Raw genomic sequence first — 57,671 nt, 5'->3', positions numbered from 1 at the left:
GTCGCATTTTATTTAGGATTTGTACAGAGTGATAGTTTAATGTTGATGCAGCAGTTTCCGCATCTTATTCTTGCTGTCATTGGTTTAGGTTTTCTAAGTGCGATGGGCTTGGGAAGTTATATTTTAGCAAGTCGTTATTTACCTTTTGTGATTTTTGGTTTGCTGAGTTATTTAGAACCAGTGCTGTTAGCTGGTGCATCCATTACGATGGGTGAGCGTGTTGAGGCGGGTGAGTGGTTCACCTATATTCCTATCTGGTTTGCTGTTTTGTTGCTGATTATTGAAGGTACTCTGCATTTATATAAACAACAGCAAAATAAAAAACAACTTGAGCGAAATATTGAGCATTTTGAAAAACAGCAGCATCCAGACTGATCTGATCATGTTTGATGTTGCTATTGTGCTGGAATTTGGACGATGACTAAGTCTCTTATTTGTCTATTGCTCTTTAAGAATAGTTGACTGTTTGATAAAACATCATTTGTGTAACTGTTTATTTTTTATTTAAAAAAATTAGTTTTAGATTTTTATACTGAAAAATCATTGAACTAAATTCAATCATTTCTGAAATTAATAATGAATATACGATAAAAAACATCATGCATTTACAGCTTTCGATTCAAACTTGGCACTAAATCCTTTACAATTGTTGGGTTTTGAAATTTATGCTTAGATTAAATTAATTAGAGGACGTATCTGTGAGCAAAGAGACTATCATCGCCCTACACGCAGAACACCAAGGTCGCTGGAAAAACCGTGAAGAAATCGCAGAACAAATGATCGCTTTGATCGGTCAGCTTTACCGTGAAAAAAATATTGTAGTTTCAGTGTTTGGACGTTCTTTAGTTAACCGTTCAGTAATTCAAATTTTAAAAGCACACCGTTTCACACGTATGATGGACGTTGAGCTTTCAGTTGTGCATACATTCCCCATTCTTGAAGCGCTCGCTAAAATTGAAAATATTGGTACTGCTGAAATTGATCTAGGCAAATTAGCTGTTGCTTTCAAAGAGCAAGGTGGCGATGTTGATGCATTTGTTGCAGCAGCAGTTAAGTCTGTAGAAGGTCGCCCAACTTCTGTAGAAGGCCGTGACGTTGTACTTTACGGTTTTGGTCGTATTGGTCGTATTCTTGCGCGTTTAATGATTGGTCAGTCTGGCCTTGGACGTGGCTTGAACTTAAAAGCGATTGTGGTTCGTAAGTCTTCTGATGGTGATTTAGAAAAACGTGCGTCTTTATTACGCCGTGACTCAATCCATGGTCCTTTCTCTGGTACGATTTCTGTTGATGAAGAAAACGAAGCAATTATTGCAAATGGTCAATTCATCAAAGTGATTTATGCCTCTAACCCATCTGAAGTTGACTACACTGATTATGGCATCAGCAATGCGCTTGTGATTGACAACACGGGTAAATGGCGTGATGCAGAAGGTCTTGCTCAACACCTTAAATGTCCAGGTGCTGCACGTGTAATTCTAACTGCACCTGGTAAAGGTGACATGAAGAACGTGGTATTTGGTGTGAACCAAGCAGACATTCTTGATGAAGACAAAATCATCTCAGCTGCAAGTTGTACTACAAACGCGATTACACCAACACTTAAAGTACTACATGACAAATACACAGTGTTGAATGGTCACGTTGAAACAGTTCACTCATTCACAAATGACCAGAACTTAATTGATAACTACCATAAAGCAGACCGCCGTGGTCGTGCTGCAACATTGAACATGGTAATTACTGAAACTGGTGCGGCTAAAGCAGTTGCTAAAGCACTTCCAGCACTTCAAGGTAAACTGACAGGTAACTCTGTACGTGTTCCAACACCAAATGTTTCACTTGCGATTCTAAATTTAACTTTAGATAAAGAAGTGGATCGTGATGAAGTGAACGAATACATTCGTAAAATTTCAATCAGCTCAAGCCTTCAAGGTCAGATCGGTTATACCAACTCGACTGAAGTTGTATCATCTGACTTTATCGGTTCGCGTACTGCTGGTGTATTTGATGCGCAAGCAACCATTACTTCGGGCAACCGTTTAACTGCGTATGTTTGGTACGATAACGAAGTAGGTTATAGCTGCCAAGTATTACGTATTGCAGAGCAAATGGGTGGCGTAAGCTATCCTAAAATTCCTACTGAAACAAATGCATAATTTGTAGTAGTGATCAAAAAGAGCCTCATATGAGGCTCTTTTTTTTACTTGCTGATTTATAAAGTTTGTACATATATGTCAGGATTGGCATAAGTATTGAATTTCATGGTAAGAGTTGCCAATGCTTAATTCTGACTTATTTACTTAGAATAATTGGAACGTTTTTATCGAAATAGACATTTATATATTTATCGAGTCAGGTTGGGATGACCTGTAAACAGACTGGGCTGACAAAAGGATTAGGCTTGTCAGATGAAGAATCAAAATAAAAAAAGGAATTTGACTTTGCAAGTGAAACACCTACTCAGTGGATTGGTATTTATTGTGTTAGCAACCATGTGTGGTGTACTTATCGCTATTTGGATGTTTAAACACTTTAATATCTATATTCCCTTAGAAAATCAAAAAGTCAGTATTGATCTACAAGAGCCTTTACAAGCTGAGGTCAAAATTCATGACGCTTTAGATGTGGATGTGACAGGGCGTGTGAATGCTGAAATTCCGATCCGAGAAAACCTGAATATTCCACTGACCCAAACTCTGACACCACGTGTGTATTTTGATAATCAAGTCCCGATCAAAACCAGCATTCCAGTGCGTGAAATCTTGAAAATTAATCAGAGTATGCCTGTGGATACCAAGGTGCAGGTAAAAGTCATGGGACGAGATGTAACTTTGCCTTTAAAAGGTAATATTCCTATTCAGTTGGATGTTCCAATTCATATTGATGTGCCACTGGAACAGCAAGTACACCTTAAATTTGATGCACCTGTAAAAACTGTACTGAAAGAAAATCTACATATTCCAGTAAATACAGTGGTTAAGACCAATATTCCCATACAGGGACATTTAAACGTTCCTATTAAAACGGCATTGAAAGCTTCGGTGGATGTGCAAAATACATTGCCAATTCAAATTAAGCAGGGGGAGTTGAAGATTCCACTCAACAGTTTGCAATTCTTGCGTGAAAAACCTCTATCTCAAGAACACGTGAAGCCATAGGAGGGAGTATGTGGATATTCCAGTCCGCGAAGCGGCTTGTCTTGAGTTTTGTGTGTGTTGTCATTTTGGTGGGTGCGCTGTTTTGGTTGTACCTGAATATTCAAGCCAGTATGCAAGTGTCTGCAAATGAAGCACAAATTCAACTGTCAGACTCTTTACCGACAAAAATACAAGTCGGTAATTATTTAGAAACTCAATCTGTTGGAACTTTAGATACGCAACTGAAAATTGATCAAAAAATTAATTTGCCTTTACATGGAAAATATTTGGCAAATTTGGAGTTCGAAGTAGAAGTACCTGTTTCTGTATCGGTTGATTATCAAACCGAGGTGCTTATTGATCAAAACATGCCGTTGGAGACCAATACGGATTTAATTTATCAGAATAAACTGTTGCCTAAGTTTCCACTCACTTTGGATATTCCGATTAAACTGGCTGTGCCATTTCATTTAAAGCGAGACTATCAGATTCCGATCAAAATTATGTTTAATGGCTTGGTTTATTTTGAGTTCAATGAGCAAGTACGACTGCATGTGTTGCATCAGTTTGCGCCACAGCTTAATTTGAATGATCCAATGACTATGCGAAAAATAGCAAGCTTCAATGCCACTATGTATAACACGGAGCGGAGTACGACAGCGAACTTGGAGATGAATATGACACTACCTGTGAAGAATATTCATCCATAAAGAAAATACCACCAATCATTGGTGGTGTTTTCATGTGAAAATCAAAAGGGTGGCTTAAAGTGCAGCTTTGATCGCATCTTGAATGTTCGTAGTTTTACGTCCAATCAATTGTTCTAGGTCTTGACTGTCACTATACATTGCACCTTGTATGGTTTGAATGTCTGCATCAACGATGACCTCAACTAAGCCAGCAGGTAAGCCCGCCTGAGTTAGGCCTTGAGTGTATTCTTCCGCACTTAGGTTTTGATAATTAATGGTTTTACTCGCTGCTTGACCAATCAATGTTGCAAGCTCTGAGAGGCTAAAGCTTTGTGAACCTGCTAGTTCATAGGTTTGATTATCATGGCCAGTTGACGTTAAGACTTTCGCTGCAGCTTCAGCATAATCTATGCGTGATGCCGAGCTAATGCGACCATCTTGAGCTGCTCCAAAAAGCGTCCCAATTTCAATGGTGTGAGCAACACCTGCAAGGTAGTTTTCGCTATACCAGTTATTTCTTAAGAAGGTGTAGCGTAGTCCACTATCTTGAATCAGTTTTTCAGTTTCACGGTGTTCTTGGGCTAAGCCGAGTGGGGATGTATCTGCACGTAGTAAGCTAGTATAAGCAAGATAAGGAACACCGGCCACTTTTGCAGCATCAATCACTGCCTTGTGCTGAGGTGTACGGCGACCGACTTCATTTGCAGAAATGAGTAATAATTTATCTATACCTGATAAAGCAGGGACTAAAGTTTCAGGTCGGTCATAGTCAAACTCACGTACTTCAATATTTTGTGCTGTGAGATGTGTCGCATTGGCTGGGTTTCGCACAAGCGCAACAATGTTGTTGGCCTCAGTTTGTAGTAAAAGTTTTTCTATCACAATAGAACCCAATTGGCCTGTTGCACCTGTGATTGCAATTTTCATAAGTCACCCTATATTGGTTGTTTTCTGTACTTGATGGTTTTATCTTAATCTGATAACTTACTAAATGAAAGTACGTACCAAAAAGTAAGTGATAAACCAAATGGAGAGAAATGATGCACACCTATGCAACAAGCAAACTATTAGGTCAAGTTTTATCCACTGAGTGCCCATCTCGTGACATATTGGAACATCTTACGAGCAAATGGTCAGTACTGGTGTTGCGTTGTTTGAGTGATGGTGTACACCGTTTTAGTGAATTGAGACAGCGTATAGAAGGGGTGAGTGAGAAAATGCTTTCTCAAACCCTTAAAACACTTGAGCAAGATGGTTTTATTTTACGGACAGTTTATCCTGTAGTTCCACCTAAAGTTGAGTATCAATTGACGATACTGGGCTCTCAAGCGGCCGAAAAAACCATGTATCTAATTGGATGGATTGAAAAAAGTTTGCCTGAGATCTTGGAAAATAAAGAGCGAGTCTCAGCTTTAAAATAATGGCTTAACAACAAAATAAGCAGAATAAATGGTTTGAATTAAGTGAGTTATAGGTTTCACAAAAAGTCATAGATTTGCTTGTAACGGAGTATATGCTGCTTAATTTATGTAAGTTGAGCATGGGATTAGGTTGATTGTTTTCAGGTACAAAACTGAAGAAAATCAAGAGAAAAAGAGCTAAATGCACGTTTTTAAGTGATTTGTCACTAAATTTCATGTTTCGCTCAATAATTCTATTCGAGAAATTTTGTAAAATATGGCAGAATATGCGGTTTTAAAGTATTTAGAGGATTGGCAGCATGCGCTTTGTTGATGAAGCAGTCATTACCGTAGAGGCTGGCGACGGTGGCAATGGCGTAGCCAGTTTTCGCCGTGAAAAATTCGTACCTTTTGGTGGTCCAGATGGTGGTGATGGTGGTCGTGGTGGTAGCGTATTTATCGAAGCTGATGATAATACCAGTACCCTTGTAGACTTCCGTTATACGCGCCGCTTCCGTGCGGAGCGAGCTAAAAATGGTCGTGGTGCAAACTGCGCTGGCCGTGGCGGTGAAGACACTGTATTAAAGGTTCCTGTAGGTACAACCATTGTTGACACTGACTCAGGTGATATTATTGGCGACTTGGTTGCAAGTGGTCAGCGTGTGCTTGTTGCAGCGGGTGGTGATGGTGGTTTGGGTAATACTCACTTTAAATCATCGACGAACCGTTCGCCGCGTAAGTGTACCCATGGTTTTAAAGGCGAATTCCGTGAAATTCGCTTAGAACTAAAAGTACTGGCAGATGTCGGCTTGCTGGGTATGCCAAATGCAGGTAAATCGACTTTTATTCGTGCCGTATCAGCAGCAAAACCTAAGGTTGCAGACTATCCGTTTACTACGATGATTCCAAACCTTGGTGTGGTCGATGCAGACAGTCACCGTTCATTTGTTATGGCGGATATTCCTGGCTTGATCGAAGGTGCATCAGAAGGTGCGGGTCTAGGTATTCGTTTCTTAAAGCACTTGGCGCGTACGCGTATTCTGCTTCACATTGTCGATGTTCAGCCGATTGATGGTTCTGATCCTGCATACAATGCAAAAGCGATCTTGGCGGAGTTAGAGAAATTCTCTCCGACACTTTCAAAGTTACCGATCGTTCTAGTATTAAACAAAGTTGACCAACTGGCAGACGATACGCGTGATGAATGGTGTCAGCATATCTTAGATGAAATGCAGTGGGATGGTCCTGTATTTAAAACTTCAGGTTTGATGTCTGAAGGGACAAAACCAGTTGTGTATTACCTGATGGATCAAATTGAGCAACAACGTGAACGTGAGCTTGAGGATCCTGATTATGCAGCAGAAGTGAAAGCATTCCGTGAGCAGCTTGAAGCTGAAACACGCGAACAAACGATTGCCGCTAAAGAAGCGTATCGTGAAATGCGTCGCCAACAACGTCTTGCAGGCTTGTTGGGTGATGATGAAGACGATGATGAAGATGATGGCGAAATGGAAGTGTACTACGTACGTTAAGCTCATAATGAGTAACTGAGGACAAGATGATAGAAGTGGTAGATGGGCAACGTAAGCTCGAAGCTTGTAAACGAATCGTTGTTAAAATCGGATCATCTTTACTCACAGCAAATGGGCAAGGTTTAGATATAGATGCAATTTCGCATTGGGCGAAACAAATTGCAGATCTACACAATGCAGGACATGAGATTATTCTGGTGTCATCAGGAGCTGTGGCTGAAGGTATGGTTCGTATGAAGCTAGACAGCCGACCCACCGATCTACCCAGTCTTCAGGCGTGTGCTGCCATTGGTCAGATGGGCCTGATTCATACATGGTCGAGTGTGCTTGAAAAACATCACATTCAGACTGCACAAGTGTTGTTGACCCATGATGACTTGGCAGACCGTCGTCGTTATTTGAACTCATGTGACGCTTTACAGAACTTGATTGAATGGCATGTGATCCCTGTGATCAATGAAAATGACACGGTTTCGACCGATGAAATTCGCTTTGGTGACAATGACACGCTGGCCGCGATGGTTGCAGGTCAAGTGCATGCTGATTTGTTAATTATTTTGACTGATCAGCAGGGTATGTTTGACTCAGACCCACGTTCAAACCCAGATGCGAAACTGTTCCATACCGTGCGTGCTTTAGATGAAAGCTTGTTTGATATGGCTGGCGGTGGCGGTAAGTTTGGTCGTGGCGGCATGTTGACCAAAGTCCGTGCTGCACGCTTGGCTGCGAAGTCTGGCTGTCCAACGCTGATTGCCAGTGGTGAAAGTGATAATGTGCTTGCACGTTTGATGGATGGTGAAATGCTTGGGACATTGTTTATTACTGACAATGACCGCATTACTGCTCATCAACAATGGTTAGCGGCTCACTTACAAACAGCAGGTCGTTTGGTGTTGGATGATGGTGCGGTTAAGGCCATTAAAGATAATCATCGTAGTTTACTTCCAGTTGGCGTGAAAGCTGTGGAAGGGCATTTTGAGCGCGGTGACGTGGTTGAATGTGTTGATATTCAAGGCGGTCGCGTTGCAGTCGGACGTGTCAACTTTAGTTCGCGTTCTGCGGAGTTGGTCAAGGGCTTGGCGTCAGATAAAGTTCATCAAGTCCTAGGTGAAGCACGGTCACTTGAGATGATTCATCGTAACCACATGGCAATTTACTGAATAAAACGTATGAAAAAATCCTGCTCTCGAGCGGGATTTTTTGTTTTAAAGAGAAAGTTATTTGATATAGCCTTTTTGAATCAGTGGCTTAAATAAGTAAAAGTGAATGGTGAGTGCCCATTGCATGATTTTCTCTTTATAGAGATTCCAAAGCTTTAAACCAAAGAAGTTTAAGGCAAAAGCCAATAGAAAAGCGCCGAGCATATCTAAAGGGAAGTGCACACCGAGATAGACACGTGACCATGCCACCAGCCAAGCCACGATCAAGAGAAAAACTCCCAGTTTGCGCTGCGCAGAGAATAGATAAGAAAAGGCAATACTGCTAAAAATCAGCATATGGTCACTCGGGAATGAACCATTAGGTGCATGGTAAATGAGAGTGCGTCCAACATCCATGACAAAAGGCCGTGGGTGATAATACACATGCGAAATACATTGGCTGATCAAAATGGCGATACTGGTAAAGATAAATGCCTTCAATATCTGCTTTTTAGTGTCATAGTTACCACGTAGCCAAAACCAAGCAAATAGTAAAATCATACAATAGAGCAGGTCATTGGCAATGAAAATAGCAAAATGAATATTGGTATTGATAGCTTCGGGAGATGCATTAATCCATGAAAAAAGCGATAAATTAAGTTCAGAGAGGGTCATGAAGTAGGGTGATATTTATAAAGTGCGAAAATGTGTCACAATTTTGTCATATTGTTAAAATAAAAAAGACCACAAAAATGTAGTCTTTTTTATCTGCTGCATGGACTTGAGTGAATTGGCTGTCAGCTTTAAAAGTAAAATCACGTTGCGCACTGAATTTAAAAGCTAAGTTTAATGTCGCTTTTCAAATTGAATGAGCGCTATTTCTTTATTTAAATTGAACAGTACCATTTGTATTTACGGTGATTTTAGACTCGCCACCTGCCACATCTTGCATTGGTGCTGCATCAGCCATTGCAAATTTTGCACTTTCAGCACGCATCATCACTGGACGAGGGTAATAGTTACTGGTGTTAATGTTCAAGTTCACTAAGTTATAACCTGATTTGTTCCATGCTTGTGCTAAAGATTGCGCACGTTGTTGGAAGTTTTTCGATGCTTCAATAATCAGCTCATTTTCGACTTTTTTACGTTGTGCATCAGATACACTAAAACCAATAGATTGGGTTTGGAAGTTCTGTTGTAACTCACCAATCAACTGACTTGCTGCCTTAAAGTCTGTGCTTTCTAAATTAATTTCTGCACGACCACGCCATTCTTTTAGCTTTTGGTTGTCATCATTATAAATTGGGTAAGTGCTTTGAGAGCCTGTTTCGACTTTTACACTTGGGTATTTGCGTGCTAAAGCAGTGGCTTGATTCATCAACTGTGTAATTTGAGTAGCCAGTTCAGCAGGTTGCTTATTGCTACGTTCAATGTACAACGTTGCATTCATGAGATCATTGGAAACTTGGCGTGTTGCTTCGGCCTGAACGTTGACAATATTGTAGTTTAATTGGTTATCTGACTGTGCAAAAACTGCGGAGCTAAATAAAGTGCTAAGTGCGATGGCTGGGATGAAGAATTGACGCATTTTTATTCCTTTTTTATTTACGAGGAGTTTTGCAACATTTATAAAAAGCTTAAAGCCAATTTGTGGTGAATTTGCGAAAATATTGTGGTTCGATTGTAAAAATGAGTACACATTATTTTTCAATAAAGTCTAGATATATTTAATTTTTTCAATCGCTTAATTTTCATCTAAGCTGAACTTTATTTTATTTTTTGGCAAAGTTTAAAAATAAATAAAATCATCAGGTTTTCTTTACGTTGTCACACTGTAAGATGATAATTTAAGCTATGGTTTGGGACGATCTATTTTTTTAGTAAATTTATGACAGATAATATCCAAAAGCTGTTTATTTTATTGAAAATTTCTGTATCATCCGCCTCCTAGTTATGAAGTATCTGAACACTATCTAACTAGATTTTATAAAGCGCCGAGTCAAAGGACCAAAAGTCACCCGACTTATTTCTTTCAACCCATATCAGAGATGGTAATTCGATATGAGCGTTTCTTCTGTAAACCCTGCCACTAATTCTACTAACGAATACTATTTGACTCGCCAAAGTCAGATGGAATCCAATGTTCGTAGCTATCCACGGAAATTACCGTTAGCGATAGCCAAAGCATTAGGCTGCTGGGTTACTGATGTTGAAGGTACAGAGTACCTCGATTGTTTAGCTGGGGCAGGAACATTGGCTTTGGGCCATAATCATCCTGCGGTAATTCAAAGTATCCAAGATACGCTTGCAAGCGGTCTACCATTACATACTTTGGATTTAACGACACCTTTAAAAGATGCGTTTACTGAAGCATTACTTGAGCAATTACCTGGTGGTAAAGAAGAGTATTGTTTACAGTTCTGTGGTCCATCTGGTGCAGATGGCACGGAAGCAGCAATTAAATTAGCAAAGACTTATACGGGTCGTAGTACAGTGATTAGCTTCTCTGGTGGCTACCATGGTATGACACATGGTTCGCTTGCTATGACAGGTAATTTGTCTGCTAAAAATGCTGTAAATGGTTTGATGCCAGGTGTTCAATTTATGCCGTATCCGCATGAATACCGTTGCCCACTTGGTTTAGGTGGTGAAGCGGGTGTGGATGCTTTAACGTATTTCTTTGAAAATTTCATCGAAGACGTTGAAAGTGGTGTAACCAAACCAGCTGCTGTGATTCTTGAAGCAATTCAAGGTGAAGGTGGTGTGGTAACAGCGCCAACTAAATGGTTGAAAAAAATCCGCGAAGTGACTGAAAAACACAATATCGTGTTGATTCTTGACGAAGTTCAAGCAGGCTTTGCACGTTCAGGCAAGATGTTCGCATTCGAACACGCAGGTATTGAACCTGACGTTGTTGTCATGTCTAAAGCTGTAGGTGGTAGCTTACCGCTTGCTGTACTGGGCATTAAGCGTAAGTTCGACGCATGGCAACCAGCAGGTCACACGGGTACTTTCCGTGGTAACCAATTGGCGATGGGTACTGGTCTTGCAACCATCAAAACCATCAAAGAACAAAACCTTGCGCAGAATGCACAAGAACGTGGTGATTTCTTACAAGCTGAATTTAAAAAGCTGGCTCAAGAGTTCCCATGTATCGGTAACGTGCGTGGCCGTGGTTTGATGATTGGTGTTGAAATTGTTGATGAGCGTAAACCAGCGGATCATATGGGGTCTTTACCTGCAGATGGTCAACTGGCAGCAGCGATTCAAGCGGCATGCTTTAACAACAAGTTATTGTTAGAAAAAGGCGGTCGTAACGGTACAGTGATTCGTTTACTTTGCCCACTTATTATCACTCAAGCTGAATGTGAAGAAGTAATTGTTCGCTTTAAGAAAGCAATTGCTGAAGCACTTGTTGCAACTCGAGGCGCGTAATCATGGTTGATTTTGCAGAACACCGTAAGGCGTTACTCTGCAATGATGCTGCATCTATTGCTGACTACTCGTCAGCGATGGATCAAGCGACTAAAGCAGTTGCAGCATGGTTGCAAAACGACAAGATGTACACAGGCGGTAGCATCAAAGAGCTTCGCAGTGCGATTGCATTTAATCCTTCTAAAGAGGGTTTGGGTGTACAAAAGTCACTTGAACGTATGGTTGAGCTTTTCTTAAATAAAAGCTTAAAAGTCCATCACCCACACTCGCTTGCACATTTGCACTGTCCGACCATGGTCACCAGTCAAATTGCTGAAGTGCTGATTAATGCAACCAACCAATCAATGGACTCATGGGATCAAAGCCCTGCTGGTTCTTTGATGGAAGTACAGTTGATTGATTGGCTTCGTCAAAAAGTAGGTTATGGCGCAGGTCAAGCAGGCGTATTCACTTCTGGTGGCACACAGTCAAACTTGATGGGTGTACTGCTTGCACGTGATGCATGTATCGCGAAAAACTGGAAAGACGAAAACGGTAATCCGTGGTCTGTACAGCGTGATGGTGTGCCAGGCGATGCGATGCGTAACGTCAAAGTTATTTGTTCTGAAAATGCACACTTTTCTGTGCAAAAGAACATGGCGATGATGGGCATGGGTTTCCAATCTGTTGTGACCGTTCCTGTGAACGAAAACGCGCAGATGGATGTGGATGCACTTGAAAAAACCATGGCGCACCTTCAAGCTGAAGGTAAAATCGTGGCATGTGTGGTTGCAACTGCGGGTACAACCGATGCAGGTGCGATTGATCCACTCAAGAAAATTCGTGAAATCACCAACAAATATGGTGCGTGGATGCATATCGACGCAGCATGGGGTGGTGCTTTAATCTTATCGAACAATCACCGTGATATGTTGGATGGGATCGAGCTTTCTGACTCCATTACGCTGGATTTCCATAAGCATTACTTCCAAACCATCTCTTGTGGTGCGTTCTTGTTAAAAGATGAAGCGAACTATCGTTTCATGCACTACGAAGCTGAGTATTTAAACTCTGCTTATGACGAAGAGCATGGCGTGCCAAACTTGGTGTCTAAGTCACTTCAAACAACCCGTCGTTTTGATGCGTTGAAACTTTGGATGACTGTTGAAGCACTAGGTGAAGAGCTTTATGGTTCTATGATTGACCACGGTGTAACACTGACCCGTGACGTTGCTGATTATATCAATGCAACTGCGGGTTTAGAGATGTTGGTTGATCCACAATTTGCATCTGTATTGTTCCGTGTGGTTCCAGCAGACTACCCAGTAGAATTGCTTGATACCTTAAACCAAAACGTTGCAGATGAATTGTTTGCAAGTGGTGAAGCGAATATTGGCGTTACTAAAGTAGGTCAAAATCAATCATTGAAAATGACGACTTTAAGCCCAGTTGCGACTTTAGATAACGTGAAGAACCTGCTTGGCCTTGTGCTTGCAGAAGCGGATCGTATCAAAGGTCCAATCGCAGATGGAACCTATATACCTGCAATTGCTTAAACGATTGTTTGTGTAAAAAAGGGAGCTCTCATGAGCTCCCTTTTTTACGGCATAATTTCTTTGAAAATACTATTTTAAGAAAAGATATGAATAAAAATGAATATATATTCGACTATTGGCTAAATATTGTGTAACCAATGGTGCAAGATTTCTTTGAATATAAGCATGATCTGCGAAAAGGTAGAATTGCTGCTATTGTTTTAGATCATATGCGAGATTATTGGGCAATTTATCTAAATAAAAATACGGAATGGTCTATTACAGAAAAATTGTTGAAAGAAGAAATTTATAGTATTTGTTCAGAAGTAGCATTGATCCGCGATGTTTGTAATGCAACTAAGCATGGAATACTGAGAGAATCTAAAAGCGATACAAATATTCCAAAAAGTATTCATTCTACAGAGCAAATAAAAGCAGAGCAAAATGAGGGCCTATTTGTTGATGGATTTGATGGCATGTTTACAGAGTCGAATTTTGTTTTTATCCAGTTTGAACAAGAAATTGAAATAAATGGCGAATATGTGGGGTGTCGATTTCTACATGAAGCTATTTCTGAAGTTATGCGCTTTTGGGAAGAGGAATTAGATTGTAAAAGTCGTGTTTGCGTTTCTAGCGATCAAAAGTAGCAACATCCTATGTAGGCAGCATTGGAGGAATGTCCTATCCCCCAATGCTACCTAATAGCATGTATACAGCAAGTCAGCTAAGTTAACTCAGTCTAAGATTGAGGCATGTATTGATCACTTTTAAGCTGCAAATAATGGGCTAAATCCTTTTTTTCTGAGTAATTTTCGATACATGCTGGAACTGCGATCCGCAGGAAAATGGGCTTCAATACTCAGGTCTAATGGCAAGTATTCAGGTTTTTGGTTTTCAACAATTAGGCGGTCCTCTTCAAAGATTTTTAAGTTAAAAGCATAAGCATCTTCTACAGGTAGGTCTTTGTCATAATCACGGCAAATAGGTGCGAAAAGGCGTGTTTGGCGTGCAGACATGGGTGAAGCTGCGTTCATGATCACTTGTCGTGTCCCGTGTGGAAAATGAATGGTTAAAGTGGCTGTAAAGGGGAGATGAACCTCAAAATGCCTGAGCCACTGGAAGCCTGCTTCGCCACGTTGCACTTCTCCAATTGGATAGCGTCCTACACTGCTTATATAGTCGGCACTAAAACCATTCGCAGTTTCAGTGGTTTTATAATCAGGCACTTCAGCATCGTCTGGGTCACCAAACGTATCGGGATGTACCCATGCAAAATGCGCTACATCGATAAAGCCTTCCAGTTGACGACCTGCGAAGCATTGGATGTCTACAGGTGGACATACCAGTTGTTGAAACTCCATTTCATCCCAATGGGGCATGTCAGGAATATGGGGTATGCTGCCTATTTCTGCTTTGAGAGAGCACCACAGTAAGCCATAACGCTCTACATGCGCATAGGTTTTGAGGTTAAAGCGCTCCGATATCTTGTGTTCGGGATGGGCAGGGATGCGATTGCATTTACCCTCATGTCCAAAGCGTAAGCCATGATAGCGGCAGACGACACCTTGTCCGTCATTCTTGCCCAAACTCAAAGGGACGCCACGATGGGGGCAGGCATCCTTTGCCACAATGATTTCATCTCCCATTTTATACATGACCAATGGCATGTCTAAAAGCAGAGTTGAAGTTGGTTGTTCTGTTAAGTCACTCACTAAAGCAATGGGATACCAGTATTCAGCCAAAATGTGCCAGTCCTGTTCCTCAAATGTCAGGTGAATAGGAAGATCTGGGTCAAAAGTACGGATTGTTTTGCTATTCATATTCATTTCTTTGCGCTGTCTTTTACAAAATATAGGACAAAGAACTGTTCTCTGAAATTTCAATTATTCGGACAAGTTTTTCTAAAAAATAGAAAGACCTGCGGTGAAGAAATAAAATACGATGTGACTGTTAATGGTAGGGCTGTCATTTTGTCCGTCATAAATAAGATATGTGAGGGAGAAAAGAACATAAATGATGGTCTATTTTTTCAATATGGCTAAAATTTTTGTCATTTATCTGCGGTTAATTTCTGTGCTCTATGAGGGTGAATTGCTGTAGGTTTATCATTCTAGCAATAGGAGTAAAGTCTAAAATATAGAAAATTAAAAATGTACTGTATTTTTATTAATTATTGATTTTAAATATTTTTATGGATAGTTGTGGCAATGTTTCGACGCAGAATATCATTAATAATCCGTATTTCCCAAGCCGTTTAAAGCAAGTAAAAGGTGAACAAAGTGTAACGAATCATGGACAAATAAAACTAAACATCATGAAAGTGTCACAATGCTGTAACTTGCTTGTCATATTCTGAAATCAAAATGCAGTTATCCAAAAAAGTACAAGACTGAATAAAAAAGTGGCGTACTCCAAAATGTTTAATATGTGAGATAACAAATATGCGCTTAAACCATATCGCACTTGCAGTAGTTGTTTCTGGGGCAGCTGTAGCAACCACGGCAAATGCAGCTCGTGACACAATACAAATTGCTGGTTCTTCAACAGTTTTACCATATGCAAGTATTGTTGCTGAAGAGTTTGGTAATACTTTCCCACAATTTAAAGCACCAGTGGTAGGTTCAGGTGGTACTTCAGGCGGCTTAAAGCAATTCTGTAACGGTGTGGGTGATAATACAATTGATATTGCAAACGCATCTCGTAAAATTAAAGATACAGAGTTGGCTGCTTGTAAGAAAGCAGGCGTAAACCAAATTCTAGAAATCAAAGTTGGTTACGACGGTATTGTGTTTGCATCGAATGCAAACAAAGCAGCTTATAAATTACGTCCACAGCACGTATATGCAGCTTTAGCGGCTCAATTGCCATCTAACGGTAAAATGGTAGCAAACCCATATACACGTTGGAATCAAATTGACAAAAGCCTTCCAAATGAAGCCATCACTTTAGTGATTCCTGCTTCAAACCACGGTACACGTGAAGTATTCCAAGAAAAAATGGTTGATGCAGGTTGCGAAACTTACGCAGCAATCAAAGCAATGGATAAAGATGCACAAAAGAAAGCGTGTTCAACTTTCCGTAAAGATGGCAAAGTGATCGAAATTGCGGGCGACTACACTGAAACGCTTGCACGTTTAAAAACATCTCCAAATGCTGTAGGTGTGTTTGGTCTTGGTTTCTATGACCAAAACCGCGACAAGTTACGTGTAGCGACAGTAAATAATGTTGCGCCATCTGAAAAAACAATCTTGAACGGTTCATACCCAGTTTCTCGCCCACTCTTCTTCTACGTGAAAGGTGAGCACTTAAAATCAATCAAAGGCTTGAAAGAATATACTGAATACTTCATCAGCAAAAAAGTTTCAGGAAAAGGTTCAAAGCTTGAGCGTGCTGGTTTGATTCCAATGTCAGACAAAGAACGTGCAGCAGTGCTTGCGAACTTTAAAGCAGGCAAAGCCGTTAAGTAATTAGCATAGAAACAGTCAACGGTAGGCAAGTCCTACCTTTGGCTTTTTTTACTAGGATCAAGTTTTTTCAAATAATGAAAATTGAAAGAACCGTGGAGAATACATGAATCTGCTACTAATAGGTGTGTTATTGGCACTGATTGCCATAGCCTACCAAATTGGCTTAAGCAAGAGCCGTAACTTAGCAGGTAAGGGAAATAATTCTGCAAAATTACACTCGCGTCCGGGTTATTACGGTGCGTTGGTGGCTTTGTGGTGTGGTATCCCTGCTTTTTTAATTTTGATTGTTTGGAATATTGTTGAACCAAACATTTTGAATCATGTGGTGTTAAACCATGTGCCAGCACAAGTTGCTGCAACCTTAGATGCAGCAAGTACAGATGTGTTGATCAATCGTGTAGAAGCGATTGCATCAGGTTTCGGTGTAACCGATACACCAGCAGCGTATGAACTTGCTGCTGCTGAGCAACTGGCTAAGTTTCAAAGTATTGGTACATTTGCAAAAATCGCCGTGGTGATTTGTGCTGCATTAGCCGGTCTAGTGGTTGCAAAAAAACGTATTGGAACCCAATTCCGTGCACGTAACCAAGTTGAAAAGACCATCAATATTGCACTTGCACTGTGTTCGGGTGTTGCGATCCTAACGACCATCGGTATTGTCATGTCGATGTTTAGTGAAGCAATGCGATTCTTCCACTTTGTGAGTCCACTTGACTTCTTCTTCGGTACAGAATGGAACCCAGGTTTTAGTACATCTGGTAATGCAGAAGGAAGCTACGGTTTGTTGCCATTACTTTGGGGCACGCTCATGGTGAGTGGTGTTGCTCTTCTGGTTGCAGTTCCTGTAGGTCTGATGATTGCTATCTACTTGGCCGAATATGCATCGCCAAGTTTCCGTGCTTGGGCAAAACCAACCATTGAAGTTCTCGCAGGGATTCCAACCATTGTTTATGGTGTTTTTGCACTGATGATTATTGGTCCATTCTTTAAAATGGTCGGTGAATCGGTTGGATTGCAGATCAATGCGACCAGTGCACTTACTGCAGGCTTCGTGATGGGAATCATGATCATTCCTTTTGTTTCATCACTTTCAGATGACATTATCACTCAGGTTCCGCGTGCACTGCGAGATGGTTCATTGGGGTTGGGTGCGACAAAGTCTGAGACGATCCGTCAGGTCGTTTTACCTGCAGCGCTTCCCGGTATTATTGGTGCGTTCTTGCTTGCAGCATCACGTGCAATTGGTGAGACCATGATTGTGGTGCTAGCGGCAGGAAACAGTCCTTTATTGCATGCGAACCCACTTGAAGCGATTTCAACGGTAACGATTACCATCGTAAACCAATTAACAGGCGATACAGACTTTGCAAGTCCGCAAGCATTGGTGGCTTTTGCATTGGGTCTGACCCTCTTTGTAATTACGCTTGGTTTGAACATTGTTGCACTGTACATCGTGCGTAAATATCGTGAGCAATACGACTAATGACGACTTCTAATAGCACAGCAGATCAAGTTTTTGATCCACAACTTGCGGCAGAATTACGAGAAAAGCGTAAGCAAACGATCAGTAATTCTTTGGCTAAACGTCACCGTAAAGAAAAGACATTTCGCATCTTAGGCTTCTCTGCAGTTATTGCAGGCCTACTTTTTGTTGCACTTCTTTTTGGTAGTATTTTGTCTAAAGGTCTACCTGCTTTTTGGCAAAGTAGTATGAACCTACCTGTGTACTTTGATCCTGCTATTATTACCACTGGGGCAAAACCAGTGCAGCGTGCAGGTGAATCTCCAGCGCAGTTTGAAGAGCGTTTTATTGCTTGGCAGACTGAAGTGGGGATGGTGGATTGGGATGCGCTCATTGTGAATGCGATGATTGCAAAAGATCCAGCACTTGCAAGCAAGCGTGATGATTTAGCATCTATCTATACCAGTTCGGAAGCATATCGCTTACGAGATATGGTGATGAAGGATCCAACACTCATTGGTAAAAAAGAGGATATTAAAATCCTTGCCGATGCCAATGTGGATGTGTGGCTCGCAGGGAACATTGACCGTGCTTTACCAGATGAGCAACAACAGCTGAGCCCAGAAGTACGTCAAATTGCAGACCAAATGAAAGCTTCAGGTGTGATGGAAAATACCTTTAATACCAACATCTTTGTTAGTCCAGATTCACGTAGTTCTCCTGCAACTTCAGGTTTAGCGGGGGCATTCATGGGATCATTGTTCATGATGTTAATCGTGATCATTATTTCGATTCCAATTGGTGTGGCATCAGCGATTTATCTTGAAGAATTTGCGCCAAAGAACTGGATCACTGACGTCATTGAAGTCAACATTAACAACCTTGCGGCTGTACCATCTATTGTCTTTGGTTTACTGGGTGCTGCGATCTTTATTGGCTGGATGCATTTACCGCTTTCTGCACCCTTGGTCGGTGGTTTGGTACTGAGCTTAATGACTTTACCAACGGTGATTATTACAACGCGTGCATCGTTAAAGGCGGTACCACCTTCAATTCGCCAAGCAGCGCTAGGTTTAGGTGCGTCACGTGTACAAACCGTATTCCATCATGTGTTACCACTTGCACTACCGGGGATTTTAACTGGTGCAATCATTGGTGTTGCACAAGCATTAGGTGAGACTGCACCATTATTGTTAATTGGGATGAGCGCATTCGTTGCAAGTGTACCTGCAACACCGTTTGACCAATCGAGTGCTTTACCTGTACAGATCTTCTTATGGCAGGGGAATGAATTACGAAACTTCTTTGAAGGTCGTACTGCCGCAGCAATTATTGTCCTCCTTGCAATGATGATTGGACTCAACAGTATTGCAATTTGGTTACGTAAGAAATTTGAAGTCCGTTGGTAAGTGAGGGCAAAATATGAATACCGTTGTTAAAAACTCCTTAGATCAGGATCAGACAGTGAATCAAGAACACACTCAATTTACAAACCCAAATCCGACAAATGGTCAGCAGGGTACTTCATTTGTGTCGCAGTTCGAAACACCTGCTTCTGCTAAGAAAGATCAAGCACAGGGCCAAATCAAACTTAGCACGTCAGATGTACATGTTTACTATGGTGAAGCTGAGGCGATTAAAGGGATTGATCTGAATATCTACGAAAATGAAGTGATTGCATTTATTGGGCCATCAGGTTGCGGTAAATCGACCTTTTTACGTACGTTGAACCGTATGAATGACACGATTGATAGCTGTCGTGTGACGGGCAAAGTGATGTTGGATAATCAAGATATCTATGACCCAAACCTCGATGTGGTATTGCTTCGCGCTCAAGTCGGTATGGTATTCCAAAAACCAAACCCATTCCCAAAGTCCATTTTTGACAACGTGGCTTATGGTCCTAAACTACACGGTTTAGCACGTGATAAGTATGACTTAGAAGAAATTGTAGAAAATAGCTTGCGTAAAGCAGGTCTTTGGGATGAAGTTAAAGACCGTTTAAACCAACCGGGCACAGGCTTATCTGGTGGTCAGCAGCAACGTTTATGTATTGCGCGTACGATTGCAGTGAGTCCTGAAGTGATTTTGATGGATGAGCCATGTTCAGCGCTTGACCCGATTGCAACAGCGAAAGTAGAAGAGCTAATTTCTGAGCTTTCAACGCAGTATACGATTGCTATTGTGACGCACTCAATGCAGCAGGCGGCACGTGTATCAGACCGTACCGCTTACTTCCATTTAGGTGACTTGATTGAAGTGAACTCAACCGAGAAAGTCTTCACTCAGCCAGATCATCAGCTAACTGAAGCCTATATTACTGGTCGTTTTGGTTAATTTGAAATATTTAAAAAAAACAGAGCCTAAGTGCTCTGTTTTTTTATGAACGAGCATTTAGTTTGCTGATTAAACAGCCATGATAATGGGCATTGTGTATTAGAGTCATAGTAGACAATAGGTGAGCAGGTGTGCTGTCTACGAGATTGACTCATCTTATAAATGATTAAATGTGAAAGATAACGCATTACAGAATAAAACAAAAAATGGCTATTGAAAAAAAATGCCATTGACCTAATCTAGGTCATATACCGATGTATTATTTTAGAGAATATAATTTCTATGTTATTTCATTTACCGAAACTTCCCGCTGAAATTCGAATTACACATTTAAATGCGCGTATCAATGAACAACGTAAAAAAATTGCGCAAACTACAGCCTCTAAATTGGAGCTATTGCAGTTGACTCAGCAGTTAGCGAAAGAGTCTCGTCATCGTAAAAAAGCCAATCAAAAAGTTTATGTTCTAGATTTTAAAGGTGATACTGCGGCAACAGCGGTAGAAAGCTTACGTGAAGAAATTACCTTGATTTTAGCGACAGCTAAAGCAGGGCGTGATCGTGTTGTGGTACGTTTAGAAAGCCCAGGTGGTATGGTGCATGGTTATGGTTTGGCGGCTGCACAATTGGTACGTTTACGTGATGCGGGTTTCAACCTCACTATCTGTGTCGATAAAGTTGCAGCAAGTGGCGGTTATATGATGGCATGTATCGCCAATCAGATTATTGCTGCACCTTTTGCGGTTGTCGGTTCAATTGGTGTGGTCGCACAAGTGCCTAACTTTAATCGTTTATTGAAAGAGCACAATATTGATTTTGAACTGTACACAGCAGGCCAATATAAACGTACAGTGACGATGTTTGGTGAAAATACAGCAGAAGGCAAGGCGAAGTTTGAAGAAGAGCTGCAACAGACGCATGTGCTGTTTAAACACTTTGTTGAAAAATACCGTCCACAACTCAATGTTGAGAAAGTGGCGACGGGTGAGCATTGGTATGGGCAAGATGCTTTAGATTTGAATTTGGTCGATCAGTTACAAACTTCGGATGCTTATTTGCTTAATTTACTGACCGATCATGATGTTTATGTCATTTCAACGCGTAAGAAGCCGACTTTAGGTGAGAAGTTGGGTTTACAAGCTGCGCAAATGGCAGATGCTTTAGTACCAGCAGTCATAAATAAAGTGATGGAAAGCTTAAGCAAAACTAATGCAAATTTGGTGCAAATGCGTGATCCAAAACTTTAATATTTAGTTCTCTGATTCATTTAAAAAGTCTGGTTCCAAAATACGCCAAAAGCAATTTTAGAACCAGACTTTCTTTTTTTGTCTTAAGCCAAGTAAGCTTTAATCATTTTCACTAGACGTTCAATCAGTTGATCCGCCTGTTCTTTGCTAATGTTCAACGTCGGTAGTAAACGCACTACAGAACCCGCAGTGACGTTAATAATGGTGTGGTATTCATCACGAGCGATGTTGACCAAGTCACCACATGCTTTTGGTAGTTCAATACCAATCATCAAACCAAAGCCACGGACAATCACATTTTGGTCGGCAAGCTGGTTGCGCAGTTGTTCTACGATGTAAGCGCCTTGTTCAGCCGCATTTTGAACAATATTTTCTTTTTGCATAATGTCGATGATGGTATACACCACACGAGACCCCAATGCTGAACCACTATATGTTGAACCGTGGTTACCTGCAGTTAGTACGCCTACACCACGACCTTGAGTCATCACTGCACCAATCGGAAAACCATTGCCTAAACCTTTGGCAGTGGTCAGTACATCGGGAATGATGTTGGTGTGTTGGTAGGCAAAGTATTCACCTGTACGGCCATTCCCTGTTTGAACTTCATCCAGCATCATCAGCCAGTTGTGTTGATTACAGATCTGACGAATCTCTTCCAAATAGCTAAAACCTTGTGGAGCAGTATTGACTCCACCTTCGCCCTGAATTGGCTCGACAAAGATCGCGACAATGTCTGGATGATGAATTGCGGCTTCTTCAATGGCTTCAATGTCGCCGAATGGGACACGAATAAAACCTTCAACCAATGGGCCAAAGCCTTCTTGGACTTTTTTATTGCCCGTTGCTGATAGGGTCGCCATAGTACGACCATGGAAAGAGTGTTCTGCGACAATGATCTTGGGGTTGGCAATGCCTTGCATGTAACCAAATTTACGGGCAATTTTGATTGCACCCTCATTGGATTCTGCACCACTGTTTGAAAAGAATACTTCCTCCATGCCAGCAACTTCAGCAAGTTTCTGTGCGGCTGCTGTTTGCCAAGGCACTTCAAACAAATTACTGGTATGAATGAGCGTTGCAGCTTGTTCTGCAATTGCTTCTGCAATAACAGGATGTGCGTGACCTAAACCACAAACTGCAATGCCTGTTAGTGCATCGAAGTATTCAGTACCATCCGCTGTATAAAGATAAGACTCTCGGCCTCGGACAAAGCTGATCGGCTGACGGCCAAATACGGGCATCAAATGAGTGGGTTGATCAGTTTGTACAGGAGCAAGGGTAATGTTATTCATGACTAACTCTTATCTGTTAGAGGGTAAGTGAAAGTCAATATTAAGCAATTATGCTTGTAGTTTTAAAGCCTAAATTCAAATAAAAACCGAAATATTGCTTTAGGCATACTGTTTTTCTACGTTTTGGGTATAATGCGGGTTAGATTAGTTGAGGATTGATCAATGACTGAACAAGCACGCGATACCGAAGCGTTAATTCGTGACCAAATTGCAAAACACGCTGTACTTCTTTATATGAAAGGCACCCCACAGTTTCCACAATGTGGTTTCTCTGCACGTGCTGTAGAAGCGCTTAGTCAAATTGGTCGTCCATTTGCTTATGTGAATATTCTTGAAAATCCAGATATTCGTGCTTTGTTACCACAAATTGCAAACTGGCCTACATTCCCGCAGTTATGGATCAACGGTGAGTTGATCGGTGGTAGTGATATTATTTTAGACATGTTCCAAAAAGGTGAATTACAACCTTTAGTTGAACAGTATAGTCCAGCACCTGAAGCTTAATCTTCAGTTGTAAAAAAGCGCCGTTGAGGCGCTTTTTTTTGTTTGAGGGAAGGGGTTAATCCACTGTAGTTACAGTACTTTCGCTTTCAGGAGATTGTTCCACTGTGTTTTCAGTTGCAATGGCCTTCTTTTCAGCTTTTGTCTTTTTTTTGTCTTTCTTCTTTTTTTTCTTTTTCTTCGGCTCTTCTTCAAACTCAGCACCATCTTCAATGGCTTGCCAATAATCTAGCTGATCCATCACCGCCGCATAAATAGACTTCTTGGTGTAGCGTCCTTTTTTGTCTAAAGTGCCGACTGGTCGAGCCATAAGTAGCTCAAGTGCTTGATCAATCGTGTCTATGGCATGAATGTGGAACTGGCCATTTGAAACCGCTTCAATCACATCTTTACGTAACATGAGATGCTGCATATTTTGACGCGGAATAATCACACCTTGTTTACCAGTTAAGCCTTGCAGTTTGCATGCATCGAAGAAGCCTTCAATTTTCGCATTGACACCACCAATCGGTTGAACTTGACCTAATTGGTTCATTGAGCCTGTAATCGCCCAAGACTGATCAATCGGCAGCTGACTAATCGCTGAGATTAAAGCCGAGAGTTCTGCAACCGTAGCACTGTCACCATCGACTTGACCATAGCTTTGTTCAAAGGCAAGTGCTGCAGAGAAATGCAGAGTTTGTTCACGACCGAAATGTGCTTTTAAGAACGATGACATAAGTAACACGCCTTTGGCATGCAGAGAGCCACCGAGCTCGACACTACGTTCGATATCTAGAATATCGCCGCCACCTTGATACACAGACGCTGTTAGACGTGATGGTAAGCCAAACTCAACATCTGCATAGTGAATGACCGAAAGTGCATTAATTTGACCGAGACGGTGTCCACGTGTTTCGATGAGCTGTGTACCACGTGACAAATCCTGCCAATAGAGCTCACGTAAATAGCCTAAGCGATATTTGCGATGGTCTAATGCCATATTAATGTGTTGATCCGAAACGATTTTATCACCCGCTTGAAATGCATGGTGATGGGCTTCACGGATCAAATCCCCCAAAGTGAGGGCATGTAAGGATAGTGAGCTTTGATCTTCAGCTTGGCGACTCGAATCGGTCAACAGTGCTGATAGAGCAGAGCGGTCAAAGGGGAGGAGTTTATCAGCTTGGACATAGTCTGCAATGAGCTGCATATAGGCTTGTTCATTGGTTTCATTACGCTGTAGCGTGTCGGTAAAATCGGCACGAATTTTAAAAACGCTGCCTAGTTCTGGCTCGACCTCGAGTATTTCATAGTAAATTTCAGGTTCAGCAAGAAGCACCACTTTCAAGTTCAGTGGAATCGACTCTGGTTCAATTGAAATACTCCCCGTAAGCGTTAACATGTGTTCCAAGGAGGATAGTTTTAACTGACCTGACTTTAACGCACGCTTTAAACCCTGCCATGCATAAGGTTGTTCAAGTAGTTGTTCTGCTTCGAGCATTAAGAAACCACCATTGGCTTTATGTAATGTGCCCGGGCGGATTAAGGTAAAGTCTGTAGTAATGGTGCCATGTTGAGTCAGTTGCTCTACGTGACCAAGTAAATTGTAATGAGTTGGGAAATCTTCAAAAATAACCGGTGCGCCAGCATTAGGCTTATGCGACACAATGACGTTGGCTTGGTAACGTGAGGGAATACGGCTGAATAGACCTGGGCTAAAATCGTCTTCCTCTTGTTCTAAGACTATTTCAACATTGTTAATAATATCTTCGGCATAATGTTTTAAATAGTCTTTTAAGCCTTCAACTTCAGCAAACTTAGTGAGTAACTGTTCGACTTTAGGCAATAAAACTTGCTTGGCAATATCACGGTTTAATACTTGAACTTTATCGCGGGCATCATCTTCCAAGTCACCTAAATGCATACCCAAACGTTCAAGCTTTTTATCCATATGGCGGATATTGGCATTAATTTCAGAGCGTTCTTTAGAGCTGAGTGCGTTAATGTCAGCTTGTGTCATTTCTAAGACTTTATCGTCTACATATTGGACGGGAATGAAGCAGTGCTCATCATTGCGAGACACCAGTTTCAGATCGAGCTCTTCACCTTCTTTGGTCAGTTCAATCAAAGCTTGTTGCTGAACATCACCCGTTTGTTGGCGAATGGCTTCTATACGGTTGTGGTAGGTTTCAGCAGTAAAACGACGTTCAAGTTGTTTTAGTGTGGTCTGCCATGTTTGATGCAACATGGTTTGAAATTTTACCGCCTGACCTGCAGGGAGCTCTAAAGCAATCGGTTGACGTGGACTTTTAAAATTATAGACGTAAACCCAATCGTTTGGTGTCGGCATATTCTTGGCGTGTTGCTGTAGCAAACGCTTGACCATGGTGCGCTTGCCCAAGCCAGCTGTACCTACGGCAAAGATGTTATAGCCAGAATAAGGTAAGGAAATGCCTGCTTCAACTGAAGCACGTGCACGGTCTTGCCCTAAAAAATTATTGAGCGGTTTAATACGACGCGTTGAGGCTGGAATCTTATCCAGAGCAGGGCTATGCGTCAGTTGCTCTGCTTGAAGTTGAGTCTTTGCTAAAGTCGTTTGAATTTCGGGTTGGTCAAATGCTGAACTAAGGTTGTTTTCTAGAGTTTCTGGGGGATTTAATTGGATATTTGCAGATAAAGAAGAGTTCATTTGATCGTGTTTTTGGGTCACTTTGAAATCCGAAACTAAAGATTGCGTTAGAAACTTAAAGGTATACAGGTTTAGGGTAAAAGATCAAGCAAAGTCGCAGTCTTTGTCGACAAAAATAGAACATTGATTTTATAAATCAGGTTGAAACAAATTGTATTAAGGGTTTGAATAGCAACATTGGTTTTAAGACAACAAAAATGTAATGACAACACAATCTTCAGGATGGAAATCCGCTTTTACTGCATTTTTAGATCGCCGTGCGTTGATCATGCTGTTTTTGGGTTTCTCAGCAGGTATCCCAATCCTGTTAATTTTCTCTAGCTTATCATTATGGTTAGGTGAAGCAGGTATTGATAAAAGTGCTGTGACTTTTTTTAGTTGGGCAGCGTTGGGTTATTCCTTCAAATTTGTTTGGGCACCTTTGATAGATGAGTTACCCGTACCAGGGCTGACCAAAGTATTGGGTCGCCGCCGTGCATGGTTATTGATCGCACAAATTTTAATTATTTGTGCGATTTGTATTATGGCATTTTCAGATCCATCTCTTGGTCAGAGCTATCTTTACCAAATGGCTGCGGGTGCTGTGCTTTTAGGTTTTTCTGCTGCAACACAAGATATTGTGATTGATGCCTATCGTATTGAGCTAGCAGAAACGCAAATGCAAACGGTATTGGCTTCGACTTATAACGCAGGCTACCGCATCGGCATGATCGTTGCGGGCGCGGGTGCGTTATTTTTAGCGGCTTATTTGGGTACAGCCAAAGGCAACTATATTTATGAGGCGTGGAAGTGGACCTATTTGGCGATGGCTGCGGTCATGTTGGTCGGGATTGTAACCACTTTATGCATACGTGAACCACAAGTGGATCGGGTGCGTAAAGAATATAAACGGGTCGATTATTACCGTTTGGTGGCGGTTTTCTTTGTGTCTGTGGTGAGTTTTGTACTGAGTTATATTTACTCTGGCAAGCTTACAGAAATGTTGATTCAGCTTTGGTCGATCAAAGATAGTTTTGCACTGTTTTGTTTTGAAGCTACACGTTTTATTGGCTCTGGTGCTGTGGCTTTCTTTGTGGGTTCAAGCCTAGTAAAAATGGGCGCTGTGAACAAACAAATGGCTTATGAAACATGGGTCAATCCTGTTGCTGACTTTTTCAAGCGTTATGGCGTGAAATTGGCGTTGGTATTGCTATTGTTGATTGGCTTTTATCGTATTTCCGACATCATTGCAGGTGTGATCTCCAATGTCTTTTATCAAGATTTAAATTTCACCAAAGAGCAGATTGCTGAAGCTGTAAAAGTGTATGGGGTGATTTTTAGTTTGGTTGGTGGCTTTTTAGGAGGACTACTGGCGCAGCGCATGAACATCATGAAATTGATGTTTGTCGGAGCAATCTTGGCCAGTTCGACCAATCTTATCTTTATTGGTTTGGTCAAATCAGGCCAGCCTTTAAATGATGTGGTGATTCATGTCGGTGAGCAAAGTTTCACAGCCCAAGCGGATGAGACAGGTGCATGGAAAATTAAGGTTCCTGTTGAGCAGCTTCAGGCAAATGAAAGTCTAACTGCAACCGCAAGTTTTCAGAATGGTACTTCACAGCCTATTTCGGTCACATTGCCATATATCAGCCAAACAGCTGCATCTACGGCATTGCTGTTGCTTCCGATCACGGCTGATAATGTGGTTAATCAACGAGAGGCTGAAGGAAGCATTGTGGTGCGAGGTCAATACCTTGCGACACTGGCTGAAAACCAGAGTATTCAATTGAACTTAGATGGTCAAAGCTTTGATGCAAAGTTAGACAAAGACGGTGTGTTTAGTGCAGCTATTCCTGCAAAACAGCTTCTTGATTCAAACTCTAAAAAGCTGAATGCCACATTGATGCAAAATAAGCGCGTACTGCAAGAGGCTACATTAAGCTACAACGTGGACACTGCTTCTGGGAACTCTTCGACTTTAGATGTTGATCTTCAACCAATCAACTTAAACAAAGCGGTTGATGGGCAGTTAGAAGTTAAAGGAAAGGTGATTAAAGAATATAGTTCAAAATGGCTCTATTTTGCGATTATTGTCGACAACTTGGCATCAGGTTTAGCAGGTGCTGCATTTATTGCATTCTTGTCAAGCTTAACCAGTGTGTCTTTTACTGCTGTTCAATATGCAATTTTTAGTTCCTTGATGACATTAACACCTAAAATTTTAGGTGGATACTCAGGGACGATTGTGTCGAATATTGGCTATCCAAATTTTTTCTTGATGACGACACTGATTGGCATACCTATTTTAATTTTGGTGGTTTGGGTGGCGAAACTTCTACGTGAGCATGCTGCTGAACAAAGTTAAAGCATCTATTTATATCGAAATGAGAAAGTAGTCATTGTGGCTACTTTTTTATGGCTGAGATTTGAAATATAGAGCAGCATTGCCTATATTGGGTGGCTGAAACAAAATCAAGAGGTAATTCCAATGCGCATGTTACATACCATGCTACGTGTAGGCAATTTAGAACAATCTTTGGCGTTCTATACTGAAGTGCTTGGTATGACTTTACTTCGTAAGCGAGATTATGAAGAAGGTCGTTTTACTTTGGCATTTGTGGGTTATGGCGATGAAGACAATCATACAGTTTTAGAGCTGACACATAACTGGGATACGGATAGTTATGAATTGGGCAATGCTTATGGCCACATAGCTATTGCTGTAGATGATGCATATAAAGCTTGTGAGGAAATCAAAGCACGCGGTGGCAATGTCGTGCGAGAAGCAGGTCCAATGAAAGGTGGAGTTACGGTGATTGCATTTGTTGAAGATCCAGATGGTTATAAAATTGAACTCATTCAGCAAGATAACAATGCGCGTAATAATTAAGCGGTGGCTCGGCAATGAACAGAGAAAAATTTTCAGTATTAATTAAAAAAATATTGAACATATCCTGTAAATGCTAGCTTTATTTATATTGCTCAGTAAGATGAATTTACCCAAAGGTAAATGAGTCGCTGGGCTTTTTCATTTTTAGAGGAATGACAGGATGTTGGTATGTTGAAATTATTGGCATTTGATCGGTTTACGCTATTACTTTTTGTTATGGTGCTCTTAGCTAGCTTTGCTCCAATTTCTGGTCAGGCTGCAAGTGTGTTTAGCGTACTTACGACGGTTGCGATTGCCATATTATTCTTTTTACATGGTGCTAAGTTATCCCGTGAAGCAGTGATTCAGGGCATGATGCACTGGAAACTGCATGCTTTGGTGTTTGCCTTTACCTTTATTCTTTTTCCTATTTTAGGTTTACTGGCAAAACCTGTATTGGTGCCACTACTTGGGCAAGAATTGTACTGGGGATTTTTGTTTATGTGCTTTTTGCCGTCGACAGTGCAGTCTTCTATTGCGTTTACTTCGGTTGCGCAAGGGAATGTGGCGGGGGCGGTTTGTAGTGCATCATTTTCAAATTTGATCGGGATGTTTATTACTCCTGTAATGGTGGCCTTTTTTATTTTAGGCAAGTCAGAACATGGTTTTGACCCAACATCCTCTATTCTTCAAATTACCTTATTGCTTTTGGTGCCTTTTGTGCTAGGCCAAATACTCAGACCTTATGTTTTCCCGTATATGCAAAAGATGCCGAGCATCGTTAAAGCATTTGATCAGGGCTCGATTTTAATGGTGGTGTATGGTGCTTTTAGTGGTGCTGTGGTGGCGGGTTTATGGCAAGAAGTCAGCCTGAGTACACTGCTGATTCTGATTGTCGTTTGTTCAGTGTTACTGACGATTGTTATGCTTTTGGGATTATTTCTGCCACGTTGGTTAGGCTTTAACCGTGCGGATCAGAAAACAATTTTTTTCTGCGGCTCTAAAAAGACTTTAGCTAGCGGTGTCCCAATGGCACAGATCCTCTTTATTGGCCAGCCTTTGGGGATGATCGTTCTACCTATTATGATTTTTCATCAAATTCAGCTGATGGTGTGTGGAATTATTGCTAATTATTGGGCGAAACAAAGTACGGATGAATAATAAAATTTACAAAAGCTAAGTTCAGAACTTAGCTTTTGTAAATGTCTAAACACAGTTGAACACTTTTTTATATTAAATATATTAGAGAATAAATTTATAAAGATAATAAAAAATATCTGTTTTTCTGTAGGTTATAGCAATATCAGCCTTGTAAATTAAGACCTAAACATGAGAAAAAATTGAGATATTGTTGAAAAAATACCATTAATGTCGTTGCAACCCATGTTAAATTTTTGTAGAGAAAATCAATCACAGATGAATGTTGGAACTGGAGCATGCTTATTTAGTTGTGAGACAGAAGCTGCTGAATACTGTAAAAGCAGGAAAAGATATCAAGTATAATGGTGTAAGCATCTTTCAAGAGACTGAAATGGATCAATCAATTGATCCTATGTTTAAATAAGAAATACAAAACATGTTGGACGAAATGTCTTCATCCATACGAAAAGTAAATACTGAAAAATATTGGCCTTTTTTGATTGAACGACTCAATCATTTTGATGAAGCTGAATTTCAACGTATGCTAGAAAAATAATATATTAACTATATGAAAAGCGCAGCTCAGAAGAAAGCTCAAAGCCAACAATGATCTATTTATTAATAGATCTATTTCAGTTATAATATTGCCCACTTGTTGTGCTTAGCTCTGACGGTATCCGTCTCGGTGGGCCAAAAGAATGGTCTGTTATGGTGTTGATCTGCAACTTAATTTAATTAAGTGGGCCTTTCCTCAATTTTGAGAGTGATCAATTGCGATGACAGCAAAACCTTCTTTAACTTTTATGGAGTAATCGACGATGCGCGCCGATATTCACCCAAAATACGAAACTTTAGTTGCTACTTGTTCTTGCGGTAACGTAATCGAAACTCGTTCTGCACTTGGTAAAGAAACTGTTTACCTAGACGTATGTTCAGCTTGCCACCCATTCTACACTGGTAAGCAAAAGAACGTTGACACTGGCGGTCGTATTGACAAGTTCAAACAACGTTTTGCTGGCATGTCACGTTCTATCAAACGCGACTAAGAGCAAAAGAAAAAAACGGGCATTTGCCCGTTTTTTTATGTCTATACTTTTTGCTATAAAGTTATAGCTCCTAGAGTTCAACCATATAACAAAAAGACTCCATCTAGGAGTCTTAACGTTTAGAGGTAGAGAACTTAGCTTTAAGCTTTACTGATCTTGCACGTCAATCAGATGATCCAGTTTTTTCTGGAAATAATCGCCTTGAATAAAGCGGGCATCGACATTCCACGCATTAGCAAACGAAGTCATATCATTCAGATCACGCAACATAATTTGAATGTTTTTCAATTGATGATAGACCGCAACTTTTTCTTGTAATTCTTCTGTGTTGGCATCACTACTGAGCATACGAGTTAAGTTTTCATGCAGAGTCAAATTGTTTATATCCAGTTGGCGTAGGATAGATTCGCTATAAATGGTGTTGCCAAAGTCACGAATTGAGATTTCAGCGCCGTATTGACGAAGTTGAGCAATATACTTCTGCGCTTCAGCAAGATTTTGGCTGATGTCATCCTCTGAGAATTGTAAGATAATTGGATGACTGAGTTTGCTACGGACAATCGTAATGAGTTTGGCAATAAACTCAGGGAATGAGCGGTCATTAAAGAGGACAGCTTTGTTTAAGTTTACAATCAGTTTTGCCTCAGGATATTGAGTAATAAAATTATGTAACTGTTTGCATGACTCAACTAAAATCCAACGATCAAGTTTAATAGACAGTTCAGGGTCTTCACTTAACTCTTTAAGACAAGAAAGATCTTTCCATGTGTTGCCATAAATAAAACCACAAGTCACTTCGTAAGTGTATAAATTGGTATCCTCTTTATCATAGAGCTGTTGGTATTTGAGGTGAATTTCACCACGGTCCAATGCTACATGTAAGGCTTTAAGTATCGTTGGTTCGTTTGCTGTTTTTTCAGTTTCGAGAGTTTCATTAACCGTCGGATTGATGAACTCCATTACGGGCATACTGATACTTGTTTTTTGGTCAATTTCGCAATCGTCTTGATTGGTTGGCAAGGAAGTCGTAAATGCAGTACAGAGTAAGCTTTCAAATTGGTCTTGATTTGAAACTTCACCCTTTAACAAAGTGTATCCAATACGCAAATTCACAGGATAGCTACTCTGATCAACAGTAATCAGCTGTGGTTTAGTTAGTGCATTTAAGGCGATGAGCTTAGACTCAAGTTTGGCTTGGGACTCTGCTTGGAATAATCCCACAATCGTTTGTCCACCCGCTTTGAACAGGGGCACATGAGTCTGTTCGTTTAAAAAGCTGTAAATATTATTGAAATAATCGCGCGTGGTTGCCCAGTTGGCATTAAAAATTTCATCTGGACACGAGCTGAGAGCAAAGCTAACCAAAGCATTGTGATCTGAGGGTTGCTTGGTCAGACTGCGGTTAATTTGTTGATAAATATTTGGACTTATAGGCTGTTTTTCGTTCGGTGTTGTTGGGGTGGTGGCGATTTCAGATTCAACTTCAATTGTAAGTTGAAGGGCATCATCTTCAGGAGCTGCTAAGAACTCGATTTTTAATGGATTCTTAGATTGGGCTTTGCTATTAAGGGTATGTACTTCAAATGCACCTAGGTCAAATTGACCTTGCGAAATTTTTTTGAATCGCTGTTTAAAGTCATTTACATCTTGAGGTTGAATAATATCGAGCAAAGGTTGACCGATAATATCATCCTCAGAGTTTAAGCCGAACAGTTGGAGATACTCTGCATTAGCTGAAACATGAATGCCTTCTTGAATTAATGCGACAGCTTTATTGCTTTCTTCGACCAAAGCTTGCGCCTGATTTTGTGCAGTTTCAAGCTCATTCATGAGTTGCTGTTGGCTTTGAGATAAACGACTTAATGCTAAGGCGCGTAATAAACCTAAATAAAAGGGATCAGCTTGGTTTAAGTCCAAAATGTCATAGACACCCTTACGAATAAAATTTGCGTATTGATTGTCTTGATAGTCATCTGGTTTGAGTAATATTAAAGGTAAATTCACTTGTTTAGAATTGTGAATTAGAGTCAAGGCTTGTTCGTATTTTAAGTCATATGCACGACCAAAAATGACCACATCCCAAGATAGGTGAAGTTGCTTTTCGAAATTTTGTAAATCATCGAGCAAAGTTGCTTGGACTTGATGATCACTAGAAGTTAAAAGGTCACGAATTTGGTTATAACGGATCTGATTATCATCAATAATGAGTAAACGTGTTTCCGTACGTTTTAACTTTTTAGACAATAATGGATTTCTCACTTCAATGCTTCCCATAAATCGTGATTTTTAATAGCATTCATTTGCTTTTGAATAAAACTTTGAACCAGAGGTTCTTGTTGATCGTTTAATAATTCATAGTCAAAACGAATAAAACTTTGTGTAATTAGATGAGCTTTGACTAAATAAATTTTAAGATCTTGATTGCCTAAGCGTAAATGTATGGTCTGCTTTTCACGGTACATATTAGAACCAGGAACGATTAAGCTGGTGTGGACTTCATCAAGCTGTGAGGTTTGAACTAATAGGGCGGGCTGATAGTTCTGGCTATGACGGTCTGTTTTAACCATGACCGCACAAGGGAAGAGGTCTTGTGCCAAGATTTCTAAACCGAGTTCTAAACTTTTTTCGCTTGATTGTTTAATCCAGCGAATTACACCGCCACGCCATTGGCTATGTGCATTTTCTTGAACCAAAATGAATTCACCTGTTTTGAGGTGTGCAGGTGTTGGGCCTGTCCAGCGTATACGATAACCATTGACGCTAATATCAAGTACTTCAGCTGGATAAATTTGTTTAGATTCTCGATCAATGACACGAACGGTACTCGTTTCAACAGGAATATTGCTATTCATCGAGTTGATCACGTGACTTTCATTCTGGAAATTATAATTTCCTTCGAGCTCTAAAGTTTCGTGAAAATTCTTGCCTTTAGATAAATAGAAATGCGCTACAGACAAGCCAAAACAAATTTGTAACTGAGCTGAATATTCGTAACGTTCATGTTTACGTTCAATATTATTGGTCAATAAATTATGAATATGGAAATGCAACGCAGGAGTAAGGAAAATCTTTTCATCCCGTGACAGTGGTTCAGCGCGTTTGGTTTGCATCTCTGTCAAATGATCAAGCAAAGCTTGCGTCGAAATAAAAATATTGGGTTGTATGTGACTATTCTTTTGAGAATTATAAGTTGGAGGATAGTCTTTCGACGCATCGACAATATAGCGAGATAAGGTCGTTTCTTTCGGCAGAATTTGTACTAGTTTTGCCCAATCAAAGCTACACAAAAATAAACCTTGAATTTCACCTGGGCGAATTTGGTGCGTATTAAAAATATCTAATAAAATCAATTGTGCATAAGCTTGGCTAATATTGCTAAGTTGATGCTGTGTTCCTTGAACCTGATTGATATTGGTCAAGTAGAAGTTATTTTGAATGGCTGAATCTAATAGTTGGTGTGCAGCGAGCCATTGTCCCGGAATAGGAGAGCTGTACAGTAAATGCTGTTGATATAACAACAAAGATAGTTGCTGTAACGCATAGTAGCTCGACACGGTGCGTGCAGTTTGCAGATTCTTTTTTTGATGAAATGCAAAAAGGGAAAATTTATTTTGAGTGATTTGCTGAGAAACACGTTTTGCAATGTCGATATACACTTTAGCAAAATGACTACGCATTAATAAGGCAAGCTCAATAATGTGGTCATTGCGATCTGTGGTAATTAAACCCTGATTAAAAAAGTGTTTTTCTAAGCTGGTCAGTACATTTTCTAAATTTGAATGAAGAACTTGAACTAAGTCAAAGCGAAGTGTTTCGCTGACTTGAAGTTCTGAAACTTCAAGGAGAGCTTGAAATAGAGAACGAGAAGAGTCGCCCAATTGCAAAATGGATAAATTCGCTAACCATTCTTGTAAGCCTTTGACTGTGCTTGGGCAGAAACTAAGCTTGTCCAACTTTAACTCAGTTGGCTTTTGGAAGATATCTGAAGTACTCGTCATCATCGTTATTATTTAACTCAAAAAGTTGAAACCCCGAAAAGTGGTGTCTTATTCTTTTCTCCCGCAATTTCCCTCACCAATTTGGGAACCAGATAGCCAGGTAGGTTCGCCAATAATGCTTGATAAAGAAAATCAATGTCCTGCGGGTTTAAATCAAAATGGTGCGCACCTTTTACTTTATCTAAAACATGTAAATAGTATGGCAAAACCCCTGCATCAAATAAACGGTAGCTCAAATCTGTCAAAATTTGAACATGATCATTGACCCCTTTCAATAAAACCGCCTGATTTAAAACGGTGATTTTTTCTGCGACTAATTGCTGTAATTGTCGGCAGGTCAAATCATCCAATTCCGATGCATGATTTGAGTGTACCACTAGAATAATGCGCAGCCTACTGTTTTTTAAGATGGAAATTAGCTCTTCATCGACACGGTTGGGGATTACGATAGGAACTCGTGAATGAATTCTCAAAAATTTAAGTTGAGGTAGACTTTCTAAACGCTCAATCCACACTTTTAATTTGCGATTTGACAGGGTTAACGGGTCTCCGCCACTCAAAATGACTTCATTAATGTCAGGTTGTGACCGAATGTAGTTTTGAATATTGATCCAATCTTCTGACTTTGGCAGGTTTTCTTGATAGGGAAAATGTCGACGGAAACAATAACGGCAATGAACAGCACAAGCTCCAGTTAAGGTCAATAAAAAGCGAGTTTTGTATTTGTGTAAAACACCAGGTTGTTGATTGGCTTCTTCTTCACCAAGTGGATCTGTCACAAAGTCAGGATGTTCTTCAAGTTCAAGGTGATGGGGCAATACTTGCAGCAGGAGTGGGTCAAGTGGATTGCCTTTTTGCATTCTGGCCACAAAAGCACGCGGAACACGGAGCTTAAATTGGGTCGAAGCGAGAAGGGCACCCGACAGCAGTTGCTCAGGAGAAAGCTCTAAAACGTGAAGTAATTCTAAAGGATTGGTAATTAAGTCACTGAGCTGAGATTGCCAATTTTGCTCTTGGTACAAATAATGTGTCATGCCAAATAAAGGGATCAAATGCTAGATAAAAGGAAGTTACGCTATCAAAAGTAATGATGCTGAAACGAGTTGTTGAGGTGTCTACAGCTCAAAAAAGATGTTTTCAAAACACATAAACAGACAAAACAGCGCTATTTTATCAAGATCTACGGCGTATAGGCAGTGGATTTTCATTGCTTCATAACGCCTTGCTCATTTACAATACGAGGCATCAAAAAAGATGCCCTATCTTAATAGCTAAGCGTTTCAGCGTTTTAGTGCTTAAGATTAAGACATAAATATTTAAGTTAGTTAGTTTGGAGTGCGCCAGTCATGGCCTATTATTCTACAAATGATTTCAAGTCAGGCCTTAAGGTTATGCTTGACGGTAACCCATGTTCTATCATGGAAAATGAATATGTAAAGCCAGGTAAAGGTCAAGCATTTAACCGTGTAAAACTACGTAATTTACGTTCTGGTAAAGTGTTAGAAAAAACATTTAAGTCTGGTGATTCTCTGGAAGCGGCTGACATCGTAGAAGTAGAAATGGAATACTTGTACAACGATGGTGAAATGTGGAACTTCATGGATCCTGTATCATTTGAACAGATCGCTGCTGATAAAACAGCAATGGGCGATGCTGCTAAATGGTTAAAAGACGATTCAAATGAAAAATGTACCATTATGTTGTTCAATGGCGTGCCATTAACGGTTAGCCCACCAAATTTTGTTGTTTTAAAAATTGTTGAAACTGATCCAGGTGTACGTGGTGATACGTCTGGTGGTGGCGGTAAACCAGCAAAATTGGAAACAGGTGCTGTAGTGCGTGTTCCATTATTTGTACAGCAAGAAGAAAGCGTTCGTGTAGATACGCGTACAGGCGATTATTTAGAACGTGCATAATGGTTTAAAAATAGACTATTATCGGAAGGGATGATGTGAATCATCCCTTTTTTTATGCCAAAGTCTTAGATCAAAACAAGGAGATGCAGAGTAAAGTCGCAAAGGAAAACAGCAGTACCTCGAATAATTAAATACGCTGATTGAATGCAACAAATATGAGGGATTGAAATGGAATCTGTTCAGCCGAAGTCGACTCTGACTTCAAAAATCATTTGGCTACTGGTAGCCATCGTCGGTGCAGTCTCTTTTGGGATATTGGCACTAAGTCGTGGTGAGCATGTCAATGCCATCTGGCTCGTACTTGCTGCGGGCTGTATTTATAGCATCGCTTATCGCTTCTACAGTTTATTTATAGCAACTAAAGTTTTTGAACTGGATGAACGCCGTTTAACACCTGCACATCGTTTAAATGATGGTTTGGATTATGTTCCGACCAACAAGAGTGTATTGTTTGGACATCACTTTGCAGCGATTGCAGGTGCAGGACCATTGGTTGGCCCTATTTTAGCAGCACAAATGGGTTATTTACCGGGCACCATCTGGTTACTTGTGGGTGTAGTGCTCGCAGGTGCGGTTCAAGATTTTTTAGTCTTGTTTATCTCTACCCGTCGTGATGGACGTTCACTCGGGGAAATGGCAAAACAAGAACTTGGAACCTTTGCCGGCATTGTGGTTATGCTTGGTGCATTGGGGGTCATGATTATTATCCTAGCGGTCTTGGCGCTTGTGGTGGTCAAGGCACTTGCACACAGTCCATGGGGCGTATTTAGTATTGCAGCCACGATTCCAATTGCGCTCTTTATGGGAATTTATATGCGTTTTATCCGTCCGGGTAAAATTGCAGAAGTGTCTGTGATTGGTTTCGTGTTGATGATGCTGGGCATTGTCTATGGTGGAGATATTGCACAACATCCATATTGGGGTGAATTCTTTACCTTATCGGGCACTCAATTGACGTGGGCATTGATTATTTATGGTTTCGTGGCTTCAGCATTGCCTGTTTGGCTGTTGCTTGCACCACGTGATTATCTATCAACCTTCTTAAAAATTGGTGTGATTGCAGGCTTAGCGGTTGGTATTATTTTTGCCATGCCAGAGATGAAACTTCCTGCGATTACTAAATTTATTGATGGTACAGGTCCTGTGTTTGCAGGTTCGTTGTTCCCATTCTTATTTATTACCATTGCCTGTGGTGCAATTTCAGGTTTCCATGCTCTAGTATCATCAGGAACGACTCCTAAACTGGTCAATAATGAGCGCGATATTCGTATGATCGGATATGGCGGTATGCTTATGGAGTCTTTTGTTGCAATCATGGCCTTGATCTGTGCTGCAGTATTAGAACCAGGTGTATATTTTGCAATTAACTCACCAGCAGCATTGATTGGAACAAGTGCTGATACTGCTGCTGAAGCAATACGAAATCTTGGTTTTGTGGTTACTCCAGAAGCTTTAACTTTGTTGGCACAGGAAGTGGGTGAAAGTACGATTCTGTCGCGTACAGGCGGAGCACCAACTTTTGCCATTGGTATGGCACATATCATCACAGAGATTTTCAATAGTCGTGAAATGATGGCATTTTGGTATCACTTCGCTATTTTGTTTGAAGCACTGTTCATCTTAACAGCGGTTGATGCGGGTACGCGTGCTTGCCGTTTCATGGTGCAAGATACTGTAGGTATTGTGGTTCCTGCGGTGAAAAACTCACATAACTTCTTTGGAAACTTGTTGGGTACAGCGGTTGCTGTGTCAGGTTGGGGTTTCTTCGTTTATCAAGGTGTGGTGGATCCACTCGGTGGTATCAATAGCTTATGGCCACTGTTTGGTGTGGGTAACCAAATGCTTGCTGCTATGGCGCTAATGTTAGGTACTGTAATCCTCTTTAAAATGAAGAAAGAAAAATATGTTTGGGTCACGATTGTTCCAACAATTTTCTTATTAGTGACCTGTATGACTGCGGGCTGGCAAAAGATTTTCCATGAAAATCCAAAAATTGGCTTCTTAGCGCAGGCTGAACGTTTTAACAAAGCGATTGCAAATAATGAAATTTTAGCACCAGCAAAAACAGTAGCTGAAATGCAAACGGTTGCATTATCGAATCAGATCAATGCGGCACTGTGTGGATTCTTTATGATTGTGGCGATTGTGATGTTGTTTGCTGCAATTAAGGTCATTCGCCGTGCGCTTGCAAGCCCTGTCCCAACAGTGCACGAAGCTGAAGCGATTTATCGTGATCCTGAAGACATTCAGCCTTCAAAATCTGGACATTAAAAGGGGAATTTAGATGAATCTAAAGTTTGCCAAAAGTGGAAAGACGATGATTTATAAAATCATCAAAATGACCGTAATGTCGCAGAAAGATTTAATTCTCAATCCTAAAAATTGGTCTCGAATTGCGACGCTGTGGCAACGGTTGCAACAAAGTTTCCGTTTGATGGTGGGAGTGCCAGACTATCCCAACTATTTGGAACATATGAAAAAATATCATCCAGATTTAGAGCCGATGGATGCTAAAACATTTTATCGCCATTGTGTGGATGCACGTTATCCGTCTGCAAGTAACGGTATGAAAAAGTGCCCTTGTTGATTGAGTCCGTGACTTAAAAAACGACACTTCGGTGTCGTTTTTTATTGCAAACCAGATGTAATAAGCAAAGCGCCAAGCTGGATTGGGTTATATTATTTGAATTCGATAGCTGGATGGGCTGAGGTATCATCCTACATAGCATATTCACTACATAGGTGAAGATGTCGTATATCTGACAGCTTTGTAGGGAGAGAGGTTTTAAAATTGTCTGAATATTGGGAATAGGGCAATTTAGTGAAAATATTTATTTATGGTGCTGGAAGTATTGGGTGTTATTTAGGTGGAAGATTGGTTGCTGCTGGGAGTGATGTCACCTTTATTAGCCGCCCGCGGATTTATCAAGAACTGTCTCAGTTTGGGTTGGAGCTCACTGATTATTTAGGCAATAATATCAAACTTGCACCCCATCAACTCAAACTGACGACTGATCCTACTCAGGTTGTGGATGCAGACGTGATTTTTATTTGTGTCAAATCGGCTGCAACAGAGCAAGTTGCATCTGAACTCAAAGAATATTTAGGGTCTAAAACTCCACTGATCATCAGTTTTCAAAATGGTTTGAGTAATGTCCCTATTTTAAAAAGGGTTTTGCAAGGACCGATGATTTTAGAGGGGATGGTTCCTTTTAACGTCGCCACGCAAGAAGCTGGGCATTATCATCAAGGTACGTCTGGTGCATTAAGTGTTAAGCAATATCCGAATCAAAACTTGCTTGAAAATGCGTTTCAAAAAGCAGGTTTAGAGATTGTTTTTGAAAAAGACATGCTAGCTGTACAGTGGGCTAAGCTTTTACTTAACTTAAATAATTCAATCAATGCCTTGTCAAAAAAACCGCTAAAGGAACAGTTGTCGATTCGTAAATATCGCGAATGTTTGGCTATGGTGCAAAAAGAAGCCATGGCGCTTCTCAGTGAAGCACAGATTAAACCTGCAAAGTTAACCGCAGTTCCTACACATCTCATTCCTAAGATTTTGAGTTTGCCCAATCCTATATTTAAATTATTAAGTCGAAAGATGTTAGAAATTGATCCATTGGCTCGCTCATCCATGCAAGATGATTTACTAGCAGGTCGGCTTACAGAGATTGATTGGATTAATGGTGAGGTTTTAAAACTCGCAGAGCAATCTGGTCAACAAGCTCCGATCAATGCAAGATTAATAGAACTGGTTAAACTCGCTGAGAAATCTCCTCAATCATTTTCAATAAGTGCGAGCGATTTGAAAGATCAGTTGAACGCTGCTGCCAGAGAGTAGATCTAATAACAATATCTCACCTATTAACGCAAATATTGAATATTTATAAAGTTCATCTTTGAGTATGGTTTAAAAACCTGTATGTTAAACCTTGGTTTATATTTTGATTGGGGGCATACAACGTGCTTTGGGGAACAGAAAAGAAGATTACGCCTACGCAAGTAGATAAACTGGATCAGTCGAAAATCAATGCGTTTTATCCCAAAATTCAAGAATTCCTCAAGCAAGTGAATCAAATTGTTCTTGATAAAAACCAACAAACCAAGTTGGCTTTATCTAGCCTTTTGGCTGGTGGACATATTTTATTTGAGGATTTGCCTGGTTTAGGAAAAACGACATTGGCCAGTAGCTTAGCACATTTGGCCGGTCTTCAATTCAAACGTATTCAATTTACCAATGACATGCTGGCGAGTGATGTGATTGGGGTGAATATGTTTAACCAAAAAGAACATGTGTTTGAGTTTAAACAAGGTCCAATTTTTACCCAAATTTTACTGGCAGATGAAATCAACCGCTGTAGCCCAAAAACGCAAAGTGCGCTTCTAGAGGCAATGGAAGAAGGTGTAGTGACGATTGATGCAAGTCGTTATGTGCTACCACAGCCATTTTGGGTGATTGCAACACAAAATCCTCTTTTTCAAAGTGGAACCTATGCGCTGCCAGAGTCACAACTTGATCGTTTCCTCATGCGGTTATCTTTGGGCTATCCATCACGTCAGGCAGAAAAAGCGTTATTGCAACAACAGTCCCGTCATGATTTGATCCAACAATTGATGACGGTATTTTCAGAGCAAGATATCCTTACTTTACAAGTTATGGTGCCGCAGATCTATTTGTCTGAAGAAATATTGGACTATATTTTAGATTTAGCTACAAAAACACGTAAAGGTCGACATGGTTTATCTACCCGTGGCGTACTGGCTTTAAAAAAAGCAGCGCAAGCTTATGCATTGATAGAATCACGCTCATTTGTAACCCCAGATGATGTACAGGCTGTGTTTGTCGCAGTGACTGCACATCGTATTGGGCTGGGTGAGGCTGAAACTGAGCAACTTCTGAAGCAAGTCAAAGTTTACTGATAGGATAAGCAGACGCATGCTGTGGCAAAACTGGATCACGAAACGCTTTCAATTTAAGGCTGAAAAACAACTGACCCAAAAAGATGTATTGGTGTTTATTTATCAGCAAGGATATTTGTATTTGGTTTTGATTTTCATCACCTTTATTGCAGGGGTGAATTATGCCAATAACTTAATTTTAGCGTTTTGTTTCTTAATCAGCGCTGTGCTGTGTATGAGTTTTTATTTAACTTTTAAACAGTTGCATGGTCTTAGTATTGATCTGGTTTTACCTGAAATAGGGCAAGTTGAGAGTGCATTGCAATTACAAATGCATTTCAAACAACATCATTCACAGCCTCGATACCTCTGGATTGCTTATGCAGATCATATAGAACAGTTGTTTATTCAAGATATCCATAAGGTGGTCGATTTAAATTTTTTTCCAAAAGATCGCGGGCAGTTTGGTTTCCCTCAAATCAAAATTTACTCAACATATCCGTTTGGCCTTGTTCGTGCATGGAGTTATTTTTTTATCCAAGCACCTGTGTGGATAGCACCTCAAGCTAAGTCTTTGGCGGCTGAAAACAAACAACAGCAACACAGTTTTGAACCTGACATGGATGAATTCCGCGAATTGCGAAATTTTAAAGAAGGTGACTCTCTACAGGCCGTTTCATGGAAACAAGTGGCGCAAGGACAAGGTTTATTCATTAAAGTCTTTGAACAACATCAGGATCAACACAGTTTAGAAATCCACTATGCACATATGCCGAGTTCTTCGCATGAAGAAAAGTTAAGTTTGATGATGGGCTTGGTTGAACAATGTGAGCAGTTGCAGTACGCCTATGCATTGTATTTACCACATGCTGAGCTAGCCAAAGGCATAGGTCGAGAACAATACTTCCAAGCTAAATTACTTTTGGCACAGGCATAGGAGAGAAATATGCATTCTTCTATTCGTATTGCGATTGTACTGACACTGAGTTTGATTTGGGTCACACAACTAAGTTTTAGTCCTGTACTATTGAGTGTCATTTTCGCCATTTGTATCGGTTGTCTGTGGAATTTCATGCAATCTGCGGGCAACCATTTCCCGAAATGGGCAATTTACATTTTGACCCTTGCTGCTCTAGCGGTCACTTTTTGGAGCTATCAAAGCTTTTTAGGGGTGGAAGCGGGCGTAGCTATTTTAAGCATCTTTCTCTTTGCGAAAGCCTTAGAAACAAAAACGCAGCGTGATGTGATCATTTTGTTTAATTTTGCATTATTTGTTGCGGCGAGTATGTTTCTACATAGTCAGTCATTTATGATGGCTGCCATGGTTTTACTGTGCTTGCTCAGTTGTTTATTGGGACTGTATCGAGTTCAAACCAGTTTTTTCGTATCTCAAAATTCGAGTAGTTTGGCTTTAAAGCAAGATGCAAAACACGTCATTAAATTTGTAGGTCTCGCACTGCCTTTTTTTGTGCTGTTGTTTATGTTTTTTCCACGCTTACCCCCACTTTGGCATATTCCAATTCCTGAAAATAAAGCGGTGACAGGCATGAGCGACAGTATGTCACCTGGTGATATTGCACAATTATCTCAGTCGAGTCATTTGGCTTTTCGTATTATTGGCGATGTTCGTCAGCTCCCAAAGCGTTCTGAGCTTTACTGGCGTGCGATGGTCTTAGATCAGTATGATGGTCAAAAGTGGACCAGTAGTTTTATCAATCAGCAAAGTATTGCAAATGAGACGCTAGGCCAAATATCTGCATCTAAAAAATGGAACTATCAATATTTACCCGCCGATGCCGCGATTCCTTGGATCATGGGATTGGAATATTCACAACCTTTAGAGCGACGTTATCAGCTACGTCAGGATTGGAGTATTCAGGCTTATCGTCAAGTACAGCGTGTAGAGCCGATTTCACTACAATGGATGGGAAATGTCCAACTTACTCAAACTAAATTATCCAATGTGCAACGAAGTATTAACTTAAAAGCGCCTGAGCAAATGGATCTGAAAGCACAACAATTTGCACAACAACTCTTTAAACAAAGTAATGACAATCCGAACCGTTATATCCAAAATGTTTTGCAATGGTATCGTAATAATGGCTTTAGCTATACCTTGCAGCCAGGTTTGTTGGGGCAACATCGTATTGATGAGTTTTTGTTTCAGTCTAAACAAGGGTTTTGTGAACATTATGCCTCTAGTTTTGCGATGCTGATGCGTTATGTGGGAATTCCTGCCCGTATCGTGGTCGGTTATCAAGGTGGTCAGCTTTCACCAGATGCAAAAAGTTGGGAAGTTCGACAGTTAGATGCACATGCATGGGCAGAAGTCTTTGTGGATGGGTACTGGAAACGCTATGATCCAACAGCCATGATTGCGCCACAGCGTATTGAACAGGGTATGCAAGACTTAATGAGTCAAGATACTAGGGTTTGGGGGCAGAGTAGTCGGTGGAATGTACAGCGCTATTCCGTATTAAATAAAATGCGGATTTGGAGTGACTATGCCAGTTATCAATGGCAAAGCAAAGTCGTTGGTTATAATGCAGAAACTCAAAGGGGGTGGTTGCAAAAATTGGGACTTCAATCCAGTTATTCATTAGTATTGCTGATTATGATCAGTATTGGTGGATTAGTTCTATTGTACTGGTTCGCTATATTTTGGCGTAAACGTGCTCAGATTTCTGAATATGATCTTGCAATTTTGCATTTTTCTAAAAGCTTAACCGCAGAGCAGCGTAAGCAAAATGCCGAAACGGTAAATCAATGGTTGTTGCGCTTAGCTCAAGAGGTTAAACCTGAACAGCAAGTTTTATTTAAGCAGGCAGCTGATTATTATCAACAAATACGTTATTTCAATCTGTTGAATGCAAAAAATATTCAACAATTTAAACGAATGCTTAAAACTTGCACATCTGCGTTAAAAAACAAGAAATAGCGCTTGTCATACTTTTTAAAAGTGAATATTATGCAGGAACTTTAGGTGTATAGCTCAGTTGGTTAGAGCGCTACGTTGACATCGTAGAGGTCTCCAGTTCGAGTCTGGATATACCTACCAAGATATATATTGAGTAAAATCAATATTTTAAGGGTGATATTGTAGCGATATTACCCTGTTTTTATTGTCAAATAGGTCAGCTTTGGGGAATCAAAATACCCAAAATTTGCATTAAAAACTGCTTTATATTTCGCTTTCGGGCGCCATTTTGAGATGGTCGTATGTATCTCAAGATGGATGGCGCCCGTTTTCGGCACCAAATATTGAGAGTTTATTAATATGCAAAAACCTGTCAAACGTGGCAATGCCTGGCGCATCCAAGTCAAATACAAGCATCTTCGTGATGCAGCAACTAAAGATACCTCACAAGAATGTATTCAATGGGCGCACAAGCGACTCATGGAATTACAGCTCGAGTATGAAAAGCAGCTGTCAAAGCGCAGGGTTTAACAGTCGGGTGGATTTTAGAAACCCATGTTCATGCCGATCATTTAACTGCTGCACAATATCTCAAAACCCAATTAGGCGGAAAAATCGCCATGAGTCAGAGAATTGCTGCGGTACAAGAGACCTTTGCTGCGATTTATCATTTGGATATCAAACAGTGGAATACCCAACAATTATTTGATTATTTGTTTGATGATCATGAGCAATTTCTAATTGGTTCAATCGAAGCATATAACATCCCTACTCCTGGACATACGCCAGCCTGCTTGAGTTATGTCATCGGTGATGCCGTGTTTGTGGGTGATACCTTGTTTATGCCGGATTACGGTACGGCACGCTGTGATTTCCCAAGGGGAAGCGCATCAATTCTTTTTGATTCAGTACAAAGCTTATATCAATTGCCTGAGAAAACACGTGTATTTCTCTGCCATGATTATTTGCCAGAAAAGCGCGATACCTATATGTGTGAAACGGATATTCAGACTCAAAAAAATCAGAATATCCATATTCACGATGGCACGACCAAAGATGATTTTGTCGAAATGCGAAATAAGCGTGATGCAGGTTTAAGTATGCCCAAACTGATTCTGCCTTCGATACAGATCAACATGAAAGCAGGACAATTCCCTGAACCAGAAGAGAATGGTGTTCCTTATTTAAAGCTTCCGCTTAATTACTTCAAATATGCAAATTTTAAGATTAAACAATAAGTTTTGTTTAATTGGTTTGGTAAGAGAGGGTGACAGTAGCGATGTGGATACTAATACTTGAAGGCTTAGTCATCGGTGGTTTGCTAGGGTTAACAGGTGCCGGTGGTGGCATTCTGGCTGTACCCGCACTGATGGCAAGTCAAGGATGGACGGTCGCACAAGCTGCACCTGTTGGCTTGCTTGCAGTCACTTTATCTGCCTTGGTTGGAACATTTGAAGGCTTATTTAAGAAGATAGTACGCTATCGGGCTGCGTTTTGGATTGCACTGATTAGCATTCCTTCAGCACGTTATGGTGTGCATTTGGGAGGAATCATTTCTCCTGTATGGCTTACCTTGGCATTCAGTTTAGTCATGCTCGTGGTTGCTTATCGGATTTTTGTTAAAAAAGTGAATGACCACACAGGTGTGCTGTGTAAAGTTAACCAAACAACTGGTCATCTGATTTGGAACATGAAAACTGCATTGTCTCTCGGCACCATTGGTGTCGTGGCAGGTTTATTGACCGGTTTGCTTGGGGTAGGTGGGGGATTCGTGATTGTTCCAGCACTGAGTAAAGTAACTGATCTTGATATGCGAAGTATTGTTGCGACCTCATTGATGATTATTTTACTGATAGGTGGTGTCAGCATTTCAGCTCATATTTTAGATGGTTTTCAATACCCCGTTTCGGTCACGCTGACTTTCGTTTTAGCTTGCATGGCTGGGATGTTGATTGGTAGAAGTTTGATGCCTTTAGTTAAGAATAGTCAAATCCAAAAGGTTTTTGCCATAACTGTCATAAGCGTAGCATTTTATTTAATTTCTACAGTCATCATAACTTAATACAAACAAGGGGCTAGATCCAAATTTAAAAACTGCATTTTAAAGACATGAATATTTAATCAGAGACCAGATTTCTATAGATCGGAAGAGGTGAAGAGTAATGAAAACAGCAGAACAATTAATTTCAATGGCAAAAAACCGAATTCAAGAAGTGACGGTAGAGGGCTTACTTGAAGCAATCAAAAATCATAAAACAATTCTTATTGATGTGCGCGAGCCCGAAGAGTTTCAAGCAGCAGCTATAGATCGCGCTGTGAACTATCCACGTGGGGTTTTAGAAATGCGTATTCATCAGCATCCGTTCGCCAGCCATCACTGTGATACAGCCCAAGCGCTTGAGCATTTGAAGGATCAGCCGATTTATTTGATTTGTGGGACGGGTGGACGATCAGCTCTGGCTACAGATACTTTACAGAATATGGGGTTTACTCAGGTGAAATCTGTTCAGGGGGGATTTCAAGCATGGCTAGAGCAGGGTTATCCAGTAGAGAAATAACCAGATTCCTATTTTAAGTCTAATCTAAGTTTATAGATATCCAAGTGAGAAAATCATGAAGTACAAAGAATTAACTCAAAATATTTCAGGCAGTTTAAAAACATTAGCACAGGATTCTCCTGATTTAATGAAAAGTTTTAATCAATTGTCACAAGTTGCAATGCGAGATGGTGTTATTGATCCTAAAACCAAAGAACTGATTGCCTTAGCGATTGGTGTTGCAGCACGATGTGATGGCTGTATCGGTTTTCATGTCAGAACTCTAGTCAAATTGGGGATGACATTACAAGAGTTGGAAGAAGTACTTGGGGTTGCAGTTTATATGGGGGGAGGTCCTTCATTGATGTATGCCGCTAATGCATTGGAAGCATTTAAAGAATTTACAGCTTAATTTTTTCAATCATTGGGAAAAGATATGAATCAGCATTGGGATAATCTTTATTCGCAAACACAGGATCTGTATGGCATTTCGCCCAATCATTTTATTCAACAGATAGCAGATCAGGTTCCAGTTGTGGGAAAAACTCTTGCTATATCAGAGGGTGAGGGGAGGAATATCCTTTATTTGGCTGATAAAGCGAAACAGCAAAATGATTCATTTTCGGCAGAAATATGGGATTACTCAAAAGTTGCTTTGCAACACTTATCTGTAAAAGCCCAACAAGCTGGTTTTGACTTCACACTTAGAAATTTTGATCTTAATGATGTCGAATGGCCAAGAGAGCGTTATCAAAATGTGATGTGTGTGTATGGGCATTTTGACGAAAATACTCAATTCAATGTTCTCACTGGGATTCGTCAAGCATTGACAAACAATGGCTGGTTTATTGGAGAGCTTTATTCTAAAGAGCAGATTGATTATCAAACCGGTGGTCCGAAAGATATTAACTATTTGTACGATCCAATGTCGTTTCTTTCAGTATTTAAAAATGATCATCTTTATCATTTTTATGTGGGTGAGCAGGAACGTCATGAAGGCAATTTACATAACGGAAAATGCCATGTAATTCAATTTGCAATCCAAGTGAAGAAATAGAGCGTAAAACGGTTCAAGCACGAGCATGTTCATTTTATAAAAAAGAGAGGTTTATGATGTCAACACGTTTTAATAATAAAGTGGCTTTAGTTACAGGTGCGGGTTCGGGTATTGGGCGAAGTACAGTGCTGCTTCTTGCTCAACAAGGGGTAAAAGTTGTTGTTTCAGATATCAATCTTGATGCGGCTGAGAAAGTTGCAGCTGAAATTATGACTGCTGGCGGTCATGCTGTTGCGAATAAAACAGATACATCTCATCCTGAGGAAATGAAGCAAGCTGTTGAGTTTGCCGTGGAAAGCTTTGGGGCTCTACATTTAGCCTTTAATAATGCGGGTATCTTAGGTGACGTCAATCCGATTGCTGAGTTGAGTATAGAGGCCTGGCGTAGAGTCATAGATATTAATTTGAATGCTGTTTTCTATGGGCTGCATTATCAGATTCCAGCAATACTTAAGTCAGGTGGTGGAGCGATTGTTAACACCGCATCAATCTTAGGTTTAGTCGGGACAAAGAACATCTCAGCATATGTTGCGGCGAAACATGGTGTGACTGGCCTGACAAAGACTGCATCATTGGAGTACGCTAATCAAGGTATACGCATTAATTCAGTTCACCCTGGTTATATCCAAACCCCATTAATTGGAGAATTTGAGGAATCAGAATTAGTGAAACTTCATCCAGTTGGTCGATTGGGTAAACCAGAAGAAGTTGCTCAAGTAGTGGCTTTTCTATTATCTGATGAAGCTTCATTTGTGACTGGTAGTCAATATACTGTTGATGGTTCTTATACTTCACAATAATAAATTAAATAAGAAAACCCTGCATTTGCAGGGTTTTCTTATTTTGTTCATGATAAATTACAGCTTCCATCCAGACTTTTATTTGGCTGAAATTAAACTGTAGATAAATTGTTCGGGCTCAATTTCTGTTGTTACCATGACATGAACACCAATATTTCTGAGTTTTTCTCGTAATCGATCGCCCATTCCCGTGGTTACGAATATATCCATCGGCAGCAGTTTTTCGAGCACTTCTCCAGACTGGGAAAAGGATTGCTCCTTTTCAACTTCGATAAGTTGTTTGTCAGTCACTTCTCCATCTTTTAATTCATATTTCCAGAATTTCCGACATTTCCCCGCATGGGGCGTAATATGACGCCGGTTCTGAGATGTGATCACAATAAACATGAAAATTTCTCCAAACAGATACGGTTACCTTTTACTGGTTCGTATCAGTTTTTAACGTTTTTTAAATCACTCAAAATATGGCTCAGGCTCTTCAGGAAAGATTTTCCAATACAAACTGAGGTGACTTTATAAACAGTTTGATTAAAGCCTGTGCTGAACTTGATGGATGACGAACACCTCTTTCCCAACTTTCTAGCGTTCTTGGGGATATGCCAAGTTTAGATGCTAACTGCTGTTGAGAGATATTCATTTTTTTACGTGCTCTAATGATTTCCTGAGCTAATGTTAAATTAACGATATATGGGAAATCATGATTAAAATTCACATGGTGCTGTTGAAGTAGATGCATAAATATCCTCTTCTTTCTAAGAACCTAATAAGCAAGTTGAAGTAAGAATCTAAAGCTCATGGCAATCACCAATAAACTTAAGAAACCGACTAGCCATAACAAGATGAACCATTGGAATTTAGATAATTTCATTAGAAATTCCTTTAATGATAACCTTCATCCCCAACACGAACTTTATCTCTGAATACCCAGTATGATAGGGCGGTATAGACAAGTATGATTGGAATTAAGATCAGTGCGCCAATCAGTGCAAATAGTTGGCTATTGGCAGGTGCAGCAGCATCCCAAATGGTAATTGAAGGAGGGATAATGTAAGGAAAAATACTGATACAGAAACCTGTGTAAGCCAGAAATACGAGTCCTAATGTATATAAAAAAGGCATAGCTTGGTTTTGCTTAATACATGAGCGTACCGCTAAAACGGTACAAACTAGAACAAGCAAAGGGACTGGGCTAAAATAAATCAATTGAGTGGGATTAAACCAGCGCTCAGCAATTTGTGGATGTGCGATTGGCGTATAGATACTGACAGCAATGAAAATAACCAATAAGCTAATCAAAAGCTTGGGCATTAATTTATACATATGCTTTTGTAGTACGTCATCAGTCTTCATGATGAGCCAACCACATCCCAATGCTGCATAAACGACTACAACACCCAAACCTGTAAATAATGAAAAAGGTGTTAACCAGTCAAAGCCACCACCAGCGTAACGATTATCAACAATATCAATACCCTGAATATAAGCTCCTAAGATTACACCTTGTAAGAAACTGGCAACAATAGAGCCCCAAATAAATGCATTATCCCAAATGTACTTTGTTCGAGTAGCTTTGAAACGAAACTCAAAAGCCACGCCTCTAAAAATCAAAGCTATTACCATCAAGATGATAGGTAAATATAAGGCTGACAGAACCGCTGAATAGACAATAGGAAAAGCCGCAAAAAGACCAGCACCACCTAAAACCATCCATGTCTCATTACCATCCCAAACGGGGGCAACGGTGTTCATCATGACATCACGTTCTTGCTGGTTTTTAATAAAAGGGAATAAAATCCCGATACCTAAATCAAAGCCATCAAGTACAACGTAAATAAAAACACCAACTGCAATAATGACAATCCAGATTAAAGATAAATCAATCATAAAGATGCTCCTTGATCCTGATCATCAATTTTTTCATCAATGGCACTCAGAGGTCGCATTGGTGTTTTGAAATGGCCAACGCCTCCAATTTCTTCTGGTGCGTTATTTAAAAACTCTGGTCCTTTATGCATGAGTTTGAGCATGTAATAAATGCCCACACCAAAGACAATGAAATACACGATCACAAAAATAATCAGAGTTAATCCAACCTGTTCTGCCGAAACAGGAGAAAGGGCATCTTTTGTCCTCATAACGCCATAGATAATCCATGGCTGACGTCCTACTTCTGTGGTGAACCAACCTGCGAGTAAGGCGATGAAGCCTGAAGGGCCCATCAGGATTGCAAAGCGATGAAACCACTTACTCTCATAGAGGCTGCCTTTTTTTCTGAGCCATAGGGCAGTGACTGCAAGGAAGAGCATAAGCATACCTAGCCCAACCATGATACGGAAACTCCAAAATACTATTGTTGAATTTGGGCGATCTTCAGGCGCAAAGTCTTTTAATCCTTTCACCGTCCCATTCATGGAGTGGGTCAGAATTAAGCTTCCTAAATGTGGAATTGCAATCGCATATTTCGTGCGTTCTTCTTGCATATCAGGAATACCAAATAAATATAAGGGCATCCCATGATCATGGTTCGTTTCCCAATGGCCTTCCATAGCAGCAAGTTTGGCTGGTTGATGTTTTAGGGTATTTAAACCATGGGCATCACCTATAAAAACTTGGAGGGGAGCTAAAATGAGGATTAACCAAAGTGCCATAGAAAATGATGTTTTGACTAATGCATCTCTACGGCCTTTGAGTAAGTGCCAAGCAGCAGTAGCAGCAACAAGAAGAGCTGCCACTAAAAAGGCTGCAAGTGCCATATGGAATAAGCGATAGATAAAGGACGGGTTAAAAACAATAGCAAACCAATCTTGAGGTACTACAATTCCATTTTCAATGGTGAAGCCTTGAGGTGTCTGCATCCAACTGTTTGAAGACAAAATCCAGAACATTGAAATACATGTACCGATAGCGACCATTAATGTGGCAAAAAAGTGTGCTTTTTTGCCGACTCGGCCCCATCCAAAAAGCATAATGCCTAAAAATCCAGCCTCTAAGAAGAAGGCACTTAGAACTTCATAACTTAGTAAGGGGCCTGTAATGCCTCCTGCAAATCGAGAAAATTCACTCCAGTTTGTTCCAAACTGATAGCTCATTACGACACCAGAAACGACACCCATGCCGAATGACAATGCAAATACTTTCACCCAGAATTTGAATAAATCATGATAAATAGAGTCGTTTGTTCTAAGCCATCGCCATTCCAAAACAGCAAGAAAACTTGCCAGCCCAATAGAAATCGCAGGGAAAATAATATGAAATGACACCGTGAATGCAAACTGAATACGTGCTAACTCAAGTGCCGTAAAACCTAAGGTCATAGCAACTCTCCACATCCGAAGCATGCTCTAGATTGCATATGCTCTGATATGAGTGTGCCTACACAGATATGTGCATTTTTTAAAAGTAAAAACATAGCGATTAGTCTCTTCAACTAATTAAATTTCAAAACAATAAGGAATTGCCAATAAATTTACACAGCAAAAGAGACAGGAGGTGCTCGACCTTGAGGGATCAGAAATAATTGTTTTAAAAGAAAGAAGATATGAAAGAAAGCTTCTTTAAAAGCTAATAACCGAACTTGAATTCTCACGACTACTTCTTTAACACCCATGTCTGGTAGTGGAACGACATGTGCGTAAACTACACAGTACTGACATTGATGATTTGCATCGTGATGATAGCTAGATGAAGATTTTTGTTTGAGATATGCATGATTAAGCTTTTCAGTATCATGATTAGCTAAATCCAACTCTTGATGAGAGTGATTATGCGTAGAATGATTTGAGCTATGCTCATGGTGAGAAGTATCTAATTGAAGTGCATGGACAATAGTTTCACAGACAGGAGAAATTTGATATTTCTCTGGAAGTAAAGGCTGTAGAAAAACAGCAATCTGTAACAAGATTGCAGAGAATACTAGCAATCTTCCTAAAACCATGATCACTTAGATGGTCTCAATTATCCAAGTAAGGAAAATGGATTGTAGCAGAATATATATTTATTAAAAGTACATTGTATTAAATTTGAAGACTTTGATTTTTATTTAATTTGTCTAATTAAAGTATTTTAAAAATAGATTTTATATAATTAAGCGGTTGATTTTAATCCGATTTAATTCATATTAAAATCTTGCATGATTAATTTTGCTTTTAAAAAATAATGATTAAAATTTATAAAGTAAAGTAGTTGATAATATTTTCCCTACATTGTAGGGATATTTATTACATATTCGATTATTATCTAAATCTTTGTGCTTTAAGATTTTCGATTTTTTAAAATTGAATTATTTCATCAGTTTTACTCATTAGATATCTTAAAGTAATAATGGTATTGTTAATTATGATTTTACAATTTATATATTGAATTGAGAGCTGCATTTGTCCTTGCGATAGTTGCGATGTTGTTGCAAATAACCGTTTTTATGCAACCTTTACTACCTGAGAAATTTCAATTCTCACTGGTATGCGTAACTATTTCCGATTTAAAAGCTCAGATACAAAATCAAGAACTACAGCATCAACATGTATCACACCATCACGATGTTGATGCTATTAAGTTAGAAACTGCAAAAACCGCACATCATCATCAGTTAGATCATCAATGTATGTTCTGTACTGCATATGGTCATTTGGTCGCAAATTTAGAGATTGATCTAAACCCTATTTTAGATCGTATTCAAATTCGTTTAATGTCTTTTCAGAAAGCATTTAAACATGTCTATTTTGTTCTCCAGCGACTTTTTCTAACGCCTCAGGGGCGTGCACCTCCTTTATTTGCTTAGATTCCAACCTCTTATGTAAATGGAACATGGATGAAATGTTCCAATGGAAACTTATGCTTAAAAGGAATTGAAATGCCTCAATTCAAATTGAACCCTTATTTAAAAGGGAATCATTCTATTTCTTTGGACAGAAACCTGACCGATGAATTTTATGGTGAGTATTCCGGTTACTCCGCGAAGCAAATTTATATTGGTACACCAAGAAGTGTCGAACTTGGCGTCACATTTAAATTTTAAGCACCAGATTTCATAACCCTATATCAGCATATACACATTCAGAGTCACTTATGTCTAAATTTTTATTTCATCCACTGACGTGGAGTATTTTACTTGTTCAACTTTCAACCCACGCTGTGTCGGCCGAAAATGAATCTACTTCAAATCAAATTGTAGTTCAACTGCCGAGTATCACGATGACTGCAGAAAAGCAGGATGAAAGACATAGTTCTTCACAAGCGATTACGCAGTTTAATCATGACTTGTTAGAAGTACCTTTTACTAAATCACATGTATCAGCACAAGATATCCAAAACCATAATGTTCAACGTATCAGTGATGCGCTCTCGTTTGTAAATGGTGTGGTTTATCAAGATAGTTATGGTGGAGGTTTTTGGGACAATTACTCATTTCGCGGATTTAGTACCGATCCGAATATGGGTACGATTTATATGCGTAATGGTTTGAGTTCTGTGAATGGTATCCATACTGCACGAGATATGGTGAACATTCAAGCGATTGATTTCTTGAAAGGCCCAATGGCCGCGATGTATGGGCAAGGTGCCATAGGGGGGATTATGAATATCACCACTAAGCAACCTGAATGGGAGAAAAAAAGTAATTTAAGTCTGAGCGGAAGTACGCTTGAAGAATATCGAGCAGCCTTAGATACCACGGGCGCGATTAATCAGGATCTGGCTTATCGCCTTGGACTAGCCTATGAAAATAATCAAAGCTTCCGTAATCATGTTGATAATCAGCATTATTACATTGCACCACAATTAGCATGGAAAATTTCTGAGCAAACCCAGTTGAATATTGATACTGAATTTTCAGAGTCTAACGGCGTTTTCGATCGTGGCGTACCGATAGTCAATGGAAAACTTCCAGTCAATAAGAAAACCTTTTTAGGTGAGCCAAGCGATGGTGATATTGAGATTAAAGATCAAATGTATCAACTGCGTTTAAACCATGAATTTAATGAGGATTGGAACAATACAACGGCAATCACATATAGTCATGGCGAACGTGCAGGTACTTCAACCGAAATTTCGTCCATTGCATCAGATGGAAGAACAGCAAATCGCTTCCGTCGCTCCCGTCAATTTGGGACAGACACCACAAACTTTCAATCTATCTTAAGAGGTAAGTTTGACACAGGGGTAATTAGGCATGAACTGGTTACCAATGTCGAAGCAGGTCATTATACGATTGATCAACTGCAACGTCGGAGTGCTGTTGGGGCTTCGAGTCAGATTGATATTTATAATCCTGTGTACGGTCAAAATATTTTGCCATTAACCCGAATCACCAAAAATACAAAAGAAACTCAAGATATGTTTGGGTTTAATGTTCAAGATCAAATTTTCTTGAATGATCAATGGAATGTACTGATAGGCGGCCGTTTTAATCGTTTAGAACAACAAATTGATGATCATCGAACTGGAAAGACATCAAAGCAAGCTTTCACACCATTTACTCCACGTGCAGGGATAAATTATCAGCCTACTGAGAAGTTGTCTTTCTACAGTAACTGGGGGAAGGCATTTGAACTGAATACAGGGTTGAATAAGGACAATGAACTGTATGAACCAGAGAAAACAGAAAGTTGGGAAGTGGGTGGTAAATATAAGTTTTTACCGCAAAGTTGGTTTGGTCTAACGTATTTTGATATGGAAAAACAACATCTACTCACTGAAGGCATTACTGATAGCTATGTAGATAGCGGGAGAGTACAAAGCCGTGGTGTTGAGTTAGAACTACAACATCAATTCACGGACAAGCTACGTGTTAATGCTAACTATACCTATACAGATGCTGAAATTGTAGAAAGTGAAGTTGAGGATAAAGGCGCAAGGCTTAAAAATATTCCTAAACATACGGCAAACTTAAGTGCTGACTATCAATTTGACCTTGCAGGACATGATGCTGGTTTGGTTGGCAACATTAATTACTACGGTAAACGCAGTGCAAATTATATTGATAATGGAACCAGTCTTCCTGATTTTACTATCGTTAATATTGGGGGCTATGTACAGCTACGACCAGACCTGCGCGCGCAATTGAATATTGATAATCTCTTTGATCAAAATTACTACGTTGCAAGCTATACAAATTATTGGGTGCAGGTGGGTGAACCGCTCAAAGCAACACTCAGTCTAAATTGGAAATTCTAGTCTGTGGAGTCAGGAGGGGCGGTGGTCATAGGGCGTGACCGCTCCTTCATAGTTGCTAAGAGATATAACTTATGAAAAATACATTATTATGTTCTTTTGTTTTTGCTAGTTTGTGCTTCGGATGTAGTCAATCTGAACCTGACCCTAAATCGGGAGAAGCTTCGACCAAAGCGATAAAAGTAATTGATCCCGAATTACAGAAATGGGTGGGTCAATATAAAGGCATTATACCTTGTGCGGCATGTACTTCTTTCTGTGAAGGGTGCGAAGGTATGACTGTCGATTTGGATATTAAGGAAGAGAAAACATTCAAATTGATTAGGACCAGTAATAGTGGACACAATAAACCCGAAGTACACGAAGGACAATTTGTGTTTACTGATAACGGGAAACTTAAAATTCAGCTCAATGGAGTATCTGAGCGGAATACAGTTTTATGGCAGCAGGACTCTGTGGAAGTTTTGGATACCAAGACTGGTCTACCTTACGAAGCCTATTTAGATTTTGAATTAACGAGGAAAACTTAATGAATAGCTCCCACTTTTATATAAAAAGTAGGAGCTTAAATGGTCTGTTAAGCTTTTTTCTCTTTAACGCCACTAATAAAGATAGCGACTAATGCTACAACTAGACTTAAACCAAATAAAGGCAGTAGTAGCCCAAGAATAATCAATATAGTTCCTAGAGTAAGTCTTTGAAGCGTTTTTGCACTTTTCCACGTACTTAAGAACAAATTTGAAAACTGTATTGTCGTCTGTTTGAGGCTTATTCTTTTGTACCAAGCTAAATATGCATAAAGAATCATTACACATAGTGCTAGTGAGTAAATAATGAGTATCAACTGGTTTATCCAACCAAATAAAATTCCAATGTGGGCATCAACTCCCCAGCGTGTCAATTTAGCTATTAATGGATAGTCATCAAAATAAAGCTGATCAATTACGCTGTGATTTGAAACGTCAATTGCAATGCTATCTGCTTGAGTAGGCCAACTGCGTTGAATCTCAGAAATACTCCATACTTGATCTTTTTCTAAAGGTGGTTTTATTTGTACCTGAGAAGCATCTATTCCATGCTTTCTAGCGAGATCTAAAGCTATGTCGAAATCACCAGAAGTGACTTGTACTGAAGCATGATGATGTACCATTGAATGATCTTCATGGTGCATAACCATTTTTGATGTAGGTTCGGCTTTAATAGATGTTGATAGAACAGGTGTTTGCCAACTTAGCGCTTGGCGAAATATTCGAATATTTTCACCCGCATATTCAGACCACGTTAAGCCAGTAACTGCTACAAAAAGTAGTAATGGGAAAAAGATTAAGCCGATAGTGCTGTGTTTTTGAATATATTTATTATGCTTGATTTGGTTCTTCTTGGATGCTTTTCGGCGTTTATACCATTGGTAAAAGCCAGTAAATATCAAGACAGCTAACCAACTTGCTGCGAGTTCACTATAAAATCTTCCCAAACTTCCTAGCAATAAATCTCGATGTAGGTGATCTAGTTTAGTTCTAAA

50 protein-coding genes, 1 tRNA gene and 2 pseudogenes (2 of these 53 cut by a window edge) are annotated in these 57,671 nt (G+C 40.1%); 38 read left to right on the top strand and 15 right to left on the bottom strand.

Features of this window, described 5'->3' with window-relative positions; genetic code table 11:
- The 4 genes from rarD to ACE01U_RS00795 form a co-directional block, all read left to right on the top strand.
- A protein-coding gene (rarD, locus tag ACE01U_RS00810) for an EamA family transporter RarD (RefSeq protein ID WP_086210866.1) crosses the window boundary here: on the top strand, positions 1–375 show its 3' portion. 561 nt of this gene lie to the left of the window's left edge; the window shows 375 of its 936 coding nt (coding positions 562–936); the start codon falls outside the window, past its left edge; it ends in the stop codon at positions 373–375.
- Positions 376–698: 323 nt separating this feature from the next.
- Entirely contained in the window at positions 699–2,156 is a 1,458-nt protein-coding gene (locus ACE01U_RS00805; protein WP_086210867.1) for a glyceraldehyde-3-phosphate dehydrogenase, read from the top strand.
- Positions 2,157–2,408: 252 nt separating this feature from the next.
- Entirely contained in the window at positions 2,409–3,158 is a 750-nt protein-coding gene (locus tag ACE01U_RS00800) for an MFS transporter (RefSeq protein WP_395553051.1), read from the top strand.
- Positions 3,159–3,166: 8 nt separating this feature from the next.
- Positions 3,167–3,847: a hypothetical protein gene (locus tag ACE01U_RS00795; RefSeq protein WP_395553050.1), complete on the top strand. Its 681-nt coding sequence runs from the start codon at positions 3,167–3,169 to the stop codon at positions 3,845–3,847.
- 54 nt (positions 3,848–3,901) lie between these two features.
- Here the strand turns inward: ACE01U_RS00795 and ACE01U_RS00790 are convergent, their stop codons facing one another.
- Positions 3,902–4,753 carry an SDR family oxidoreductase gene (locus ACE01U_RS00790; protein ID WP_395553049.1) on the bottom strand — a complete coding sequence of 284 codons (852 nt, stop codon included), beginning with the start codon at positions 4,751–4,753 and terminating at the stop codon, positions 3,902–3,904.
- Positions 4,754–4,866: 113 nt separating this feature from the next.
- Between ACE01U_RS00790 and ACE01U_RS00785 the strand changes: the two genes are divergently transcribed.
- The 3 genes from ACE01U_RS00785 to proB all read left to right on the top strand — a co-directional run bounded on the left by ACE01U_RS00785 (position 4,867) and on the right by proB (position 7,918).
- Positions 4,867–5,247 carry a winged helix-turn-helix transcriptional regulator gene (locus tag ACE01U_RS00785; protein WP_004693624.1) on the top strand — a complete coding sequence of 127 codons (381 nt, stop codon included), beginning with the start codon at positions 4,867–4,869 and terminating at the stop codon, positions 5,245–5,247.
- Between the two features lie 299 nt (positions 5,248–5,546).
- A complete protein-coding gene (cgtA, locus tag ACE01U_RS00780; RefSeq protein ID WP_395553048.1) occupies positions 5,547–6,758 on the top strand; it encodes an Obg family GTPase CgtA in 1,212 nt (403 codons plus the stop codon).
- A 26-nt stretch (positions 6,759–6,784) separates the two neighbouring features.
- A complete protein-coding gene (gene proB / locus ACE01U_RS00775; RefSeq protein WP_005399671.1) occupies positions 6,785–7,918 on the top strand; it encodes a glutamate 5-kinase in 1,134 nt (377 codons plus the stop codon).
- A 57-nt stretch (positions 7,919–7,975) separates the two neighbouring features.
- On the opposite strand, the gene ACE01U_RS00770 is transcribed toward proB, so the two are convergent.
- Together ACE01U_RS00770 and ACE01U_RS00765 are read right to left on the bottom strand one after the other, a co-directional pair.
- On the bottom strand, positions 7,976–8,572 hold the full coding sequence (locus tag ACE01U_RS00770; RefSeq protein ID WP_395553047.1) for a phosphatase PAP2 family protein: 597 nt from the start codon (positions 8,570–8,572) through the stop codon (positions 7,976–7,978).
- 208 nt (positions 8,573–8,780) lie between these two features.
- Complete coding sequence (locus ACE01U_RS00765) at positions 8,781–9,485, bottom strand: SIMPL domain-containing protein (RefSeq protein ID WP_086209585.1); 705 nt, start codon at positions 9,483–9,485, stop codon at positions 8,781–8,783.
- 473 nt (positions 9,486–9,958) lie between these two features.
- Between ACE01U_RS00765 and ACE01U_RS00760 the strand changes: the two genes are divergently transcribed.
- The 3 genes from ACE01U_RS00760 to ACE01U_RS00750 all read left to right on the top strand — a co-directional run bounded on the left by ACE01U_RS00760 (position 9,959) and on the right by ACE01U_RS00750 (position 13,493).
- Positions 9,959–11,332, top strand: a complete 1,374-nt coding sequence (locus tag ACE01U_RS00760; RefSeq protein ID WP_086209584.1) for a diaminobutyrate--2-oxoglutarate transaminase — start codon at positions 9,959–9,961, stop codon at positions 11,330–11,332.
- Between the two features lie 2 nt (positions 11,333–11,334).
- Positions 11,335–12,867 (top strand): pyridoxal phosphate-dependent decarboxylase family protein, encoded by a 1,533-nt coding sequence (locus ACE01U_RS00755; RefSeq protein WP_395553046.1) that lies wholly within the window; start codon positions 11,335–11,337, stop codon positions 12,865–12,867.
- A gap of 137 nt (positions 12,868–13,004) precedes the next feature.
- On the top strand, positions 13,005–13,493 hold the full coding sequence (locus ACE01U_RS00750; RefSeq protein WP_395553045.1) for a hypothetical protein: 489 nt from the start codon (positions 13,005–13,007) through the stop codon (positions 13,491–13,493).
- A gap of 120 nt (positions 13,494–13,613) precedes the next feature.
- Here ACE01U_RS00750 and ACE01U_RS00745 read toward each other — a convergent pair whose 3' ends face one another.
- The gene (locus ACE01U_RS00745) at positions 13,614–14,666 is read right to left on the bottom strand and encodes a Rieske 2Fe-2S domain-containing protein (RefSeq protein ID WP_110974733.1); all 1,053 of its coding nucleotides are present in this window, start codon (positions 14,664–14,666) and stop codon (positions 13,614–13,616) included.
- Positions 14,667–15,287: 621 nt separating this feature from the next.
- On the opposite strand from ACE01U_RS00745, the gene ACE01U_RS00740 reads away from it, so the two are divergent.
- The 5 genes from ACE01U_RS00740 (at position 15,288) to sohB (ending at position 21,357) form a co-directional block, all read left to right on the top strand.
- On the top strand, positions 15,288–16,313 hold the full coding sequence (locus ACE01U_RS00740; protein ID WP_086209581.1) for a substrate-binding domain-containing protein: 1,026 nt from the start codon (positions 15,288–15,290) through the stop codon (positions 16,311–16,313).
- A gap of 103 nt (positions 16,314–16,416) precedes the next feature.
- Positions 16,417–17,796 carry a phosphate ABC transporter permease subunit PstC gene (gene pstC, locus ACE01U_RS00735; RefSeq protein WP_086209580.1) on the top strand — a complete coding sequence of 460 codons (1,380 nt, stop codon included), beginning with the start codon at positions 16,417–16,419 and terminating at the stop codon, positions 17,794–17,796.
- On the top strand, positions 17,796–19,184 hold the full coding sequence (gene pstA / locus ACE01U_RS00730) for a phosphate ABC transporter permease PstA (protein ID WP_086209579.1): 1,389 nt from the start codon (positions 17,796–17,798) through the stop codon (positions 19,182–19,184). Before pstC ends, pstA begins: the two co-directional genes overlap by 1 nt.
- Before the next feature lie 13 nt (positions 19,185–19,197).
- On the top strand, positions 19,198–20,112 hold the full coding sequence (pstB, locus tag ACE01U_RS00725) for a phosphate ABC transporter ATP-binding protein PstB (protein ID WP_110974736.1): 915 nt from the start codon (positions 19,198–19,200) through the stop codon (positions 20,110–20,112).
- Between the two features lie 261 nt (positions 20,113–20,373).
- Positions 20,374–21,357, top strand: a complete 984-nt coding sequence (sohB, locus tag ACE01U_RS00720) for a protease SohB (protein WP_395553176.1) — start codon at positions 20,374–20,376, stop codon at positions 21,355–21,357.
- Between the two features lie 83 nt (positions 21,358–21,440).
- Here the strand turns inward: sohB and ACE01U_RS00715 are convergent, their stop codons facing one another.
- On the bottom strand, positions 21,441–22,652 hold the full coding sequence (locus ACE01U_RS00715) for an aspartate aminotransferase family protein (protein ID WP_395553044.1): 1,212 nt from the start codon (positions 22,650–22,652) through the stop codon (positions 21,441–21,443).
- A 162-nt stretch (positions 22,653–22,814) separates the two neighbouring features.
- Here ACE01U_RS00715 and grxD point away from each other — a divergent pair, with 162 nt between their 5' ends.
- Complete coding sequence (grxD, locus tag ACE01U_RS00710; RefSeq protein WP_086209575.1) at positions 22,815–23,156, top strand: Grx4 family monothiol glutaredoxin; 342 nt, start codon at positions 22,815–22,817, stop codon at positions 23,154–23,156.
- Positions 23,157–23,211: 55 nt separating this feature from the next.
- On the opposite strand, the gene ACE01U_RS00705 is transcribed toward grxD, so the two are convergent.
- The gene (locus tag ACE01U_RS00705; RefSeq protein ID WP_395553043.1) at positions 23,212–25,845 is read right to left on the bottom strand and encodes a Lon protease family protein; all 2,634 of its coding nucleotides are present in this window, start codon (positions 25,843–25,845) and stop codon (positions 23,212–23,214) included.
- A 181-nt stretch (positions 25,846–26,026) separates the two neighbouring features.
- Here ACE01U_RS00705 and ACE01U_RS00700 point away from each other — a divergent pair, with 181 nt between their 5' ends.
- From ACE01U_RS00700 to rpmE, 4 genes are all read left to right on the top strand, one after another.
- Positions 26,027–28,168 (top strand): AmpG family muropeptide MFS transporter, encoded by a 2,142-nt coding sequence (locus tag ACE01U_RS00700; protein WP_395553042.1) that lies wholly within the window; start codon positions 26,027–26,029, stop codon positions 28,166–28,168.
- A 123-nt stretch (positions 28,169–28,291) separates the two neighbouring features.
- On the top strand, positions 28,292–28,693 hold the full coding sequence (gene gloA / locus ACE01U_RS00695; protein WP_086209572.1) for a lactoylglutathione lyase: 402 nt from the start codon (positions 28,292–28,294) through the stop codon (positions 28,691–28,693).
- Between the two features lie 168 nt (positions 28,694–28,861).
- Positions 28,862–29,833: a bile acid:sodium symporter family protein gene (locus tag ACE01U_RS00690; protein ID WP_395553041.1), complete on the top strand. Its 972-nt coding sequence runs from the start codon at positions 28,862–28,864 to the stop codon at positions 29,831–29,833.
- A 797-nt stretch (positions 29,834–30,630) separates the two neighbouring features.
- Positions 30,631–30,858, top strand: coding sequence for a 50S ribosomal protein L31 (rpmE, locus tag ACE01U_RS00685; RefSeq protein ID WP_086209570.1), 228 nt, complete (start codon positions 30,631–30,633; stop codon positions 30,856–30,858).
- Positions 30,859–31,005: 147 nt separating this feature from the next.
- On the opposite strand, the gene ACE01U_RS00680 is transcribed toward rpmE, so the two are convergent.
- Genes ACE01U_RS00680 through epmB form a run of 3 tightly spaced genes read right to left on the bottom strand, consistent with a single transcriptional unit; the run spans position 31,006 to position 35,890 of the window.
- Positions 31,006–33,132 carry an EAL domain-containing protein gene (locus tag ACE01U_RS00680; protein WP_086209569.1) on the bottom strand — a complete coding sequence of 709 codons (2,127 nt, stop codon included), beginning with the start codon at positions 33,130–33,132 and terminating at the stop codon, positions 31,006–31,008.
- Complete coding sequence (locus ACE01U_RS00675; protein WP_086209568.1) at positions 33,114–34,859, bottom strand: cyclic-di-GMP receptor FimW-related protein; 1,746 nt, start codon at positions 34,857–34,859, stop codon at positions 33,114–33,116. Before ACE01U_RS00675 ends, ACE01U_RS00680 begins: the two co-directional genes overlap by 19 nt.
- A gap of 14 nt (positions 34,860–34,873) precedes the next feature.
- A complete protein-coding gene (gene epmB, locus ACE01U_RS00670) occupies positions 34,874–35,890 on the bottom strand; it encodes an EF-P beta-lysylation protein EpmB (RefSeq protein ID WP_395553040.1) in 1,017 nt (338 codons plus the stop codon).
- A gap of 312 nt (positions 35,891–36,202) precedes the next feature.
- Between epmB and efp the strand changes: the two genes are divergently transcribed.
- The 15 genes and pseudogenes from efp (at position 36,203) to ACE01U_RS00595 (ending at position 48,982) form a co-directional block, all read left to right on the top strand.
- Entirely contained in the window at positions 36,203–36,772 is a 570-nt protein-coding gene (efp, locus tag ACE01U_RS00665) for an elongation factor P (RefSeq protein ID WP_086209566.1), read from the top strand.
- Between the two features lie 168 nt (positions 36,773–36,940).
- The gene (locus ACE01U_RS00660; RefSeq protein ID WP_086209565.1) at positions 36,941–39,043 is read left to right on the top strand and encodes a carbon starvation CstA family protein; all 2,103 of its coding nucleotides are present in this window, start codon (positions 36,941–36,943) and stop codon (positions 39,041–39,043) included.
- Between the two features lie 13 nt (positions 39,044–39,056).
- Positions 39,057–39,359: a YbdD/YjiX family protein gene (locus ACE01U_RS00655; protein ID WP_395553039.1), complete on the top strand. Its 303-nt coding sequence runs from the start codon at positions 39,057–39,059 to the stop codon at positions 39,357–39,359.
- Between the two features lie 234 nt (positions 39,360–39,593).
- Positions 39,594–40,613: a 2-dehydropantoate 2-reductase gene (locus ACE01U_RS00650; protein WP_395553038.1), complete on the top strand. Its 1,020-nt coding sequence runs from the start codon at positions 39,594–39,596 to the stop codon at positions 40,611–40,613.
- 122 nt (positions 40,614–40,735) lie between these two features.
- Positions 40,736–41,692, top strand: coding sequence for an AAA family ATPase (locus tag ACE01U_RS00645; RefSeq protein WP_395553037.1), 957 nt, complete (start codon positions 40,736–40,738; stop codon positions 41,690–41,692).
- Between the two features lie 16 nt (positions 41,693–41,708).
- Complete coding sequence (locus tag ACE01U_RS00640) at positions 41,709–42,608, top strand: DUF58 domain-containing protein (protein ID WP_395553036.1); 900 nt, start codon at positions 41,709–41,711, stop codon at positions 42,606–42,608.
- Positions 42,609–42,617: 9 nt separating this feature from the next.
- Positions 42,618–44,609 carry a transglutaminase TgpA family protein gene (locus ACE01U_RS00635; RefSeq protein WP_395553035.1) on the top strand — a complete coding sequence of 664 codons (1,992 nt, stop codon included), beginning with the start codon at positions 42,618–42,620 and terminating at the stop codon, positions 44,607–44,609.
- A gap of 43 nt (positions 44,610–44,652) precedes the next feature.
- Positions 44,653–44,729, top strand: a tRNA-Val gene (locus tag ACE01U_RS00630).
- A gap of 219 nt (positions 44,730–44,948) precedes the next feature.
- Positions 44,949–45,092 (top strand): annotated as a pseudogene (locus ACE01U_RS00625) (tyrosine-type recombinase/integrase); the annotation flags it as partial.
- Positions 45,093–45,094: 2 nt separating this feature from the next.
- A pseudogene (locus ACE01U_RS00620) lies at positions 45,095–45,826 on the top strand (MBL fold metallo-hydrolase); the annotation flags it as partial.
- 41 nt (positions 45,827–45,867) lie between these two features.
- Positions 45,868–46,650 carry a sulfite exporter TauE/SafE family protein gene (locus ACE01U_RS00615; protein WP_395553034.1) on the top strand — a complete coding sequence of 261 codons (783 nt, stop codon included), beginning with the start codon at positions 45,868–45,870 and terminating at the stop codon, positions 46,648–46,650.
- Positions 46,651–46,750: 100 nt separating this feature from the next.
- Positions 46,751–47,146, top strand: a complete 396-nt coding sequence (locus ACE01U_RS00610) for a rhodanese-like domain-containing protein (protein WP_395553033.1) — start codon at positions 46,751–46,753, stop codon at positions 47,144–47,146.
- A 55-nt stretch (positions 47,147–47,201) separates the two neighbouring features.
- A complete protein-coding gene (locus tag ACE01U_RS00605) occupies positions 47,202–47,537 on the top strand; it encodes a carboxymuconolactone decarboxylase family protein (RefSeq protein ID WP_198488226.1) in 336 nt (111 codons plus the stop codon).
- A 24-nt stretch (positions 47,538–47,561) separates the two neighbouring features.
- Positions 47,562–48,182 (top strand): class I SAM-dependent methyltransferase, encoded by a 621-nt coding sequence (locus ACE01U_RS00600; RefSeq protein WP_395553032.1) that lies wholly within the window; start codon positions 47,562–47,564, stop codon positions 48,180–48,182.
- A 53-nt stretch (positions 48,183–48,235) separates the two neighbouring features.
- A complete protein-coding gene (locus tag ACE01U_RS00595) occupies positions 48,236–48,982 on the top strand; it encodes an SDR family NAD(P)-dependent oxidoreductase (RefSeq protein WP_395553031.1) in 747 nt (248 codons plus the stop codon).
- Between the two features lie 78 nt (positions 48,983–49,060).
- Here the strand turns inward: ACE01U_RS00595 and ACE01U_RS00590 are convergent, their stop codons facing one another.
- The 5 genes from ACE01U_RS00590 to ACE01U_RS00570 form a co-directional block, all read right to left on the bottom strand.
- Complete coding sequence (locus tag ACE01U_RS00590) at positions 49,061–49,369, bottom strand: NifB/NifX family molybdenum-iron cluster-binding protein (RefSeq protein ID WP_395553030.1); 309 nt, start codon at positions 49,367–49,369, stop codon at positions 49,061–49,063.
- 91 nt (positions 49,370–49,460) lie between these two features.
- Positions 49,461–49,718: a helix-turn-helix domain-containing protein gene (locus ACE01U_RS00585; protein ID WP_078192112.1), complete on the bottom strand. Its 258-nt coding sequence runs from the start codon at positions 49,716–49,718 to the stop codon at positions 49,461–49,463.
- Positions 49,719–49,861: 143 nt separating this feature from the next.
- Positions 49,862–50,866, bottom strand: a complete 1,005-nt coding sequence (gene cydB / locus ACE01U_RS00580) for a cytochrome d ubiquinol oxidase subunit II (protein WP_087512975.1) — start codon at positions 50,864–50,866, stop codon at positions 49,862–49,864.
- A complete protein-coding gene (locus ACE01U_RS00575) occupies positions 50,863–52,296 on the bottom strand; it encodes a cytochrome ubiquinol oxidase subunit I (protein WP_087513010.1) in 1,434 nt (477 codons plus the stop codon). Before ACE01U_RS00575 ends, cydB begins: the two co-directional genes overlap by 4 nt.
- Before the next feature lie 152 nt (positions 52,297–52,448).
- Positions 52,449–52,916, bottom strand: coding sequence for a DUF2946 family protein (locus tag ACE01U_RS00570; protein WP_395553175.1), 468 nt, complete (start codon positions 52,914–52,916; stop codon positions 52,449–52,451).
- A gap of 459 nt (positions 52,917–53,375) precedes the next feature.
- Here ACE01U_RS00570 and ACE01U_RS00565 point away from each other — a divergent pair, with 459 nt between their 5' ends.
- From ACE01U_RS00565 to ACE01U_RS00555, 3 genes are all read left to right on the top strand, one after another.
- Positions 53,376–53,759 carry a DUF2946 family protein gene (locus ACE01U_RS00565; RefSeq protein WP_058952316.1) on the top strand — a complete coding sequence of 128 codons (384 nt, stop codon included), beginning with the start codon at positions 53,376–53,378 and terminating at the stop codon, positions 53,757–53,759.
- 287 nt (positions 53,760–54,046) lie between these two features.
- The gene (locus ACE01U_RS00560; RefSeq protein ID WP_395553029.1) at positions 54,047–56,152 is read left to right on the top strand and encodes a TonB-dependent receptor; all 2,106 of its coding nucleotides are present in this window, start codon (positions 54,047–54,049) and stop codon (positions 56,150–56,152) included.
- A 71-nt stretch (positions 56,153–56,223) separates the two neighbouring features.
- Positions 56,224–56,679 (top strand): copper resistance protein NlpE N-terminal domain-containing protein, encoded by a 456-nt coding sequence (locus ACE01U_RS00555; RefSeq protein WP_395553028.1) that lies wholly within the window; start codon positions 56,224–56,226, stop codon positions 56,677–56,679.
- 47 nt (positions 56,680–56,726) lie between these two features.
- Here ACE01U_RS00555 and ACE01U_RS00550 read toward each other — a convergent pair whose 3' ends face one another.
- Positions 56,727–57,671: the 3' portion of a PepSY-associated TM helix domain-containing protein gene (locus ACE01U_RS00550; RefSeq protein ID WP_395553174.1), read on the bottom strand. The gene runs 399 nt beyond the window's last position; the window shows 945 of its 1,344 coding nt (coding positions 400–1,344); its start codon lies off the right edge, out of view; it ends in the stop codon at positions 56,727–56,729.

Origin of the sequence: Acinetobacter halobius, from assembly GCF_044130335.1 — a bacterium.
Classification (GTDB): Bacteria; Pseudomonadota; Gammaproteobacteria; order Pseudomonadales; family Moraxellaceae; genus Acinetobacter.
The sequence above is the reverse complement of the archived record's forward strand: the minus strand, read 5'-3'. Positions and strand labels throughout refer to the sequence as shown.

Coding starts and splice junctions, on each gene's coding strand:
- ACE01U_RS00615 (WP_395553034.1), top strand. CDS start 45,868: ATGTGGATACTAATACTTGAAGGCTTAGTCATCGGTGGTTTGCTAGGG.
- cgtA (WP_395553048.1), top strand. CDS start 5,547: ATGCGCTTTGTTGATGAAGCAGTCATTACCGTAGAGGCTGGCGACGGT.
- ACE01U_RS00610 (WP_395553033.1), top strand. CDS start 46,751: ATGAAAACAGCAGAACAATTAATTTCAATGGCAAAAAACCGAATTCAA.
- ACE01U_RS00770 (WP_395553047.1), bottom strand. CDS start 8,572: ATGACCCTCTCTGAACTTAATTTATCGCTTTTTTCATGGATTAATGCA.
- ACE01U_RS00600 (WP_395553032.1), top strand. CDS start 47,562: ATGAATCAGCATTGGGATAATCTTTATTCGCAAACACAGGATCTGTAT.
- ACE01U_RS00700 (WP_395553042.1), top strand. CDS start 26,027: ATGACAACACAATCTTCAGGATGGAAATCCGCTTTTACTGCATTTTTA.
- ACE01U_RS00605 (WP_198488226.1), top strand. CDS start 47,202: ATGAAGTACAAAGAATTAACTCAAAATATTTCAGGCAGTTTAAAAACA.
- ACE01U_RS00765 (WP_086209585.1), bottom strand. CDS start 9,485: ATGCGTCAATTCTTCATCCCAGCCATCGCACTTAGCACTTTATTTAGC.
- ACE01U_RS00655 (WP_395553039.1), top strand. CDS start 39,057: ATGAATCTAAAGTTTGCCAAAAGTGGAAAGACGATGATTTATAAAATC.
- ACE01U_RS00740 (WP_086209581.1), top strand. CDS start 15,288: ATGCGCTTAAACCATATCGCACTTGCAGTAGTTGTTTCTGGGGCAGCT.
- ACE01U_RS00795 (WP_395553050.1), top strand. CDS start 3,167: ATGTGGATATTCCAGTCCGCGAAGCGGCTTGTCTTGAGTTTTGTGTGT.
- ACE01U_RS00675 (WP_086209568.1), bottom strand. CDS start 34,859: ATGATGACGAGTACTTCAGATATCTTCCAAAAGCCAACTGAGTTAAAG.
- ACE01U_RS00640 (WP_395553036.1), top strand. CDS start 41,709: ATGCTGTGGCAAAACTGGATCACGAAACGCTTTCAATTTAAGGCTGAA.
- proB (WP_005399671.1), top strand. CDS start 6,785: ATGATAGAAGTGGTAGATGGGCAACGTAAGCTCGAAGCTTGTAAACGA.
- ACE01U_RS00555 (WP_395553028.1), top strand. CDS start 56,224: ATGAAAAATACATTATTATGTTCTTTTGTTTTTGCTAGTTTGTGCTTC.
- ACE01U_RS00690 (WP_395553041.1), top strand. CDS start 28,862: ATGTTGAAATTATTGGCATTTGATCGGTTTACGCTATTACTTTTTGTT.
- ACE01U_RS00570 (WP_395553175.1), bottom strand. CDS start 52,916: ATGGTTTTAGGAAGATTGCTAGTATTCTCTGCAATCTTGTTACAGATT.
- grxD (WP_086209575.1), top strand. CDS start 22,815: ATGACTGAACAAGCACGCGATACCGAAGCGTTAATTCGTGACCAAATT.
- gloA (WP_086209572.1), top strand. CDS start 28,292: ATGCGCATGTTACATACCATGCTACGTGTAGGCAATTTAGAACAATCT.
- ACE01U_RS00590 (WP_395553030.1), bottom strand. CDS start 49,369: ATGTTTATTGTGATCACATCTCAGAACCGGCGTCATATTACGCCCCAT.
- ACE01U_RS00790 (WP_395553049.1), bottom strand. CDS start 4,753: ATGAAAATTGCAATCACAGGTGCAACAGGCCAATTGGGTTCTATTGTG.
- ACE01U_RS00785 (WP_004693624.1), top strand. CDS start 4,867: ATGCACACCTATGCAACAAGCAAACTATTAGGTCAAGTTTTATCCACT.
- ACE01U_RS00680 (WP_086209569.1), bottom strand. CDS start 33,132: ATGGGAAGCATTGAAGTGAGAAATCCATTATTGTCTAAAAAGTTAAAA.
- ACE01U_RS00595 (WP_395553031.1), top strand. CDS start 48,236: ATGATGTCAACACGTTTTAATAATAAAGTGGCTTTAGTTACAGGTGCG.
- pstA (WP_086209579.1), top strand. CDS start 17,796: ATGACGACTTCTAATAGCACAGCAGATCAAGTTTTTGATCCACAACTT.
- cydB (WP_087512975.1), bottom strand. CDS start 50,866: ATGATTGATTTATCTTTAATCTGGATTGTCATTATTGCAGTTGGTGTT.
- ACE01U_RS00755 (WP_395553046.1), top strand. CDS start 11,335: ATGGTTGATTTTGCAGAACACCGTAAGGCGTTACTCTGCAATGATGCT.
- ACE01U_RS00760 (WP_086209584.1), top strand. CDS start 9,959: ATGAGCGTTTCTTCTGTAAACCCTGCCACTAATTCTACTAACGAATAC.
- ACE01U_RS00715 (WP_395553044.1), bottom strand. CDS start 22,652: ATGAATAACATTACCCTTGCTCCTGTACAAACTGATCAACCCACTCAT.
- ACE01U_RS00575 (WP_087513010.1), bottom strand. CDS start 52,296: ATGACCTTAGGTTTTACGGCACTTGAGTTAGCACGTATTCAGTTTGCA.
- efp (WP_086209566.1), top strand. CDS start 36,203: ATGGCCTATTATTCTACAAATGATTTCAAGTCAGGCCTTAAGGTTATG.
- ACE01U_RS00750 (WP_395553045.1), top strand. CDS start 13,005: ATGGTGCAAGATTTCTTTGAATATAAGCATGATCTGCGAAAAGGTAGA.
- ACE01U_RS00560 (WP_395553029.1), top strand. CDS start 54,047: ATGTCTAAATTTTTATTTCATCCACTGACGTGGAGTATTTTACTTGTT.
- ACE01U_RS00745 (WP_110974733.1), bottom strand. CDS start 14,666: ATGAATAGCAAAACAATCCGTACTTTTGACCCAGATCTTCCTATTCAC.
- ACE01U_RS00565 (WP_058952316.1), top strand. CDS start 53,376: ATGTTGTTGCAAATAACCGTTTTTATGCAACCTTTACTACCTGAGAAA.
- ACE01U_RS00585 (WP_078192112.1), bottom strand. CDS start 49,718: ATGCATCTACTTCAACAGCACCATGTGAATTTTAATCATGATTTCCCA.
- epmB (WP_395553040.1), bottom strand. CDS start 35,890: ATGACACATTATTTGTACCAAGAGCAAAATTGGCAATCTCAGCTCAGT.
- pstB (WP_110974736.1), top strand. CDS start 19,198: ATGAATACCGTTGTTAAAAACTCCTTAGATCAGGATCAGACAGTGAAT.
- ACE01U_RS00635 (WP_395553035.1), top strand. CDS start 42,618: ATGCATTCTTCTATTCGTATTGCGATTGTACTGACACTGAGTTTGATT.
- rpmE (WP_086209570.1), top strand. CDS start 30,631: ATGCGCGCCGATATTCACCCAAAATACGAAACTTTAGTTGCTACTTGT.
- pstC (WP_086209580.1), top strand. CDS start 16,417: ATGAATCTGCTACTAATAGGTGTGTTATTGGCACTGATTGCCATAGCC.
- ACE01U_RS00660 (WP_086209565.1), top strand. CDS start 36,941: ATGGAATCTGTTCAGCCGAAGTCGACTCTGACTTCAAAAATCATTTGG.
- ACE01U_RS00800 (WP_395553051.1), top strand. CDS start 2,409: ATGAAGAATCAAAATAAAAAAAGGAATTTGACTTTGCAAGTGAAACAC.